Below are 57671 nucleotides of genomic sequence, written 5' to 3'. Positions count from 1 at the left end.
CGAAATGCTCACAATCGAGCCAAAGTTGATCGCCTGCGTCTGAACACCCGTCGTCGTCGTGCCGTGCGGCGCCAAGTAGCTATAGCCCGCAAAGATGTCCCACTTCGAATTTCCGGGATCGTAATCCCCTGACTTCGCCTGCGCGCTCAAACCCACTGGCAAACACGCCAGCAAGCCCAACGTCAACACGCGGCTCACCTGCCTCATTCCTCGAGAGTACATGCGTTTCTCCTCCGCAATCGAACTGAACTGTTAATCAAACAAGTCTAGTCTTGCCCTTGTTGACTGTGTGGTTGCCGCACGATGCGAACAACCAAGCAGGTGGGCGCTGCTAGACGATAACGTACCACAGCATTAAATCGACTAAGGCACTTTTTTTCAATGATTCAGCAACCGTCCCATCCCAGTTAACAAACATGACCTACCCTTCGCAGCCATCGAAACAGCTACCAAAATCAGCCAAACGGGTGAGACACTTACCTAGCTACTCAACAAGCAATGCAAACAGCTCACTGCAGGTTGAGCGTCTTCATCAAACTGCGCGGCTCCCGCTGAATCTTTTCCTGTAGCAGCGTGATGGCGTACATCAACTGCTCAGGACGTGGCGGGCAACCGGGAACATACACATCAACTGGGATTACCTGGTTCACTCCCTGCACCAGCGCGTAGTTGTTAAACACGCCGCCAGAGGTGGCACAGGCTCCCATGGAGATGACCCACTTTGGTTCGGGCATCTGGTCATACAGCCGGCGAATTACGGGCGCCATCTTCTGCGACACGCGGCCGGCAATAACCATCAGGTCCGCCTGACGAGGAGAGGGGCGGAAGACTTCCGCGCCAAAGCGAGCTATGTCAAAACGTGAGGCACCCATCGACATCATTTCGATAGCGCAACAGGCAAGGCCAAACGTCATGGGCCACACTGAACTCTTACGAACCCAGTTCACGGCAAAATCGAGCGTCGTGAGGAACACGCCCTCCGGCTGCTCAAAACCGTAATTCACTTCCCGAAGCTTGGCACGGTTAAACGCGCTGCTCTCGAGACTTCCAAAGACATAGCGATCGCGATCTGCAGGTGCAGTCATATCTTCCAATATACCCTCGTCGCAGACAGAGGACCAAATAAGTTACACGAAACCGAGTGGATACGACTCCACTTCTTACTTTCTTACGATGCGAAGTATGAAAAAGGGGATGCTCGGAAGTGACGCACTTTTAGTGCGAAATTTAGCGTGCACAGGCTGTGGGTGTCGCGGTCCACTGCCCGGCGACATGCCACCCCGCAGGCGGATAGAGCGTAACCGAAAACCTTATCCATGCCAGTGAACCACGCGCCGAACTCGCCCCCTGTGGTACCGATACCACTTCATGTGGTGTTCGGGAGGCCGCAAGAGCCCAGTTCTGGGCATAAGGAGCCGCATCCGCCGTGCCCGGAGCAAGACGTGCATCCAGAATGCGGAACTCACCGTTAGAGGCTGCCCCAATCAGACCGAGCAGCCGCGCCGTGGCCTTGGGGTCTGCAGCGGAACCCGACTGGGAACCGGGTTGCAGCATGCGGTACGCCTGCTGTGCTTGTTGCAGAACCGCCGGGTTCGTCAGGAACCGGAAGCTGCGCGGATTCCAGCCAATCGCATCCTGCGCACGAAGTCCATAGGTAGTGCCAATCTCGCGCTCACTCAGCGAACCATACGGGGGCGTAGCCAGCAAAAGCGCATCCGGGAATCCCACAGGCTGCTCGCGGTCCACAACCAAATCCCAGCCCGAATACTTATCCGTGGGCTGAATGGGAATCACCCGAAAGACCCACCCCTGCCCCATCGGCGCACTCCACACATGCCCCGATGCAACCTCGCCCTCCATCGTCAGCTTCATACAGGAACCGGAAGCCGCGTAAGCCGGACAAGATATCGCAAGCAGACACAGCAAAAAAACGCCCATGCAGAATTTCGCTTCCCTGCAAAACATGTACGCAATTCCTTCTTTCATCTTTATTTCTTGTCCTGCAATCTGGATGTATTGCGAAAAGCTGGTCCGGGCTGTGGGCAAGTCAAATGCCCTAATCATGCGCCTCGTTATGCGTTATGATACGTTGCAAACCTTTCTCAGCTTCTCCATTTTTATCTAACTAGGAAACGGGAACCATGTATCGTTGTCGTCGATTCCTCGCAGTGTTTGCACTCCTGGCAGCCCCGGTACTGGGCCTTGCGCAGGCTGCTCCAGCCGCCGCTCCCAGCACGCAGGCCCAAATCACCGCTCTGCAAACTGCCGTAAGCAACGCGCAGAGCGCCGGCGACAACGCATGGATGCTTGTCTGCGCGGCCCTGGTGCTCATGATGACCGGCCCCGGACTGGCGCTCTTCTATGGTGGCCTGGTTCGCAAGAAGAACATTCTTTCCACCATGATGCAGAGCTTCGCCATGATGGGCCTCGTTACGGTTATCTGGGCCGTCATCGGCTACTCACTGGCCTTCGGACACGGCAACTGGTTCATCGGCGGCTTTGAGCACATCTTTCTGCAGAACGTGCCTCTCACGCCATCGCCCGAAAAGGTCTATCCGCAAACCATTCCCGAGCAGACCTACATGGTCTACCAGTTGATGTTCGCCATCATCACCCCGGCGCTCATCACCGGCGCCTTCGCCGAGCGCATGAAGTTCAGCGGCATGGCCGTCTTCCTTTCGCTCTGGTCCATCATCGTCTACTGCCCCATGGCGCACATGGTCTGGGGCGCAGGCGGCCTGCTCAACGCCAACGGCGGCAAAATCCCTTCGCTCGACTTTGCAGGCGGAACCGTCGTCCACATCACCTCCGGCGTCTCGGCGCTCATTACCGCGCTCTACCTCGGCAAACGCCTCGGCTATCCCAAGACCGCCATGCCGCCGCATTCGCTGGTGCTCAGCTTCATAGGCGCTTGCCTGCTATGGGTAGGCTGGTTCGGCTTCAACGCAGGCTCGGCCCTGAACGCCAGTTCGCTCGCCACCTCCGCCTTCATCAACACTCACTTCGCCGCAGCCACTGCTGCCATCGGCTGGACCATCTTCGAGTGGTTCCACAACGGCAAGCCCACCGCGCTCGGAGCCATCTCCGGAGCAGTCGCGGGACTCGTCGCCATCACGCCAGCTTCGGGCTACGTACAGCCCATGTCGGCGCTCATCCTTGGCCTCATCGCCGGCTTCTTCTGTTCCTTCATGGTGCTCATCGTCAAGGGCAAGCTCGGCTATGACGACTCGCTCGACGCCTTTGGCGTACACGGCATGGGCGGAACACTTGGAGCCATCCTCACCGGCATCTTCGCCGTAGCCATCATCAACCCTGCCTTTGGCACTGACGCCTCCGGCAAGCCCCTGCCCACCGGCGGCCTCGACGGCCATTGGGGACAGCTTGGCAACCAGGCCATCGGCGCGGGAATCGCCTGGCTTCTTGCTCTCATTGGCACTCCGATTCTGCTCTTTCTCGTAGATAAGACTATTGGCCTGCGCGTTACTGCCGAACAGGAAAACGAAGGCCTCGATCTTTCGCAGCACGGCGAAGAAGGCTACGATTTCAACTCGTAAGACGGCAGTCAGAGGTTCATCAAAAGTCAACGTCAGGCTAACCCAAAGGGTTGGTCTGGCCTGATAGGCTTACTACCCTGAGCAGTTTCCGAACAGAGGCACTACAAACATGGTGAAGATTGAAGCAATTCTCCAGCCCTCCAAGCTGGATGCAGTCAAGGATGCCTTGCTTGAGGCAGGTATCGAGGGAATGACGATTCTCGAAGCCCGCGGCCATGGCCGCCAGAAGGGCCACACCGAGTTCTACCGCGGCCGCGAGTACACGGTCGATCTCCTCCCCAAGGTCAAGATCGAGCTGGTCGTCTCTGACGAGCTCAAGGAAAAGGTCATCGCCGCCATCACCGGCGCAGCCCGCACCGGCCGCATCGGCGACGGCAAAATCTTCCTCTCGAAGATCGACGACGCCATCCGCATCCGCAACGACGAGCGCGGCGAAGCGGCGCTGTAGGCTCAGCCACAAACACAGCAACGCATAAAGGGCGCATATATGCGCCCTTTATGCGTTGCTATTCCTTGCTTCCGCTTCCCCATCGTGAGATAGTTCAAGCCCACAGTTTCCAAATTGCTGGTAATCCGCTCGAAGCTACTATCGGAACGGTTAACTGACGGTAAGCCGACTTATGGGGACCGATCAATTATTCTCTAAAGAAAGTCGCATAGCCATCCTGACTAGAATTCCACATGTTGCTGGAAGAACGGCAACACATCAGCAATTACGCGACCCTCCGCTCCCCAGTAGGGATTCGCGTCCCAAAGCCCGTTGTACTCCTCGGCTTCATGCACAATGCCAAACTCATTCAGCTTGTGCGTGAACGCCTGGTTCGAATAGACGTGGTCCCAAATCGCATCGTTGCGCGACCAGTCAAACTTGAAGCCACGCAGCGTTTTCAGATTGTCCGCATACTGCGGGATCATCGACTCCAGAAAGAAGCTATCTCTTAATCGCGCGGTGAGCTTCGCGTCGATCACCAACTTTCCGCCCTCCCGATGCGCAGGCAGATCAACATAGAGCGGTGGCTTCTCCGGGTTCGGCAAGTGGGCCTGAAAGATCGATGTGAAGATCGCAGAAAATCCATCCTTCTTCACCTCATCCAGAGAAGCCGCATGCGCGAGCAAATCCCAATTGGGCCTTGAATCCATAATCTGCACACCTGATCCTGTGCCCACGGGATTCATACCGTAGATCGAACCAAAGACATCCGCATGCTTCATGCCGATGCGGATGGCGCCATAGGCTCCCATATGTTGTCCCACAAGTCCGCGCGCATCCCGCTTCGGTATCGTGCGGAAGCTAGCATCGACATAGGGGACAAGCTCCTGCACCACAAAGTCTTCCCAGTTTCCGGTTACAGGAGAGTTCACAAACCACGAAGCTCCCAGTGGAGTGGTCATATCCACAGAGACAAGGATGAAGCTGCGAATTGTATCTCGCGCGATTGCGCGGTCGAACAGAGCCTGTGCGCCGCTCTTATCGAAAAGCGTCCGATATCCATCGATAGGGCTCGGGAAGAAGTAGAGAACCGGATAGCGCTTCGACGCTCCATCATACCCGGCAGGCAGATACACCGCCAGCTTGCGGTCGGCGCTTACGCCAATCTTGTTCCCCTCAAAATTCTTCGAATGAATCACTCGCTCCACAATCTGGCTCTTGCTCCCATCGCTTTGAGCGACTGCGGAAACCGCACTCAAAAGGAGAACGTAGACCGCCGTTACAAATTGTTTCTTTCGCACCTTCATGCCGCCGCCCTTTCGTTAGAGAGTTGGGATCGTTCTGCATGAGCCACAAGCCACCATGCGGGCAGGGAAAAGAACCAGTTCCGCATATACATGTCGCCCCAAACCAACATCAGCGCAATCATGGCTATTGCCAACGTCACCGCTGTCCTATGGGACAAGCGGTCGCGACGCGCCCCCTGCACGGCACCGACCACAGCTGGTAGCAGAAACAAGAGCACGCACAGACGCGAGAGAGAGGTGTCATGAAACCGAAGTACACAGGAGAGACACGGGATAGCGCACAGAATGCCGCTCACCCATCGCGTCTTCGCAGAGATTGACCCCACCATAAATCCGCTCGTCCACGCCCACAACAGCATCAGCAACGCTTCACAGAGCACGCTGCCATACCCATGCTCGCCGCGCAGAAGATGAGGAGCATGCACCGATAGGCCGCGCGTATGTACCGATAGGCCAAAGGAGACGCTCAGTAAAAGCAGACTCCCCGCAAAGGCGACGCCTCCCGCAACCCACGGCTGCCACGCGCGCCAAAGCTCCATCTGCTGCCGCACCACAAGCCCCAGCACCGAGCGAAGGGAACTCCATTCCCCGGCGCCCGCCTCCGCCAGATCGCCCAGCACCGCATCCTGGTCCTTCGGCGCAAGAAGGACCGCCGCCATCTCCGCGAGTGATGTCATATCGCACGCTCCGGCTTGCCCTTGGCCCACGAAGCGTTACGGCTTACGCGCATCATGGCTTCGTAAAACTCCTTCGCCGCACGCACGCCCTGCGGCGTCACGCGCACCATGCGCTTTGCCCGGCCGCCGCGCTGGGCCGTAGCCTCGCCCATCCACGTCTTGAGCATGCCCTTCTTCTCCAACCGCTCAATCGTTGTGTACAAAGCCCCAATCGAGCAGCTTCGGCCTGCTACCTTCTCAATCTCTTCACGAATGGCCGCACCATAGGCGCTCTCGCCCAGGCCAGCCGCTGCGGTTATTAGAACGTATTCAAATTCACCAAGCATGATATGTACTGCATTGTGTAGATAATTAGGAATGTTTGTCAAGCGCGCGATCTCATCCTGCGGCAACCTTGATTACCTTCTCTTTGCCGGTGGCTAGCTTTGTCCACAAAGCCTTGTCCACAAACTGATATGAACTGTCTGCAAAGTCGTCTTTTCGGCAACTGGGCCAGATGAGTCCTGAGAAATGGGATGAGCAGGTCCTCCGAAGGAGGCGCAGACTGTTCCCATGAAGAAGCGGATGCAACACCTCATCGCGGAAGTACCTCGGAAGCGTGGCCAGGTAGAGCTGACGATTGGCATCGACCTCGGCGACGTTTGGAGCCATTACTGCACTCTCAACCAGCAGGGCGAAGTGATCGATCGAGGCCGCTTTCGGACCACACCGAAGGCCATCGATAAGTGGTTCACCGACGTGCCGCATGCTCGCGTGGCGATGGAGGCCGGCGTGCATTCGATCTGGATCAGCGAACAGCTTGAGCATCTAGGCCACGAGGTCATCGTTGCGAACGTACGTGAGCTGCGGGCGATCTCGCACAGTGATCGCAAGAGCGACGATGTGGATGCGGAGAAGCTGGCCCGTTACGCGCGGCTCGATCCTGAGATCCTCCGGCCGATCTCTCACCGCACGGTCGAGCAGCAGGAAGCTCTCACCCTGATCCGCGCCCGAGAGCTTTTGGTTCGACTGCGAACCGCGGCGGTGAACGCAGTGCGCGGACTGACGAAGGCTTGCGGTCATCGTATGCCGGCTTCCTCCACGAAGTGCTTCGCCCAACGTGGTCAGGCTGCGATGCCGCCAGGACTCAAGCTCGCACTTGGGCCGATCCTTGCCCAGATCGCCGAGATGACGCTCAAGATCAAGCAGTACGACCGGGACATTCAGCGTCTGACTCAGACGGAGTATGCCGAGACACAGCCCATGATGACCATTCATGGAGTCGGCCACATCACCGCTCTTACATTCGTTCTGACGCTCGGGGATAAGTCGCGATTCGGTCGAAGTCGAGATGTGGGCTGCTACCTTGGGCTACGACCAAAACGCAGCCAGTCGGGTGAACGTGACCCACAACTCGGCATCACCAAGGCTGGCAACGCGTATCTTCGAAGCCTGCTGATCGAGTGCGCCAACCACATCCTGCGACCACATGGTCGAGACTCGGCACTGCGACAGTGGGGGCTTCATCTCGCGGCGAGAGGCGGCAAGCAGGCGAAGAACAAGTCTGTCGTAGCTGTGGCCCGCAAGCTAGCTGTGTTGCTCCACCATCTTTGGACCACGCAGGAACCGTACGTTCCGTTCTACCAGCAGGCCGCTTAGAGTTCACCCGCTGCATCGAAACCGCGTTCCGATGACTGCGTCGGCGTTTTGGTCTCCCAAGACCGTCTGAGAAATGGCAGCATCGACTCTCCTCTCGAACCCCAACCGGCACCGAGCCCAAATCATTCCCGGCTCATCAGAGTGCGAATACAAACCCGGTGGAGAGCAACGACAACAGCAAAAGCAACAACCCTTATAAGGAAAAAGAATTGACAGATGGGACCTGCTCATACAAAATGCCCTAGCGTCCAGGAACAAAATTCCATCTGGATTGTCTCCAACTCAGAAACTATGGTTTCAAACTGCCCCACAGCCCTGTTCCCTGCCTTTATCGCGTATCCTGTTAAAACATTCTTTAAGCTATTCCAAGTCCTCGGACATAACTCTTCTCCCCATGGATTCAATCTCCATCGCCGTTGACGATTTAAGAGAGCTATACCTTCGCGAAATGGCGCTCGTCCGCCAGACCTGGGAGCGCACCGGAGACGGCACCGCCGCCATCCGCCGCCGCTCGGCCATCGTGGACCGCATCCTCATTGAAATGTGGCGCCGCGCCTTCGCCACCACGCCTAACCTCAACGTCTCGCTCCTCGCCCTCGGCGGATACGGCCGCAAAGACCTCTTCCCCTTCTCTGACATCGACGTCCTCTTCGCCTATGCCGACGACAAAACCGAAGAGCAGGCCAAGGAACCCGTTCGTGCCATCATTCAGGGCATGTGGGACATCGGCCTTCGCGCCAGCCCCGCCGCCCGCACCGTCAAAGAAGCCTCCCGCTTCGATCCCGACAATCTCGAATTCACCCTCGCCACGCTAGACCGCCGCTTCCTCGCCGGCCAATTCCCTCTCTACCAGCAGCTCCACCAAACCGTGCTGCCCGGCCTCATCCTTAGCGAGTGGAACACCATCGTCCAAAAGATCGGCGAAATCGCCCGCTCCCGCCACGGCAAATTCGGTAATACCATCTTCCATCTCGAGCCCAACGTAAAAGACTGTCCCGGCGGCCTACGCGACTATCACCTGGCCCAGTGGTTCGCCCTGCTCTTCCATCTCAAGGAAACCCGCGAGTGGCCCAAGCAGCGCGGCAGCGTTTTCCAGTCCGCCCGCGGAGACGCCGAAGCCGCCTTCGACTTTCTCGCCGCCGCACGATGTTTCCTCCACTTCCGCCATGGCCGCGATAACAACGTGCTCGACTGGCAATCGCAGGACGAAGCCGCCGCGCAATCCATCGGCCTTGAAACCCGAGGCACCGCCGACCCCGCCTACTGGATGCGCACCTACTATCGCCACGCGCGCGTCGTTTACCGTCGCGCCGTGCTACTGATGGAAAACCTTCCCGCCCCGGTCAGCTTCTACAAGCAATTCCGCCGCCGCCGCTCCACCATCGCCAACACCGAGTTCGTCCTCGACCACGGACGCATCGACATCCAACCCGGCGCGCAATTCAAAGACGCAGCCTCCATCCTCCGCATCTTCGCCCTCATGGCCACGCACGGCTACACGCTCTCGCAGGCCGCCGAAGACAGCATTACCGACTCGCTTCCTGCCCTGGCCATCCACATCCCCGAAGGACCCTATCTCTGGAACGCCCTCCGCGAAGTGCTTTTAGGCCCCCACGCCGCGCACGCGCTCCGCACCATGCACGCCCTCGGTGTTCTCGAAATGCTCATCCCCGAGTTTCACGGCATCGACGCCCTCGTCATCCGCGACAGCTACCACCGCTACACCGTCGATGAGCACACCTTCCTCACCATCGATAACGTCCACGGCCTGCGCCAGCCCGCGCACGACTACGAACAGCGCCTCGCCACCATCCTCCCCGAAATCGACCGCCTCGATCTCTTCCTGCTCTCGCTCCTGCTGCATGACACAGGCAAAGGCCGCCGCACCGGCGAACACACTGTCCAGAGCGTCGAACTGGCCGACAGCTTCCTAGCCCGTCTCGACTTCGACAACGAAGAGCGCGAGACCGTGCTGAAGCTCATCCGACAGCACCTCGTCATGTCCCAGGCCCTGCGCCGCGACATCTTCGATCCCGACAACATCCGCACCTTCGCCGACAAAATCGGCAGCCCCATGCTGCTCAAAATGATGACGCTGCTCACCTACGCGGACATCAAGGCCGTCAACCCGGAAGCCCTCACCCCGTGGAAGGCCGAAAATCTCTGGCAGCTCTACATGGCCACCGCCAACTTTATGGACCGAAGCGTAGACGAAATCCGCTACCACGCCGCCATCGACCCCACGCTGCTCAACCGCCTCCGCTCCATGGTGCCGCCCGCGCAGTACGCCGCCCTCGGCCAATTCCTTGAAGGCCTTCCGCAGCGCTACCTGCAAACCCGCCTCCCCGAGCACATCCGCAACCACTTCCAGCTAGCCCTCAATCTCGACCAGGACCCGGTCCAGCTCGACCTCCGCCCCATCCGTCAACTCTTCGATCTCACCGTCATCTCCCGTGACCGCACGCGCCTCTTCGCGGACGTCGCCGGAGCACTCGCCGCATGGGGAATGAACATCGTCAAAGCCGGAGCCTTCTCCAACGACGCCGGCGTCATCGTCGATAGCTTCCAGTTCTCCGACGTCTTCCGCACGCTTGAACTCAATCCCAGCGAAAAGAGCCGCTTCCTCGCCTACGTTCACGACGTTGTTGCGCAAAAAACGCCCGTCGAGCAACTACTAGGCGCGCGCCGCCACCAAGGCAGCACCAGCAATATCAAGGTAGAAGTCCCCACGCGCATCCAGTTCGACTCCGACGCCTCCACGCAGTCCACTCTTCTGCAAGTCGTCGCGCAGGACGGCCCCGGCCTTCTCCGGCAGGTCGCACTCACGCTCACCGCGCACCAGTGCAACATTGAGGCCGCACTCATCGACACCGAAGGCGAAACTGCAATCGACGTCTTCTACCTGACATGGCGCGACGCCAAGCTCACCGAAGTAAAGCAGCAGGCCCTCGCCACCGACCTCACAAACGCCCTCGAAGCCATACGCATCCCCGCCCACGCCTGAAAAAGCATAGAAAGCCTGCCTAATAAGCCCCGCAACAGGCTCCCCGCTCCAGCCGCAATATAGATCTCATGCGCTCAGGCGCGGGCCCGCCACCGCTATTGGCCTAGCCTCTCTTGCACTCCAATAAATTTTGGCTGCCGCTCAGCAATATTTGTATCTTCCTTACAAAACCACATGTAATATCTAATTATTAACTACGATTAACATGAATTCGCATTCATGTTACAAAGCCATGTTAGAAGGTAATGATAGATGCTCGTAGCACGTCTTTCCCTCATAGCAGCCTGCACCTTTTTACCCGCCATCCTGCTCTCCGGGCAAGAAAACATGCCCCTGCCTTCCGCGCCAGTTCCTCAACCAGCCTCCCAGACTGACACGCCGCAGGTCGCAGCCAGCCATCCCGCAACCTTTCCCAGCCTTTTCAGCGACCAGGAGCAGCAGTCCTCCGGAAATCAGCCCGCACAGGAGCCCGAAAAGACCGACGCACCCACGCTCACCATGTTTCCTCACCCGGACGGCCAGCGTTGGTGGCTCTCCGGCCAGGCCAACATCATCCTGCAGGGACGCCTTCCCTTCCACTCCACCTATGAAGGCGTAAACAGCTTCCGCAACTCCGCCGAGTACAAAACCTCCCTCGTCGGCACCCTCTACGGAGCCGTGCGCCCCACCAGCTCCATCCGGTACAACACCGACCTCATCTTCGACATGGAATCCGCCGGAGGCCGCGGCCTCAGCGAAGCCCTCGGCCTTGCCGGCTTCACCAACCTCGACGTAGTCCGCAACCCCAACCTCGGCAGCAAGCCCTACATCGCCCGCTACGAGATTCACCAGGTCATCGGCCTCACCAACAAGACCACCGCGCAGGAAGCCAACTTCTTCACCCTCGCGCCAGAAGTTCCCGAGCGTCGCATCGAGTTCCGCATCGGTAAAATGACGCTCCCCGATTTCTTCGACATCAACGAAGGCGGCTCCGACAGCCACTTACAATTCATGAACTGGACCATAGACAACAACGGCGCATGGGACTACGCCGCAGATACCCGCGGCTACACCGTCGGCGGCATCGCCGAATATGACGACAAAAGCTGGTCCATCCGCTACGGCCTCTTCACTATGCCCACCGTCGCCAACGGCATCGACATGGACTGGGCCCTCAGCCGTGCCCGCGCCCACAACGGAGAATTCGAGCTGCGCAAATCGCCTATCAAGGGCCGCGAAAACTCGACCAAGTTTCTCTTCTTCGCCAACCGCGCCCACATGGGCACCTATCGTGAAGCCGTCCACGCCTACCTCGCCGGAATCGACAAGATACCCACCATCACCGCCCACGAGCACACCGGCGCGCTCAAATACGGCTTCGGCATCAACACCCTGCAGGAGCTGACGGAAAGCCTCCGCTTCTTTGGCCGCTTCGGCTGGAACGAAGGCCAGCACGAGTCCTACGCCTACACCGAAGTCGATCAGACCATCGAGCTAGGCGCGGACTACTCCGGCAAAAGCTGGCATCGTCCCGCCGACAAGGTGGCCCTGGCCGTAGTCACTAACGCCATCAAGCGCGACCACCAGAACTATCTCCGCCTCGGCGGCTCAGGCTTCATCCTTGGCGACGGCACCCTGAACTATGGCCGCGAAACTATCGAGGAGAGCTACTACACTCTCCACGCCTGGCGCGGCCTCTTCTACTCCGTCGATGTGCAGCACATCAACAACCCCGGCTACAACCGCGACCGCGGCGCAGCCTGGGTAGGCTCTGCCCGAGCGCATGTGGATTTTTAGCTGCAGATTGGCTACTCATAGTTCAACCAACACATCAACAATCTACCGCTCGCCAAAATCAATCCCCAGCGAGCGTCAAGGCTAGAATTGGGCTATGAAATCAGGCGATAGCTTCGGGCGTGCATATTGGACATGCGCAGGATTCACGCTTCTCAGCGCCCTCGTGAGTGCAGACTTTTCGCTGCTATCGCTCCGCAGGCTGACGTGCACGAATACGCACTCTATGCGGCTTCACGCAGTATTGCGCTTCCACTGGGAGTGATCTACGCGATAGCCTCACGCTCACGCGGCGGCATAGCAACGCTGGCGATTGTGATGACGCTGGTGCAGGTATTTGATGGAGTGATTGGGTTCCAGCTCCACGCCCAGGCCGGGCCTATGGCCCTATTGCATTTGCAGCCATCAACCTTGGGTTGTTTTTGTGGGCAAGTCAAACGAAGGCTAATAGCTGAAGTAAAAGCTACTTCGACTCCGCCGGAAGCGTATAGATAACCTCACCCTGCTTGGCATAGTGAAGCTTCTCGCGAGCCTCGTGCTCAATCTCGTCCTGGCTGGACTTGAGCCGGTCCACGCGTACCTTAAGCCGTGAATTCTCCGCCTGCAGGTCGTCGATCTCCTTCTGGAGCTGCTTATCCTGCAATCGCATCTGGTTCCAGGTGGAAAGGCCATGCTTGCCGTTCACCACACCCCAGCCCATTAGCAGCGCCAGGCAAACCGCCAGCCCTGAGCCAACAGGCCGCCACATCCGTACGCCCCAGCTCAACGCGCGCAGCGGCAAAGGTTCCGGCCCCTTCGCCGGAGGCTCCGGCAAAGGGACATACATCTCGGCTTGTTCCGGCAAATGCGGCATATTTCACAAAAAGAACAAGGGTCTTTCTAGTCCCTGTGTCCCTATTCCCCAAATCCCTGTTTGTGCTTTCTTAAGAAAGCACAAACTTCTCGGCAGCGGCCTTCAGACTTTCCATATCGGCCTCGTTGCGTGCTTCTGTATAGGCGCGCACAACAGGTTCCGTTCCAGAAAGCCGATAGCAAACCCACGAGCCGTCGTCGAGAACCAGTTTCAGGCCATCCGTCCGGACAATGCTGGCAACCTTGCGCCCGCTGAGCTCCGTAGGATCACCCTTCAATTTTTCAGTAAACTTGGCCTTCTGCTCTTCGGTCAACCGGAAGTTCTCGCGAACCGGATAGAAGGAACCAACTTTGCTAAATAATTCCTGTAATTGCACACCAAGAGACTTGCCGCGCACCGCAACCATCTCGGCAACCAGCAGGTCGGCTAGCACACCATCCTTCTCCGGAACATGCCCGCGAATCGTCAGTCCAGCCGACTCTTCGCCGCCAATCACAATCTTGTCCTGCAGAATCAGTTCGCCAATGTACTTGAACCCCACCGGAGTCTCATACAACGGAACCTTGTGATACTCCGCCAGTGCATTGATGAGGTTCGTCGTAGCCACGCTCTTCGCCACGCCGTTCTTCCAGCCGCGCGTCTCGACAAGGTAATCAAACAGCAGCGCAATAATGTAGTTCGGCTGGATGAACGTTCCATCCTCATCCACAATGCCAAAGCGGTCCGCATCGCCGTCGGTAGCCACGCCAAGCTGCGCGCCAATCTCTTTCATCTTCGCCTTGCAGTCCGTCAGCAAGTGGTCGTCCGGCTCCGGCGCATGCCCGCCAAACAATACATCGCGATAGTCGTGAACGGTCTCCACCGTCACGCCAGCCTCGCGCAGCAGGTCCGAAGTATACCCACGTCCCGAACCCCAGAACGGGTCGTAAACGACCTTGATGCCCGACTTCGCAATCGCCTTCAGATCCACCAGCTCCTGTAGCCGCTTCACAAACGCCGGTTTCGCATCATAGGTCTCAAATCCACCCGCCGGCGGATCAGCTTTAGGAATCGGCGCGCCAATCGACTCCAGCGACGCAATCGCCGCCTCCATCTGCTTCGTCACCTCCGGCAGTGCCGGAGCACCGTCATGCGTATTGAACTTGATGCCGTTGTACTCCGGTGGATTGTGCGAAGCGGTAAAGTTAATCGCGCCGGAAGTCTTGAGCGTGCGCACCGCATAAGCAATCGCCGGCGTCGGCGCGGCCTCGGGAATCACAATCGGCGTAACGCCAGCGCCGGCCAACACCTTGGCCGTCTCTTCCACAAAGCTCTCGCCCAGAAAGCGAGGATCGCGGCCAACCAGAACACGATGCGGCTGGGGCTGCGTCTTCACATACGAGGCAATCCCCGCAACCGCCAACCGAATATTGGCATAAGTAAAGTCGCCTGCAACAATCGAACGCCAACCCGAAGTACCAAACTTAATCACGCTCATCGTTTCCGCTCCATTTCTGCCCGCAACTTGGCTTGAAAAATTGCCGGGCCGCAACAACATACTGCCTGTCAGGGGCTCCATCAAGCAAGTTAACGTCTCTGAAAGAGAAACCACGTATACTCTGCCGCAGGTAACGAGCCATGCCGAAATCCCCCACTACCGCCCGCATCGTCCTCACCACGACCAGCAGCACTGGCGAAGCCAGCCGCATTGGCCGCACTCTGGTGCAGGAGCGCCTTGCCGCATGCGCCACCATGCTTCCCACCGTCGAATCCATCTACGAGTGGGAAGGCAAAACCGAGCTGGCGACCGAAACGCTTCTACTCCTGAAAACAGACGCCTCCCAGATAGCAGCCCTCGAAACCCGCCTGCTGGCCCTGCACAGCTACGAAACACCGGAATTCCTCGTATTGAACGTGGAAGCCGGAAGCTCCGCTTACCTTGCCTGGATGCAGAATGTGCTCGGCGCCCGCGTGCCGGAATAGCCTCCCCTCCACGGCCCGCAGAGCCCAACCGCGTCTGATATTCTTGGCATCAGCGGCAAGCCGTCAGAACCTCAGCCAGAACGGCTCTGCAAAAGCACCTCCGCACCTGAAAAATCAGTGTGCAAGTGCCTTTGCAGAGGCAAATAATATGCAGGGGGGCAAAGCGGCGTAGAAAGAGTCCGCCTTTTATCCCATGCGTTGGCTCATGATCGCCATGTTTGTTTCGGTGGCACTGCTGGTAGCCGTATCAGCCGGAATGGTGCGGCACGTACTGCGTGCCCATAAACAGGCGGAGCAGCAACAGACTCCGCCACTCGAAGAAGAAGCAGAGACCCCCTCGGAGGAAGGCCAATGAACAAACCGGCTCCCATGCAGCTGGCACTCGGAACACAAAGCACAGCAACAGCCAACACGCTCAGAACCGCTGGAATCGTGCTCGCAGGCACGCTCTTTCTGGCCGTCTGCTCGCACATTTCGCTGCCGCTATACTTTACCCCCGTGCCGCTCACGCTACAGCCCTTCGGCGCTCTCGCCCTTGGCATGCTTCTCGGCCCGCGCACCGCTTTCAGCACCCTCATCGCATTCCTCGCCGAGGGAGCAGCCGGTCTGCCCGTCTTCGCGCCGTCCGCCATTGGAATCTCCGGCCTCGCGCATCTCCTTGGCCCCACCGGCGGCTACCTGATGGCCTACCCCTTCGCCGCCATGCTCATCGCCACTCTCTGGCGTCGCAGCAACCGCAGCTTCGGCATGGGCCTCGCCGCCGCCGCCGCGGGTGACGCGCTCATTCTCACCATGGGAGCCATCTGGCTCGCCATCTGGACGCACAGTTCCCCTGCCTCGGCCTTCACGCAGGCCGTGCTTCCCTTCCTTCCCGGAGAGGCGCTGAAAGTTGCCGCTGCTGCCGGTCTTGGCCTTGGCGCAAATCGTCTGCGCCGCAGCCGCTAGCTCTCGCATCGAACCAAACGGTTCCTGCAAGATTCATTTCCCCCAGTTTCGTTGAAAGGACGTACCGTTCGTGAGTCACTCGCAGTCTGATTCTGTTGTCTCTCCTGAGCTTCATAACATCTCCATCGCGCATAGCCCGGATTCTGACGACGCCTTCATGTTCTATGGCCTCGCCACCAACAAGATTCGCGTCCCCGGCTACCGCTTCTCACACACGCTGACCGATATCGAAACACTCAACCAGCGCGCGCAGAATGAAGCCTTCTACGACATCTCGGCCATCAGCTTCCACGCCTACCCCTACGTGCAGGAGAACTACACGCTCATGGGCTGCGGCGGCAGCGTAGGCGAAGGCTACGGCCCCATGATTGTCTCCGGCCGCAACCTCACCACGGCTGACCTCAAGGACCTCAAGATCGCCGTCCCCGGCACGCTCACCACGGCCTTCCTCGCGCTCAAGGTCTTCAACCCCGAGCTTGAAACCGAAGTCGTTCCCTTCGACCAGATCATTCCGGCCATCAAGGCGGGCAAGTATGACGCGGGCCTCATCATTCATGAAGGCCAGCTCACCTATGCCACTGACGGCCTCTACAAGGTCATCGACCTCGGCATTTGGTGGCGCGAAACCACCGGCCTCGTGCTTCCTCTCGGTGGCAACGCCATCCGCCGTTCGCTCGGCGCGGACGTGCACAAGATCTGCTCGCAGGCTCTCCGCGACAGCATCCAGCACGCGCTCGATCATCGCGAAGCCGCACTCGAATACGCCATGCAATTTGCCCGCGACCTCGACACCACGCTCGCCAGCAAATTCGTCAGCATGTACGTCAACGAGCGCACACTCGACTACGGCGCGGACGGACGCGAAGCCATCCGCAAGCTGCTCGACATGGGCTACGAACGCGGCATCATCACCGTCAAGCCAAACGTTGATTTCGTAGACTAGTCAATCAGGAGAACCACATGGTCTCAATTGACATGAAATACGAGGGGGACCTGCACTGCAACGCGGTGCATGGCCCCTCTGGCACCACGCTCAGCACCGACGCTCCCAAGGACAATCAGGGCCGCGGCGAAAGCTTCTCTCCCACCGATCTGGTAGCCACCGCTCTCGGCACCTGCATTCTGACCACGATGGGCATTCTCGCTCGCACCATCGGCGTGGATATCACTGGAGCCACGGCAACAACCGACAAAGAGATGACCAGCGCGCCTCCGCGCCGCATCCAGCAACTGACCGTAAAGATTCACATCCCCGGCACCATCAGCGAAGAGAACAAGGAAAAGCTGGTACGAGCGGCACACACTTGCCCCGTCCACAAAAGCCTGCACCCCGATGTGCAGATTCCGATCACCTTCACCTGGGACTAATCAAACCTTTCTGCCACCACAATCTCACAAAAGCCATTCATAGAATCCTGGTGACCAATGGATAGCCCATTGGTCACCAGCTTCTGCATATCCAATCCCGCCGCAATTCTCAATAAATTCCAATCCCCGCCGATGCACTCAGAACTGAGGATGTATCGCATGTTCGCTGAACACCAATCTGTTTTTCTGCTCGCTTCCCACGACCCAGACCTGCTCAAGCCCATCGAAGCCGCCCTGCGCGCCAACAACGTGCGCGTAGAAATCGCCAGCAACGCACAGGACGCCCTCGCAAGAATCGCAGCCCCCGCGCCGCTCTCACCTGCGCTCGACCTCATGCTGCTCGACTCCCGCCTCCCCGGCATGCCGCTGGCCCAGCTACTCGCCGCCGCACGCTCGGAAATCTGCGGAGTCCCCTTCCCTATTGTCCTGTTTTCAGACACAGCCTCACCCGAGTGGACCGACCGCCTCGCAGAAGGCGTAGTCGACGACGTAATCCCCTTCAACAGCGGCCCGGACTTTCTCCGCCTGCGCACCAACCGCGCCTCCTACTGGTTCCGCCAAAAACGCGAGTTGGAGCAGCTACGCGAAACCGTAGCACTCTCCGCAGAAATCGACCCGCTCACCGGCGTACACAACCGCGCCGCCCTGCTCGCCGCGCTCTTCCGCGAGACAGACCGCGCACAGCGAATGAACACCCCGCTAAGCATGATTTTGTTCGACGTGGATGATTTCGGCCACTGGAACTCGCGGCTCGGCACCGACACCTGCGACCACCTGCTGGTGGAAGCAACGCAGCGCACGGCCCGCCTGCTGCGCACCTATGACCTCTTTGGCCGCGCAAGCAAAGACGAGTTCCTGGCCGGGCTCCCCGGATGCAGCGCCGTAAACGCCGTGCTGCTCGCGGAGCGCATTCGCGCCGAAGTCTTCTCCGCGCCCTTTCACATCGCAGGCCACGCCATTCGGCTCTCCGCCTGCTTCGGAGTAGCCACCAGCGCAGGCCGCTCCCCCGTCATCGTGCTACGTGAAGCAGAAGAGGCATTACGCCTCGCCAAAGAAGATGGCCCGGAAACCATCCGCAGCGCTGGCGACAACGCAGAGATAGAGCCCCCACCCGTCACCTTCCTCTCGCTCACTTCCGGAGAAGACCTGCTGGCCTGGTAACCCGCCACGCGCCTTAACGCGTAAGCGGCTCTTCTTCCTCTTTGCTCAACTCCGCATCCTGCCCAAGAAACTCCTGAAACACGTCATTGGAGAGCAGTCGCCCCTGTGCCGTAAGGCTAACGCGCTCTCCATCGACGGTAAGCAGACCATCCTGCGCAAGCCGTTGCACCGTCGAGCGCACTCGCGCAACCCGCTCCGCGCCAAACTCCGCTTCCAACGCCCGCATATCCACGCCGGCATTCAAACGCAACCCAAGAAACCAGGCCTCTTCGTAATTCCGCTCCGGAGAAAGCCAGGCAGTCTCCGCGGTTTCCGTGTCGTCAAGAAACGCCTTCAAATCATCCGTAGTCTTCGAGCGCAGCACATAGCTGGACTCACCTTCAATCAGCATCGAAGAAGCATCCAGCCCCAGCCCAAGGTAAGGCCGCCGCTGCCAGTAGCGCAGGTTATGCCGCGAAGCATGCCCCGCCGTGCCAAAGTTCGAAATCTCATACTGCGCAAGCCCCTCAGCATCCAGCCGCTCCACGGCCGTCTCATACATGCGCGCAATCGCATCGTCACTCGGCACAAGCTCCGCATGATACCGAGCCCCGCCCGCCAGCATCTCGCGCCCCAGCCGCGAATCCTCATCCACTTCCAGCATGTAAACGCTGGCGTGCGGCACACCCGCATCCAGCAGCACGGCCAGCGACTCATCCCACGAAGCAAACGTCTGCCCCGCCAACCCCGCAATCAAATCCAAATTCAAATTATGAATACCCGCAGCACGCAGCCGCTGCAAATCCTTCAGCACAGCAGCACGGTCATGCAGCCGCCCACTGCTCTGCGCTTCCTTGTCGATGAACGACTGCACGCCCAGGCTCACGCGATTCACACCAGCCTCGGCAAGCGCGGCAAGCGTAGCATCCGCAATCTGCGCCGGAGCACACTCCACCGTAATCTCCGCATCCGCCGTTAGCTGAAACTCCGAACGCAGCGCGCCAAACAACCGCGCAATCAACTCTGGCTCCAGCAGCGAAGGAGTCCCGCCGCCAAGGTAAACCGTGTCCACCTCGCGCGGAAGCTCCACACCCATCTGCCCAGCCCATGCGCCAGCCCGCCGCATATCTTCGATAAGCCGGTCAACATAGCGGCCATGCTCGCTGGCCGGATAAACCCCGGAAGCAAAATTGCAATAGGTGCACTTCGACCGGCAAAACGGAATCGAGATATAAATGCCGAGCGCGTTGTTCGATAATTGCGCCATACGGTTATTCTTTCATGACGCACGCCGCGGACCCCAGCCAGTCAACGCGGCAACAGACATTTATCATTTCCCTATACCCGTTTCTGCATCATGAAGAGAGGGCTCTTGCCATGTCGCCGGCCCACATAAGGAGGAGATTCATTTGAAGGTCTGGCCGGTTCTGGGCATTGCAATCATTCAAACCATTCTTTGCCTCACGCATTGGCTTCTTTTTGCGACGGCTGTCAGCTTCTGGCCTCTCACAGCAACAACACAGCACGTCCTCGCCATCACCCTTGCCGTGCTCTCCTTCAGCTTTGTCTCTGTCGCGCTGCTTGGCTATCGCTTCTGCAATCCCATCATCGAGTTCGCCTACACCGCCGCATCCATCTGGCTTGGCATCCTGAACTTCCTCACATGGGCCGCATGCCTCTGCTGGCTGCTATCCATCCCCGTACATTTCCTCGCAGGCCCATCCGAGCCACAAGCCCGCATCTGGCTTGCCAGTACGCTGCTGGCCTTGGTCGTTTTCATCAGTGCCTATGGATTCGCCAATGCCGCTCAAATCCGCGAACGTCATCTCACCATCGCGCTCCCCAACCTGCCGCAAGCATGGCGCAACCGCACAGCCCTGCTGCTCAGCGACCTCCATCTCGGACACGTCAACCGCACCGGCTTCTCGCGAAAGATTGCAGCCATCGCCAAGCGCCTCAACCCCGCAGTCATCTTCATTGCCGGAGACCTTTTCGACGGCGCCAAGGTAGACCCTGAGCAGCTAACCGCGCCTCTGCTGGAACTGCAACCGCCATTCGGCATCTACTTCTGCGGCGGCAATCATGAAGAAATCGGCGACGTAGTCGGCTTTGAAGCAGCCCTGAGCAAAGGCGGCGTCCATGTACTCAACAATGAGCTTGCGAATGTAGACGGCCTGCAGGTAGCAGGCGTGCGCTATGTAGACACGACCTTCCCCATGCGCCTGCGCGGCATCTTTGAAAAGATGCGCGTAGACCGCAACCGCGCATCCATCCTGCTCAACCATGTACCCAACCGCCTGCCACTGGTAGAGCAAGCAGGATTCAACCTGCAGCTCTCTGGCCACACGCACGGTGGTCAAATCTTCCCCTTCACATGGTTCGCTCACCGCGCCTTCGGAAAGTACACCCGCGGCCTCAGCAACTTCGGCTCACTGCAGGTGCTCACATCCATGGGCGCAGGAACATGGGGGCCACCCATGCGCGTGGGAACGACCCCCGAAGTCTTCTTGATTACATTTGAATCCGCAGATTAAGCGCGACCGGCAAACTCACCCGTTTCGGTGTTTACCTTAATCGTCTCGCCTTCCTTGATGTGAACCGGAACCTGTATCTCAAGCCCGGTCTCAAGCTTCGCAGGCTTCGTCACCGCGCCGCTCGCCGTATTGCCGCGCACACCCGGCTCGGCATACTCCACCTTCAACTCCACCTGCTGCGGAAGCTGCACGCCAATCGGGTTGCCGTTGAACTTGTCGAGCTGCACCATCGCGCCCTCGACAAGAAAATCAAGAGCGTCGCCCAACCTGTCTTCGGTCAACGTCACGGTTTCAAAAGTTGCCTGGTCCAGAAAGTACGCGCCATCCCCATCGTTGTACAGGTAGGAAGCCTCAACCGACTCAAGATCCGGCTCCTTGAACTTTTCGCCGGCCTTGAAAGTCTTGTCAAAGACAGCCCGCGTAATCAGGTTCCGCATCTTGACCCGCACCAGCGTCTGCCCACCACGAGCTGTCGGCGTTGAAACTTCCCGGTCGAGGCAAAGGTACGGCGCATTTTCAAATTCAAAGTATTTCTTGCGCTTGATGTCCAGCGCGTCCAGCAATCCAGCCATTGGTTTTCTTTTCCCCTAAAAACTTATCTGGCAATGTTGTTTGCGCAGAATTTCTCTCTTTTATCTTAAATGCCGCGCTGCCCTTAAGATTTGTAAACCGACCCCCGGAAACTTGCCCACCCCTCCCGCCACATTGGTACTATTGGAGCGGTTCACCTAAACGTTTTAGCAGTGGAGTACGTATGAAATCGTCTCACCTCACCCCCCTCCTCGCAGCCTTTATCCTCGCGTTGGCCACCGCAGCCTCCCTCCCTCTCACAGCCCAGCGTCCCAAGCCAGCAGAGCCCCCCAAAGGTCCGTGGTTAAACACCAGCCTGTCGCCCGACGAGCGCGCCGACCTTGTGCTCAAGCAAATGACGCTGGATGAAAAAATCGCCCTGCTCCACGGCGTAGGCATGCCCACAGACGACCCCGTCACGCCGGAAAATGCGCCCTCCAACCGCGGCGTAGGCTACGCCGTCGGCGTTCCCCGTCTCGGCATCCCCGGCATCGACATGAGCGACGCAGCCTATGGCGTGCGTTCCAGCGGCGTCAATGGCCGCTACTCCACCGCACTGCCCGCCAACGTGGCAGCCGCCGCAAGCTGGGACCCCGACGCAGCCTACGCATATGGCAAACTTATCGGCCACGAACTTCGCGCACAGGGCTTCAACATGACTCTCGGCGGCGGCGTGGACATCACCCGCGAGCCGCGCAACGGTCGCACCTTTGAATACCTCGGCGAAGACCCCATCCTCGCCGGAGAACTGATTGCACGCCTCATTCAGGGCACGCAATCCGAGCACGTCATCGGCGACATCAAGCACTACGCCTTCAACGACCAGGAGAGCGGCCGCAACTCCGTCAACATCTCCATCGACAAGCGCGCCGCGCATGAAAGCGACCTGCTCGCATTCGAGATTGGCGTCCTCAAAGGCCAGCCCGCGGCGGTCATGTGCAGCTACAACCGCGTCAATGACGACTTCGCCTGCGAAAACAAATGGCTCCTGACCGACGTTCTCAAAAAGGACTGGAACTTCCCCGGCTTTGTGCTCTCCGACTGGGGCGGCACGCACTCCACAGAAAAAGCCTCCGCAGCAGGCCTCGACAACGAACAGCCCGGCAAAATTTTCTACAGCGACAAGTACAAGGCCGCTGTGCAGGCAGGCCGCATCTCACAAGCCGAGCTTGACGACCACGTCCACCGCATTCTCCGCTCCATGTTTGCGGCAGGCGTAATCGACTACCCGCGCCAACGCTCCGTCATCGACCCCTTCGCCGGATTTGAAACCGCCCGCAAGATTGAAGAAAGCGGCATCGTCCTGCTTAAAAACAACAACAGCGTTCTCCCGCTGCAAGCCTCAAGCCTCAAGTCCGTCGTAGTCATCGGCGCGCACTCCGACGTAGGCATGATCTCCGGCGGCGGCTCCGCACAGGTAGACCCCATCGGCGGCAACGCCATCATGCCTCCGGGACAGGGCGCAACCCACTGGCAGGAGCAAATCTGGTTCCCGTCGTCGCCTTTGAAGGCTATCCAGGCGCGCGCACCGCAAGCCAACGTAACCTTCGACCCCGGCACCGACCCAGCATCCGCCGCGGCAGCAGCCAAGAATGCGGACGTCGCCGTAGTCTTCGCATACCAGTGGGAGAGCGAAGGCATGGACCTGCCCTCGCTCTCGCTGCCGAAATACAAAAACGGCAACGTAGAAGTGGACCAGAACGCCATCATCGAAGCCGTCTCCAAGGCCAACCCGCACACCGTTGTTGTGCTTGAAACCGGCAGCCCCGTAACCATGCCATGGGTCGATTCCCCCGCCGCAATTCTGGAAGCGTGGTACAGCGGCAGCGACGGCGCAAACGCCCTCGGCAACATTCTCTTCGGCACCGTCAACCCCAGCGGCAAGCTCCCCAACACCTTCCCGAAGAGCGAAGCCGACCTGCCCCGCACAACCGTGGCGCAGCCGCCGGAGTACAAATTCGATGGCGCCGCCGTCCCGGAAAAATGGGCCCATGGCCTGCCGCCCTTCCCCGTCAACTACGACGAAGGCGTAAAGGTCGGCTACAAGTGGTATGACGCGGAGAACAAGTCCGTGCTCTTCCCCTTCGGCTACGGCCTCTCGTACACCACCTTCGGCTACAACGGGCTCGCCGCCACCGCTGGCGAAAACGTACAAGTCGCATTCAGCATTACCAACACTGGCTCACGTGAAGGCGCGGAAATCGCCGAAGTCTATGCAGCACTCCCCGCCGCCGCGCAGGAGCCCCCCAAGCGTCTCGTCGCCTTCGCCAAGGTCAACCTCAAGCCCGGCGAATCGCGCAACGTCACCGTAGAGGTCCCGCGCAAATACCTCTCCATCTGGGATGAAGCAAAGAACGGTTGGCAACTCGTCCCCGGCGAATATACCTTCCTCGTCGGTGGCTCCAGTGACAAACTGCCGCTCAAAACAACCGTCAGCCTGAAGTAGCCGACAATAGGCCAACAAAATCCCGTACCTGCCGCGCAATGTTAGCAACGCAGGTACGGGATTTTTCTTTTGCCTCACACCCAGCCTCAGCCGCATACAACCTGCGCTAGCCTGAAATGGAATCCCCCGCCGAGGCACTCCCCTTGAACACCCCCGCTCCCCGTCCCCAAAGCATCAGCCTGCCCACCCGTCTGCACGGCCTCGACACCCTGCGCAGCCTCGCTATCCTCGCCGTCCTCATCTTCCACTACCTCGACTTCGGCGGCGAAAACGCCCTCCCCTCGTGGCTCGAACCCATCGCTCAATACGGCTGGATGGGCGTGGACCTCTTCTTCGTCCTCAGCGGCTACCTCATCGGCTCGCAGCTCCTGCGCCCCTATACACGCGGCCAGCGCCCCGGCCTGTGGGAGTTCTACCGCAACCGTATCTACCGCATCCTTCCGGCCTTCCTCGTCGTTCTCGCCGCCTACTACTGGATTCCCCAATGGCCCGAGTTCGCCGGAGTAGCCCCGCCGTGGAAATACCTCACCTTCACTTACAACATCTTCCTGCCCCTCACCACACCCCGCGCCTTCTCGCATGTCTGGAGCCTCTGCGTCGAAGAGCACTTCTATCTCCTGCTCCCCATCATCGTGCTGCTCCTCATGCGCAAACCATCCCTGCGCAAAACCATCGCGGCCATCGCCTGCATCCTGCTCTTCGGCATCGCAATCCGCAGCTACTTCCTCATCTCCGTACTGCAACCAATGGACCGCGCCGGCGAAGCATGGGGCGGCCTCTACATGCAGCGCATCTACTACCCCACCTACAGCCGTCTCGACGGCCTTCTGGCCGGTGTAGCCCTCGCCACCATCCGCCTCTTCCGCCCCACATGGTGGCAGCAAATCACAAAGCGCGGCCACGCACTCACACTCGCAGCCATCGTCCTTGTCCCACTCTCCGCATGGCTAACGCATGACCGCTACGACTCCGTCACCGACATCACCGCAGTCGGAGACGTCCTCGGCTTCCCCATCCTCTCGCTAGGCCTCGCCTGCCTCCTCGCATCATCCATCAGCAACAACGGCCTCCTCAGCCGATGGAAAATCCCCGGCGCGCAACTCATCGCCACGCTGGCCTACACGCTCTATCTCACCAGCAAAGCCCTCATCCACATTGTCGATTTAGTCTTCCCGCATCTCGCCGAAACCAGCATGGCAGGCCGTGGCGCCGTCTATGCCGCGTTCTGCCTCATAACAGCAGGAGCGCTCCACTTATGTGTAGAGCGCCCATTCCTGCTACTACGCGACAGGCTCCACAACTAACGCGGAATCGCCTGCGTCCCCTGGATAGCAAAGCTCTTCGATATCACGCCCGCACCCGCATCTCCATCCGGCAAGCTTCCGCCCATATAGATGCGGTACTCTCCCGGCGACACCGCGCGCACGCCCTTATCATCCACCTGCGAGAGCGTCCGCGCATCAAGCTGAAAACTCACATGCCGCGTCTCGCCGGGATTCAACCGCAGCCGCTCAAACCCCGCCAGCGCCAGCTTCGGCGAAACATCCGTCTTCGGCGGCGCAAGATAAAGCTCCGCCACTTCCTCACCCGCAGCCTTGCCGTCATTCGTAACATCCGCTTCCACCGTCAGCGAATCCCCCGCATGCAACTCGCCCGTCGAAAGCTTCAAACGCGAATAAGCAAACGTCGTATAGCTCAACCCATCGCCAAACGAGTAAAGCGGCTTCCCCTTGAAGTAGCGATACGTACGGTTCGCCATCGAGTAATCATCAAACGGCGGCAACTGGTCCACGCCCGTATAAAACGTAACCGGCAACCGCCCCGCAGGATTATTCTTCCCGCTCAGCGTCTCCGCAACCGCCTGCCCGCCTGCCTGCCCCGGATACCACGCCTCCAGAATCGCCTTCGCATTCTGCTGCGCCCAGTTCACGGCAAGCGCGCTGCCATTCAGCAGCACAACCACCATCGGCTTGCCCGCCTTCGCCACAGCCTCAAGCATCTGCTGCTGCACATCCGGCAAATCAATCTCCGAGCGGTCGCCGCCCGCAAAGCCCTTCGCCTTAAAGTGCAGTTCTTCCCCTTCCAGCCGCGGCGTAAGCCCCACAAAGGCCACCACCATATCCGCCTTCTCTGCCGCCGCAACTGCCTGCTTTTGCAGCAACTCCTGCGACGGCATCCACTCAAAAGCAATCCCGCCATTCTCAATATTCAGCTTCCCACTCTGCGCGTACTCAATGCGTAAAGCATGAGGCGCAGTGTCCGTCAGGGAAACAGAGTAATGCGACTCCCCGCCAAAATTACGCCCACTCGGCGGTAGTTTGCCCATCGCATTCACAGGCGGCCCCGTAGGCTCAAGCTCCTTGCCGTCGAGATAAATCGCATACTTCAGCTTGCCCTCGCAGCTTCCGCAAATCGGCAACCGAAGCTGCAAGTCATAAGAGCCAGCCTCCGGCGCAACAATCGATCCCGTCCACCGAACCGCAAAGCTATTCGCAGCAGTATCCGCGGAAAGGCTCGGCACAGGATTCGCATGCGCCCAGTCAAACTCAATCTGTTTATCGACGCGCGTAACTTCCGGCGCACCATCAAAGCTGGGATGCGCAAAATACTCGCCCGTCAATCCCTCCACACCACCTGCCGTACGCAGCATCGTACGCGGCACAGGCAGATACCCATTCAGGATGTAAGGCGCACCCTGCGAATACACCACATGCTCCGCACCAAACTCCGAAACAATGCCATCAACCGGCAAAACCGGATGCAGCGGAATCGCGTTGTAATTCCCCTCAAGCCCAATCAGCGAAGCTGCCAGCGGCCCCACAACAGCAATCGTGCGATGCGCATCCGGCTTCAGCGGCAAAATATGCGCATCATTCTTCAGCAGCACCATCGACTCCCGCGCCGCACGCAAAGCCAGCGCCTGGTCCTCCGGAGAATTCACCACAGAAAACGGAATCCGCGAAAACGGCACGCGCTCCGGCGGATCAAACATGCCCAACTGCATGCGCGCCGTAAACAACCGCTTCACCGCCACATCCACCTGCGCTTCCGTCAGACGGTTGTGACGCACCGCATCCGGCAGCGCCAGGTATTCATCCCCGCAGCTCGTATCCGTTCCCGCCAAAATTCCGAAAGTCGAACCAGTCTCATGATTCGTCGCAAATTTATGCGCGCCCGGCCTGCTGAAATCATCAATCGCGCCGCAATCCGAAGTCACAAATCCCTTGAAGCCCCAGTCGCCGCGAAGAATATCGCCAAGCAGCAGCTTGCTCGCACAAGCCGGAACCTTATACACATCGTTATAAGCGCACATAATGGAATCAGCCTTGCCTTCCACGATAGTTTCGCGAAACGCCGGCAGATACGTATCCCACAAATCATGCTCGCTGGGGTCAATGTTCGCCGAGTGACGCGTAGACTCTGGCCCGCTATGCACGGCATAGTGCTTCGGCGTAGCAATGGCGCGGAAGTAATGCGCGTCATCCCCTTGAATACCACGCACAAATGCCGTACCAAGACGCCCCGTCAAAAACGGGTCTTCGCCTAATGTCTCTTGCCCACGCCCCCAGCGCGGGTCGCGAAAGATATTGATATTCGGCGACCAGACGGTCAGGCCATAGTAACGCGCATGATTATCATGCCGCAGCGCATCGTTATACTTGGCGCGAGCCTCGGTAGAAACAACCTCGCCAATGCGCTCCACCAGCGGCGCATCCCACGTAGCCGCATTGCCAATCGCCTGCGGAAACATCGTGGCATACCCCGAGCGCGCAATACCATGCAGCCCCTCGTTCCACCAGTTGTAAGCGGGAATATCAAGCCGTGGAATGGCCGCCGCAACATCAATCGCCTGCGAAGCCTTCTCCTCAAGCGTAAGCCGCCCCACAAGGTCATTCACACGCTCCGCAATCGGCAAATCAGGATTGCGAAACGGCATCGCCGCGGCAGCCTTCTTCTGCTCCTCCGTCGGCGCGGATGGCTTTGTACCCGTGGATTGAGCAATCGCAAAGGAAGAAGTAAGACACGCAAGAAGTACGGTAGTAAATCGAAAAAGCATGATGCGGCTCCAGAATGATCTCAGCAAGGCACATCTACTCTAACCCCTGTGAGGCGAAGCCGCAAAGCCGTTACTCCGTATCCGGCGGAACCTGTTCGAGCAGCCGCTTCCACGTCTTCTGGTTTTTGCGGAAAGACTTCTTCAAATCCTCAAGAATGCGCCCGAAATCCGAGTTGGTGCGCAGGTTATTCCACGCCGGATTCTTCTGAAACCACGGATAATTTTCATTACCCAGGTAGATAGCACGCCGCAGCCAGTGCAGCGCTTCGGTAGAGTCGCCTTCCACCGCAAAGTAAGTAGCAAGACGATACGCCATCTCGCTATCTGCCTCCGCCGCAGCCAACGTGTCATCCTTCAGCAGCGCCGCAGCGTGCGACCGCTCACCGGCCATCACATAGCACATCGCCAGCGTCGGCACGGCAATGCGCATAAGGCCGTCATCGCGAATCACGCCCTCAAGAAGCTCAATCGCCGCCCGCACATTCCCAAGACGCATCTGCTGATACGCATCCGAAGTGCGAAGCAGCGGATGCCGCGGCTCCAGCGCAAGCCCTTTCTCCAGCTCATCCCCAGCCAGCTCAAGCTGGTTCTGGTAGTGATACACACGCGCACGATGGTTATAAAGAATCGCCGCATTTGCCGGATTCAACTTCAGCGCACGATTAAACTCCGCAAGCGCCTCGTCATACATGCCATCGCCGCGCAGCGCAAGCCCGGCAACCATGTGCACGTTCCAGTCATTGCGAGCCGTTGCCAGCAGGTTCGCCGTACCATGCCGCGCCGATTCCTTCTCACCACGCGAGAGCAGCATATAAATGCGATATAGATTCGGCTCCGCAGCAGAAGGATCAAGCTTGAGCGCCTCATCGAAAGCACGCCGCGCGTGCATCACATGAATCTGCCCGCCAAAGCCATGACGCACATACTGCAGCTCTGCGATGCCCAACCCACTCCACCCAAGCGCAAACTCCGGATCACGCGAAGTCACACTCGCAAACAGCGCATGCGCGCGATCCAAATCAGCACGCGCACCCGTACGCACCATAAACGAGCTAAGCAGCGCCCGCGCCTGCAAATACTCTTCGCTCACAAGACCGGGTAACGACGCCTCACTCGAGGAAAGCGCCTGCGATGCTTCCACATCCGCCGACCCAAGCCCATGCAGCGAAGCAAAAACCTCGTTCGATATCTCCGTCTGCACGGCAATCAGGTCAAGTGAAGCCACACGGATAGCGCCGCCCGAACGAACACTCTGCGAAGCCACATCCAGCAACTGCCAGTTCAAATCAAAGCCCTGCTCCGAGCGCAGAAAGCTCCCCGCCAGCACGAACGAAACCAGCAACCGCTTCCCCACCTGCAGCGGGTCCATCTGCGCAATCGGCAGCGTCATCAGCGTGCTGGACGGGCGCACAATCAGCGCCGGAATACGAGCAAGCCGTGCAGCAATCGCATCCGCAAGCGCATAGCCATAAAGCGGCGCAACCTCTGTCGCTCCAAGATTCGTAAACGGCAGCACCACAAGCGAGTTCTGCTGCGCCCTGTCGCTCGAAGACTCACGGAACCGCTCTGCCAGCATCGAAAGAAAACCAGTAGCGCGTTTCTCCGCCTCAATGCCCGTAACCGGAAGATTCGCGGCAGCCTCACCCGGAATACTCCCCGTCTGAATCTGCTCCGCCTTCATAATAGTCTTCAGCGCCTCGCGCACTTCCGCCGCAGAGGCATAACGCGCCGCAGGATTCTTCTCCAAACACGCCGCAATCACCGACTTCAACTCCGGCGAAATCCCCGGAACAATCTCGCTCAAATCCGGCGGGTCAGAAAACTGGATCGCGCGAATCGCCTGAAAATCTTCCGCATCCGGACGCGCAAACGGATGCCGCCCTGACGCCAGCTCATACAAAATCACGCCCAGCGCCCACACATCCGATTGCACACTCGACTGCCCCGTAACAAACTGCTCCGGAGCCATGTAGCGAATCGTCCCGCCACGCGCCGTATAGGTCGCCGCAACCGACGCATCCTTAGCCAGCGAAGGCTTAGCCGGATCAAACCCCGCATCCTCCGGCCTCAGCCTGCGCGCAAGACCAAAGTCAAGAATCTTCGCAAGCCCGCCATCCGTCAGCATCACATTCTGCGGCTTCAAGTCGCGATGAAAGATGCCAATCGCATGCGCAGCCTGCAGACCATCCGCCACCTGGATGCCAACCGACAAAATAAGCTGCAGACTCGCAGGCTCCTTGGCAATAATGTGGTCCAGCGACTGCCCCGGCACATACTGCATCACGATGTAAGCTTCCTCGCCGCTCTCGCCAACTTCGTAGATGGCGCAAACATTCGGATGCTCAATCGCCGAAGCCATGCGCGCCTCGCGCAAAACAGTCGAGCGCATCTGCTCCGCGGTCAACAGCCCCGTGCGCAGAATCTTGAGCACTACCGGGCGTTGCAGCAGTGTGTCATTTGCCAAATAAACGACGCCGCTGCCACCAGCGCCAAGCTTGCGAACGATTTCGTACTGTTCTATGGTCCTTTTCTTCATCGTGGCCATACTTAGTGTAAAGGTCGCGCTGTGGAATACTGCGGCTCACGTCCCGAACTCAGAACATGCGATACAAATCTGGTAACCTGCGTACTGAAAATGAACCCGGTTCGGATGCGTCTCCCCTTTCTCTCGCTGATTCCCTTCGCCAGCCTCGCATTGGCTGCTATCCTGCACGCGCAGCAGCAAACACAGGTCCATACCGGCACCTCCACCGGCGTCGAAATCGCGGCACGCTTCCGCACCATGCTCGCCAATCACGAATACTTCCGCATCGCCGACGAGCTCGACCAGCTCCCCCCCGAACAGGCGCAGCTCTATCGCGGCCTTCTCGCCAACCGCAACAACAACACCCAGGCCTCCATCGAGCTACTAGAGCCTCTAATCAACAAGCTCGCAGCCAGCGGCAATATCGACCAGGAAAAGCTAGTCCGCAAAACGCTCGCCGAAGACTATCTCCGCCAAGGCGACCTCGCAAAAGCCTCCAAAGCCTATCAGGAACTAGGCAGCAAGCTGACGCCCGACGAGCGCGATGAAATCGAACTCCCTCTGAAGCTCCTGCCACTCGCCGCCAGCAATCCCGCAATGACCGTCGAACCAAGCGTGCCCTTCACCATGCAGGTAAGCCGCAATCCCCTCGGAGTAACCGACGTCCCCGTCTTCGTAGACGCACACCCGCACCGCTGGATGCTCGACCCCACCGCGCCCTTCAACTTAATCGCTCGCTCGGTAGCGCGCGAGGTCGGCCTGAAAATCTCCGACCAGAGCGCGACCATCCACACCCTCACCGGCAAGCCCATGACGGTGCACGTCACCATCATTCCGCGCATCACAATCGGCGGCCGGCTCGAACTGCACAACATGACCGCCTTCGTCTTCGAGGACAAGGACTACTACTTCCCCGCCAGCAGCTTTCAAGTACAAGGCGTGCTCGGATTCCCCGCTGTCTCCGCACTCGGCAGCCTGACTATCTCCGAAGACGCAACCATCACCGTGCATCCCGGCAAAGACCTCGACGCCGAAGCAAAGAATGCCGGCGGCGCACGCTTCTTCCTCGACGACGACCGCGTAATCGTAGCCCTCGGCCCAACCGGCAACGAGCGCATGTTCGCCGTAGACGCAAGCGGCCAGCAGAGCTACATGACCTCGCGCTACTACAACGAGCACACCAAAAGCTTCACCGGCACCCCAGAGCTCTTCCACGTGCCCGGAAGCGACAGATACCCGCCCCAGCCAGCCTACACAGCAGAAACCGTTCCGCTATCCGTAGCCGGAACCATAGTCCCAGCGCATTTCCTGCAAGTAATCACACAGCCCATCGGCAACGCCGCCATCGACGATGTCTACGGCGTACTAGGCGTAGACGTACTAGACCAGCTACGCAGTTACACCTTCGATTACCGAACCATGCGCTTCCGAGTAAAAGGCAGGGAGTAGTAAGTAGGGAATAGCGAATAGAAAACATGGAAGTATCGCCAGGTTGTTGTTTTTGCTTTCTACTTACTACTCCCTGCCTTTTCCCTTCCCTATCGTCTTCCAATTGCGCTATAGTCGCTGGCCTCTAGGAATCCCCCTCTGGAGGAGACGATGAAAATACAGGACACGATTGCCCAGGTGCTCAAGGGCAAACGAATCAGCAAGGCTCTCTCGGTAGCGCCCGACGACACCGTTTACGACGCTCTCAAGCTTATGGCCGAGCACGACGTAGGCGCTCTGCTGGTGCTTTCCAACAGCGAGCTGGTAGGCATTCTCTCCGAGCGCGACTACGCCCGCCGCGGCATCCTGCAAGGCCACACCTCGCACGAAACGCACGTAAGCCAGATGATGACCAGCCCCGTAATCTCCGTCACGCCCGAGCATACGGTCGATGAGTGCATGTCCATCATGACCCAGCACCGCTTCCGTCACCTGCCTGTCGTAGCCAACGGCGCAGTCGCCGGAGTCGTCTCCATCGGCGACCTCGTAAAGTGGGTCATCACCAAGCAGGACCACACCATCCGTGAGCTGGAAGGCTACGTAACCGGCGGCTATCCCGCTTCCTGAAGCTTGCTTATTTCTTTAACAGGTCAAGCCGCAAAAGGCTCTCCGCCGTAGAAACGACAGCCTCCTCACGCGAACGAGGCTGCCACCCCAGCACGCGCTGCGCCTTCAGGCTCGTCGCGTTTTTACTCTTGCCCAGCTCCGGCAAAATCCCCTTCACCCTGCGATCAGCCAGCGAAGCAAAGCGCAACAACCAGTCAGGCATCTCTCCCGTGGGCACCTTCGCAGCCTTCTCGCCCAGGTTCCGCTTCAGAATCAGCGCAATATCCCGCATCGAAAGAAAATCCCCAGAGACAGCCAGAAAACGTTCCCCGTTCGCATTCGGATGCGTCATCGCACGCAGGTGCATATCCGCCACATCACGCACATCCACAGCTCCAAAAGAGATGCGCGGCAGCCCCGGCAGCGCCCGCTCCATCAGCATCTTCACAATCAAAATCGAAGTAGAAAAATCCGCTCCAAGAGCCGGCCCAAAAACACCCACCGGATTCACAACGGCCAGCTCCAGCCCGCCGCCCTCAGTCTTGAGAAACTCCCACGCAGCGCGCTCCGCCAGTGTCTTTGACTTCGGATAAGGCTGCATATCCGGCCCATCCGGATTGCTCCAATCCTCTTCCGTAAAAACAGCAGTCCGGCTCTTCTCATGCCCGTAGCCAATCGCAGCAAAAGACGAAGTAAGCACCACGCGCCGAACCCCAGCATCGCGGCTGGCCTTAAGCACCCGCAGAGCCCCCTCCCGCGCCGGACGAATCAGCTCATTCTCATCCTCAGGAACATTCGACGGAAAAGGCGAAGCAATATGATGAACAAACTCGCAGCCAGCCACAGCCTCGGCCCACCCGGCATCGCCAAGTAAATCCGCAGCAAAGAAGCTCAGTTCCCCGCCAGGATTAGCCCCCGCCTGCTGCAGCATCGCACGAACATCAGCCTCACGGCTGAGACTCCGAACCGTAGTGCGAACCTCATGCCCGGCAGCCAGAAGCTGAAGGATAGTGTGTGCGCCAATAAAACCAGAACCGCCCGTAACCAGAACCTTGCTCATGCTTCCTTTGTCTCTCCCTCATATGGACGGTTGGATGAGAGCCACGTTTCGGTTGGTGCGAAAAGTTTGCTTTTTGCCCAGTCAAATAGACTGATCCAATTCCCGTCAGATACTCCCTGCCGTTACACCGCCACCACAAAACAAATGGCCCCGAAACCGGGGCCACTGTACACATCACACAAACACCATCCCTCAATGCCCGCGGCGAACCGTCCCTTCCGCAGACGGCGGAGGCGGAGGCAACTTAGCAAGCCGAGCCTGCGTGCGACGTCCCATATGGAACATCACCTGCCCAAAGACCAGCAGCACAAGCCCCCACCACAGGTTTACGTTAATGCCCAGGCTGCGAGCATAAAAAGCAGTGTCAGAGTTGGTGGCAGCTCCAAAAACGGTAAGAATGATGCCAACCAGCGTGAACATGAGTCCCATAGGGATGCGAAGGTCGAGATTCATTAACGTTCTCCTTTCTGGTTAGGCGAAGAAAATGCTGAGGGCCACAAGAATCACAAGGATTCCAACAGCCATGGTTTCGGGCCGCTTCCACAGGGGCAAATGCCCCGTCTCCGGCTTCGGCGTAAGCGAGTGAACCAGCCCCACCAGCTCCACTTCCGGCTTGGCCTTGGTAACCAGGCTCACCAGAACCGTGACGATAAAGTTGGTAGCGAAAGCAAAGATAGCCCCATAGAAGTTCTGCGCCATATCGCTGGGATAGTGATGCACAACATGAATCCAGCCGCCGTGGATGCCGGGATTGGCTTCAATCGGCAGCGTCAAACCGTGGTGCAGCATCGCCGCGCTGGTTCCGGCAATGAGCCCGGCAAAAGCCCCGTGGCCCGTAGCGCGCTTCCAGAACATTCCCAGCAGGAAGGTCGCAAACAGCGGCGCATTCACAAAGCTGAACACAAGCTGCAGCGTGTCCATAATGTTGTTGAAAGCGATAGCCGCATAAGCCGTGCCAATGGAGAACAGGATTCCCCCCACGGTAGCCCATCGTCCAACCATCAGGTAGTGCTTATCCGTCGCGCCTTTGTTGATGTATGACTGGTACAAGTCATACGTAAAGACAGTATTGAAAGCAGTTACGTTCCCCGCCATGCCGCTCATAAAGCTGGCCAGCAAAGCCGTCAGACCAAGCCCCAGCAGCCCCGTCGGAAAGAAGTGCAGCAGCATATTCGGCGTAGCCATGTCGTAATCCAGCAGCGGCTGGCCGCTCGCCGTAAGCATCGGCTTGCCGGTCACAGGATTAACCTTGGCTGGAACAAGCCCCTTGCCCTGCTCAACTTGTTGCGGAACAACCTGGATGTTGTGAACGATAGCGCCATCAGCCGTATGGCTCACCGTTTCCGTCGTATGCGGCGTAGGCAGGCCAATCGCCAGCAGACCTGGCAGAATCACCAGGAACGGAAAGAACATCTTAGGTAGCGCCGCAATCAACGGCACCTTGCGGGCCGAGTCCATGTCTTCCGAAGCCATTGCCGTCTGGATAACAAGGAAGTCCGTGCACCAGTACCCCGAGCCCAGCACAAACCCAAGCCCCATGCCGATGCCGATAATATCCACGCCCATCGGATTGTTGTGCGCATTGGTCAGCCCATGCCACGCGTGCATGTACTCGTAAGGAACGCTGGCGCGAAGCCCCTGCCACCCGCCAATGTTCTTGAGCCCCAGCAGAACCAGCGGCAGAAAGCCCGCAATGATAAGGAAGAACTGCAGAACCTCGTTATAAATGGCCGAGGTGAGCCCGCCAAGGAAGATATAGCAAAGCACAATAATGGCCGAAAGAATAATGGAGAAGGTAAAAATCCCCTCCGTAGGCCACCCAAGCGAAATAAAGAGCTTGTCGAAGACATGCAGTGCCTGGATAAGCCGCGCCATCGCATACATCGAAATGCCTGACGAGAACACAGTCATCACGGCAAACGTACAGGCATTCAGCGCACGAGTCTTTTCATCAAACCGGAGCCGCAAAAACTCCGGCACCGACCGCGCCTTCGAGCCGTAGTAGAACGGCATCATAAAGATGCCCACAAAAATCATCGCCGGAATCGCGCCTAGCCCATAAAAGTGCGCAGTCTCAAGGCCATATTTCGCGCCCGATGCGCCCATGCCGAGAACTTCTTGCGCGCCAAGATTGGCAGAGATAAAAGCGAGGCCGCAGATCCAGGCCGGAAGAGCCCGCCCTGCCTGAAAGAAGTCCTTGCTGGTCTTCATGTATCGCTTAAGGGCAAAGCCAATGCCCAGGACGAAAACGAAGTACAGCAGCATGATGATCCAGTCAACGGATTTGAGTTCCAAGTACGGTGCTCCTTACGGCGGGGACGCGAGTTTGTGGATAGGTTCCGGTCATTACTCTACGGAGTGTGGGGTACGCTAGTCCAGCAAAAAATGAAAACGCTTACACAACTACATGCACAGCCCTAAAAAGCCCCCTCCAAACCTCGCCCGGGGCCAGAACAATTACACTGAGAAAGTTATGATTCCTACCCTTGCATGGACGCCGGAAGGCGTAAATTTCATCGACCAGACAAAGCTTCCCCTGGAAGAAAGTTATGTATTGGCCACCACCTATGAAGATGTGGCCGTAGTGATTGAAACAATGGTAGTGCGCGGAGCCCCGGCAATCGGCGTTTCCGCCGCCTACGGCGTAGCGCTGGGAGCAATCAAGTCCCCCGCCCAGACCGCCGAAGAATTTGCCCCCGAGTTCGAAAAACTCACAGCACGCCTGGCCGGAACACGCCCCACAGCGGTCAACCTCTTCTGGGCAATCGACCGCATGAAGCGCCTCTTCGCCGACCTCCGCGCCAAGGGCGCGTCCATGGACGAAATCCGCGAAAAGTTCCTCGCCGAAGCCCATAAAACCTACGAAGAAGACATCGAATCCTGCAAAACCATGGGCGCTTTCGGCGGCCAGCTTCTTCCCTCCGAAGGCGGCGTCCTGACGCACTGCAACGCCGGCGCACTCGCCACAGCCGGATACGGCACAGCCCTCGGCGTAATCCGCTCCGCAGTTGAATCAGGCAAAAAAATCCACGTCTACGCCGACGAAACGCGCCCCTTCCTGCAAGGCGCCCGCCTAACGGCTTGGGAACTGATGGAAGACGGCATCGACACCACCGTCATCTGCGACAACATGGCCGCCAGCCTCATGCGCGCCGGAAAAATCCAGGCCGTAGTAGTAGGCGCGGACCGCATCGCCGCCAACGGCGACTTCGCCAACAAAATCGGCACCTACAACGTAGCCATCCTCGCAAAAGAGCACGGAATCCCCTTCTACTGCGCCGCTCCGTGGTCCACCATCGACATGGAAACGCCCACCGGCGACGCAATCCCCATCGAAGAGCGCTCTGCCATTGAAGTAACCCACCACGGCGGCAAGCAGCTCACGCCGCACGGCGTAGGAATCCGCAACCCCGCCTTCGACGTAACTCCAGCCAAGTACGTAACAGCAATCATCACGGAAAAAGGCGTACTCCGCGCACCCTACGAGGAATCGCTAAAAGAGATGGAGCTGGCCGCAAAGTAGCCTGCAAAAAGGACAAGGCGAATTTTCAGCCTTGTCCTCTAATAACCGCCTCACCAAGCTACAGTGGTAGGAGTGTTCGCACTTCCCCTAATCTTCCGTCTCCGGAAGCGCTCCCTCGTGCGCGGCATTGGCTTGGCCATGGTCGCCTTCGTAGCAAGCCTTCTGCTCGCGGGCTTTCCAGATATCAACCGCCTGCACGGCTCGCCATGGCAATGGCTGGTTTTAGCCATCGGTCTCTGGGGATTAGCAGAAACCGCGCGCTGCCTACGCAAGCGTTGGAACCTCTATCACGCCGGTGTATTGATCCTTCTTTATACGGACCTGATGATTCTCGCCATGATTTTATTTTTAGCCGTTTATCCATAGGCTCGCGAACCACCCCAAAGCAACTTTTTGCATCTTAGGTGAGTAATGGCCAACTCCACAGAGAACAGAACCTGCACGCTCTCGGAACCGGTCATCTCGCGTTGACAAATTTCAACTTCCCCAGATCTGTAGTTGGTCAATGCGGCCTTACACAAAACTGGCTTTAACTGTTCGGAGGAACGATGCTCAAGGGTTTCCGGGATTTTATTCTTCGCGGCAACGTTGTGGACCTGGCCGTAGCCGTCATCATCGGCGCGGCTTTCAACGCTATCGTTACGTCGCTGGTGGGCGATGTGCTGAACCCGCTGATTGCGGCAGTAATTGGTAAGCCCGATTTCAGCGGCGTAGTCCTTCACATTGGCTCAGGCGCCATCAAGGTTGGCAACTTCTTCAATGCCATCATCTCGTTCCTCATCGTTGCCGGAGTGGTCTACTTCTGCATCGTGCTGCCGCTGAACACGCTGCTGGCCAGGCTCAAGAAGCCCGAAGACGCGGCCGCTCTCACGACCAAGCCCTGCCCCGAATGCCTCAGCGACATTCCTCTGGCCGCAAAACGCTGCGCGCACTGCGCCCAGCTGGTGGCATAAAAATTCCTTTCCCCAGATCAAAGGCCGCTGGAATCATCCAGCGGCCTTTTCGTTTTTACGCCCTGAGGTCTGCTTTTGTAATTGCAATTTCTGACCGAAAAACCATCCGCGCAAGGTTAGACTGTTTCTCAAGCATTTGCTTCCCTCCATCTCAAAACAAAGGGTCGATCTCACGATGACGCGTAGACCGCTCGCAGTCCTTCTCTCATGCTCGCTTTTTGCAGGCGTTGCACCGGCTCAATCTCCATCGCAGGCCACGCCGTTCGGCTACAAGGATTTCGCAAAGGAATCCAAAATCGAGTCCAGCTTTCTCACCGTGCCAGACGCCAAACTCGCCGGAGAAGAGCTGAAGACCCTCACCGCCAAGCCTCACCTCGCTGCTACGCCAGAAGATCATGAGACAGCGGAATATGTGGCGTCGAAGTTTCGCGCCGCCGGACTCGAAACCGAAATTGTCCCCTACCGCGTCCGCCTCAACCAGCCGAAAGAAGTAAAAATCGAAGCCTATGGCCCCGACGGCAAGCTGCTGGTCACAGGCCCCCAGCGCGAGCACACCGGCAGCGACCCCTTCGAGGACAACCCACGCGTCGTAATGCCCTTCAACGGCTCATCAGGGCAAGGCGACGTAACCGGCGAAGTAGTCTACGCAAACTATGGCCGCCTCGAAGACTACGACAAGCTGGCCGCCGACCACGTAGACCTGCACGGAAAGATCGTGATCTGCCGCTATGGCGGAAACTTCCGCGGCATCAAGGTCATGATCGCGCAGCGCCGCGGCGCGGCTGGCGTGCTCATCTACAGCGACCCCTGGGATGACGGCTACTATCGTGGCGACGCTTACCCCAACGGCCCCTGGCGTCCGGAAAGCGCCGTGCAGCGCGGCTCCGTGCAGTTCCTCTCCATGTATCCCGGCGACGCGGAAACTCCCGGCGTAGCCTCCACGCTCGACCTCCCGGACTCCGCGCGCAAATCGCCGGAAGGCAACGAGCCAAAGATTCCCTCCATTCCCATCAGTTACCACGATGCAGCCCCAATTCTGGCCGCGTTGAGAGGGCCAAGCGTCCCGCAAAACTGGCAGGGCGCACTTCCCTTCCGCTACCACGTCGGCCCCAGCGGGGTGAAGGTCCACATGGTCAGCGTGCAGGACTATCAGCGCCGCATCATCTGGGACGTAATCGGCAAAGTAAAAGGCTCCGAGCTGCCCGATGACCTCGTAGTCGCAGGCAATCACCGCGACGCCTGGGTATACGGCGCAGTAGACCCCAACAGCGGCACCGCCGCCATGCTCGAAGCCGTGCACGGCGTAGGCACCCTACTCAAGCAGGGTTGGAAGCCCAAGCGCACACTAATCTTCGCAAGCTGGGACGCCGAAGAAGAAGGCCTCGTCGGCTCAACCGAGTGGGTCGAGCAGCATGAAAAGATGCTAGCCAACGCCGTTGCCTACTTCAATATGGACGTAGCCGTCTCAGGACCAAACTTTGAAGCGTCAGCGGTGCCATCACTCAAGCAGTTCGTGCGCGAAGTAACGCATGAAGTGCCTTCCCCCGCTGGCGGAACCGTCTACGAAGTCTGGCGGCGTGCACGCCCGGAAGAGAACGAGCATCGCGCCTCCAACGCCTCCGCAGAGGGAGAAGTCCGCGTAGGCGACCTCGGCTCCGGCTCAGACTTCACACCGTTCCTGCAACACGTGGGCGTGCCTTCCACAGACGTAGGCTCAGGCGGCGCATACGGCGTCTATCATTCGGTCTTCGATAACTACGCATGGTTCACCATGAACGCCGACCCGCACTTCGTCTACCTGCAGGAGATGGCGCGCGTCTTTGGCCTCGAAGCCATTCGCATGGCAGACACTGACGTGCTGCCCTACGACTATCCTGCCTATGCACGCGAGATTGCCGCCTATGTGGAGACCGCAAAGCGCAAAGCCTCAGACGCAAAGCTAAGCGGCATAGAGTTCGGCCCCGCCCTGGCCGCTGCTGAGCGCTTCAAGCAGGCAGCCGCAAAAGCCAAGAGCCTGCAATCCGCCCCTCCCGCAGACCCCGGCAAGCTGAACCACGCCCTGCGCTCGGCAGAAGTCGCCTTCATCTCCCCGGCAGGCCTGCCCAACCGCCCCTGGTACAAGCACACCATCTACGCCCCCGGCGAATTCACCGGCTACGCAGCCGTAGTAATCCCCGGCGTAAATGAAGCAATCGAAGCCAAGGACGCCCCGCGCACAGAGGAGCAGCTAAAGGTCCTGACCGAAGCCCTGGACAAGGCCGCAACCGCCCTCAACGGCGCAGAATAACAAACAGGGCCCGGCCTGACCTCAACTGGGCCCTGTGGAAAATCCTTGTCAAGCCCCAAGGCAGGAAATATTTTCTAACTCCTTGATTCCATTGCGCAAAATTCTTCTCTGAATTTGCGCTCAATTAAGCCAAACCTGCCACAATAGAATCAGCAGCAGAAAACGGCCCGATTCCAACCGGAATCGGGCCGTTCTGTTTTCCCGCTAACCTGCTAACTCGCTAACTCAAAAGAAAGGAGAACCCGATGCCGTCGATGACAGGCCCAATCCTCTGTAACCTGCCCTCCGCACAGTTCCACAGTTCCGGCATAAAGAAACTGCACAGCCGCTGTGCAGCCGCCCACAACCATCACAAAACAAACAGCCTGGAAAACCACCCCACTGTGCGCATCACACACGGCGTCTTTTCTTCCCTTACACGAGCCCCGAAAAACAAGCGTGATTCCCATCACCCCAGAATGGTTGACCCTGGCGGGTACGGCTCGTATCTTTATACACAGAAGACTTCTATGAAACTCTCATCGAGCAGCGTGCGAATCGGCCTGGCAGTGGCCGTAATTGTAGGTACGATTGGGTGGCTGGCCTGGTCCGGCTATGGAGCCAGCAAAAGCTACTACGTGACGATTGCAGAACTGCGCGGAATGGGCAACAAAGCCTTCTCCAGCAACCTGCGCGTAGAGGGCTTCGTGCAGCCCGGCACCATTGAGCAGAACGGCACCCACGTGACGTTCGTGCTGAATGAGTTTGAGAGCCACACCGAGAAGGCTGCAAACGGTCGTCTTCTCAAGGTGGAGTACAAAGGCTCGGAGCCGCCCCCCGATACCTTCAAAGATAACTCTCAGGCCCTTGCAATGGGCACCTTTGGCCACGACGGCGTCTTCCATGCGAACACGCTGCAAGCCAAGTGCGCCAGCAAGTACGCGCCAACGCAGCCCGGAGCAGCACCCGCCACAGCCGCCCCGCGCGCAGCAGTTTCCGCTCCCGCCATGCCCACATCCGGAGCCGCGAACTAACAGCATGGAGAGCGCGGCAAGTTCAACGGGCTGCGCACGGCTCGACAATGTCTCCAAGCTATTCGGTTCCTTCGCAGCCCTGCGCCAGGTAAGCGCAGAACTGCAAGCGGGCAAGTGCTACGTGCTCGTCGGAGAAAACGGCGCAGGCAAATCCACCCTGCTCAGAATTCTCGCCGGCCTCCTGCGCCCCACCCACGGAACCATACAGGTATTCGGCGAAAACGAACCGCACGCCGTACGCGAACGCATCGGCTACATGAGCCACGCGCCCATGCTCTACGACGAACTCACAGGCGAGGAGAACCTGCAGTATTTCGCCCAGCTCTACACAGGCCGCCAGTGCTTATCCCCCGCGGACGCACTGCGGCAAGTAGGCCTCGACCCGCAATTGAAGCGTACCCTCGGGCAATACTCGCAGGGAATGCGCCAGCGAGCCTCGCTCGCTCGCGTCCTGCTGGCGCAACCAGAATTGCTCCTTCTCGACGAACCCTTTTCCAATATGGACGTGGAGTCCGTAGCGCAAATGGTGGAGTTACTCGCAGGTTTTCGGCAAACAAACCGCACAATTGTGCTGACCACGCACCAGCGCGAGCACGCCGCCCCAATCGCGGATTTTGTACTGACACTGAAAGCAGGCCGCGTAGACAGCTTTGGCCCCGGAGCACCGACACTATGAAGACCAACGGTGCGCGATTTCTCGAAACACTAGGCATCCCCTTCGAGCTAAGCGAGTACGAAGTAGACCCGGAAGACCTCTCCGCCACGACAGTAGCAAAGAAGATAGGCATGCCCCCGGAGCAGGTTTTCAAAACCCTGCTGACCACAGGCGGCCCGGGCGTATTTGTCTTCGCAGTAATTCCCGGCGACGCCGAGCTGGACTTCAAAAAGCTGGCGCGTGCAGCAGGCCTGCGCAAAGCCGAAATGGTATCGCTCAAAGAAGTACAGCCACTGACCGGATACATCCGCGGCGGTGTAACAATCTTCGGAGCAAAGAAGAACTTCCCCGTTTTCGTAGACGAAACTGTAATTCTGTTCGACAAAATCAGCGTCTCAGCCGGAGCGCGCGGCACGCAAATTCTGATAGCGCCAGACGATTACCTGAAAGCCGCTGCCGCTCTCGATGTACCTGTAGAAACCGCCGATTTAACCAAGTCCACAGCAGGCGGTGCAGCATAATGAACGCAGTCTGGACACACCTCGTAAAAGACCTGCGCATCGAATGGCGCTCCAAAGAAGCCATCAACTCGATGCTCTTCTTCGCGCTGCTCGTTGTAGTGGTCTTTTCGCTCGCCTTTGACCCGCGTGGCTCGTTCGCACGAGAGATTGCCGGCGGCGTGCTATGCGTAGCCACGCTGTTCGCCTCGTCCAGTTCGCTCAATCAGGCATGGGCACGGGAGATTCGCCATCAAGTGCTCGACGCGCAGCGCATGGCTCCCTCATCGGGCGCAGCACTATTCCTTGCAAAAGCACTGGCAAATTTTCTGTTCGTAGAGATTGTCCAGCTACTACTAGCGCCAGTCTTTCTGGTCTTCTACAACCTGCGCGTGGAAGGCAATGCGTGGCTGCTGGCGCTGGTGCTCCCGTTAGGCACATGGGCTTTAGTGGCAAACGGCACGTTCTTCGCGGCGCTCTCCATTCGCAGCCGAAACCGCGAACTTCTATTGCCGTTAATCCTCTTCCCCATCTTTATTCCGGCACTGTTAGCAATGGTGCTTTCGGTCACCGCAATTCTTACAGGCGAGAGCGACCCTACACTGTGGATCAAGCTTCTCGTTGGTTACGACATCATTTTTACAACAGTATGCCTGCTGCTGTTTGATGTAGTGCTGCATGCGGAGTAATATCTGCAACTTGAGATGGAGACCCGGAACATAGCAGGGACGTAAACTGGTACTTCCGGCAGCAAAAGAAAGCTCACCCGGCACGCAAACCGGAGCGGATGGAACAAATGAAAAAGATTGCGATTGGCACATACGTTGTTGCAGTGATTGCGCTGATGATCTGGGGCTTTTATCAGGCCATCTACGTTGCGCCGGACGAACAGACGATGCACGAGGTGCAGCGCATCTTCTACTACCACGTGCCTTCGGCAATGCTGGCGTTCTTGTTTTTCGCCATCAGCCTACTGGGCTCGGTTGGCTTTCTCACATGGCGTCGCACTAGGCCGGAGTGGGCACAGGCAGCGGATGCGTGGGCACTCGCCGGAGCGGAAGTCGGCGTAGTTTTCTGCACAGTTGTGCTGATTACCGGCCCGCTGTGGGGACGCCGTGCATGGGGCATCTGGTGGACGTGGGATGCACGGCTGACGACAACAACCGTGCTGTGGTTGATTTACGTAAGCTACCTGCTGCTGCGGCGTTTTGCCTCAGGGCCGCAGGTGCAAACACTGGCCGCGGTGCTGGGTATCTTTGGCGCGCTCGATGTACCGATTGTTTACATGTCGAACCGTTGGTGGAGAACGCAACATCCCGCTCCGGTCTTCGGCGGCGATTCCGATTCCGGCATCAAGGACCCCAAGATGCTGGCAGCCTTTGGATGGAATGTGCTCGCGTGGCTGGCATGGGGCCTGCTGATTCTTGGCCTGCGCTACGTAGTGGAGCGGCGGCAGCAGAAGATTGCGGAAGCAGAAGCGCTGGATGCGCTTGAGAGCCACGTATAACAGATAGGAATAGGAACATGGACCAGACAGCGATTCTCAATCACGAGTTTACGGTTGCGGCTTACGCGGTTACCTGGATTATTCAACTGGGTTACGTGGTGTGGCTGACGGTAAAGTGGCGCGCAACCAAGAAAGCAAAATCGACAGCGGCGGGAGCGAATGGCCGTTAAGAAACTCTTCCCCTGTTTTGCTTTTGGATTGGCCGCGCTCGGGCTGGCGGGATGCCGGCCGCATGACTTTCCGCAATATCCTGCAAACTATCGCGAATACGCCTACGTAACCAATAGCGTGAGCGGCACAGTCTCCGTGCTGGACGTAGTGAACATGCGCCTGGACCGCGAGATTGCCGTGGGACAAAATCCCGTTGCAGTAATGGCAAGCCCTAAGCGCAATGAAGTATATGTCGTGAACTCAGGCTCCAGCTCTGTCTCCGTAATCGACGCGGAAAAGAATGCAGTCGCAGCAACGATTCCCGTGCATAAGCAGCCGGTTTCCATTCATCTGGATGAGGACGGAAAGCTAGCCTATGTCGCAAATGCGGGATCGAACACCGTCTCCGTTGTTGACTTGGCTGCGCGGCGTGAAGTTGCCACCATTGGCGTAGGAGAAGAGCCCCGCGTAGCCAAAGTTTCTCCCGATGACAAAACTCTCATCGTCGCCAACCACAGCGGCAACTCCGTCAGCGTAATCGATGCGAAGTCCCGTCGCGTACGGGCGATTTTTGAAGGCTGCCCCGGCGCAAGCGACATAGTAATTCTGCCCGACTCTTCCAAAGCCTTTGCAGCATGCGGCGGCGGCCATCAGGTAATGGCAATCACGCTGGCTGCGGAAGCAAAAGCCGACAAGCCTGCGCGTACAGACAAGATGGAAGCGCTGCTCGATGTTGGGCGCGAGCCAGAGCATCTGACTCTAAAGCCGGATGGCGGCGAAATCTTCGTGCTGAACTCGCTCTCCAACTCCGTCTCCGAGATTTACAACACCACGGATGAGGTCGGCTCCACCTATCTGATTGGCGCTGCCCCCAAGGATGGAATTGTTACGCGGGACAACTCCCTGCTCTACGTGGCCAATGCGAATTCGCAGTTCGTCACAATCTATTCGATTGACGACGGCAAGCGCATCGACAAGGTACATGTGGGCGACGGGCCTTCTGCAATGGCATTTTCCGAGACAGGGCATCTGCTGTTCGTGGTTGATGCAGGCTCAGGAGACGTGGCGGCAATTCGCACGGCGTCGCGGTCGCTGTTCACCGTGCTCCCGGCAGGGCGCGGCCCAAATGCAATTGCGGTAAAGTCGTTCCGGATACAGTAGCCGTTACTCCTGATTGCCGTTGCCAATACGCGAAACGCTGAACTGCGCTCCCGCGAACAGAATCAGCCCGGAGATGTAAGCCCAGAAGAGCAGCCCTACCGAAACAAAGAACGGCCCATAGACGTGCGGCAGGTCCAGGTGCGGCAGTACGGCAGCAAAGATGTACTTAGCTCCCAGCCAGATGATGCCCGTAACGATAGCCGTACGCAACACAGGACGCCACGGCACTTTGCGATTCGGCAGCAGCCAGTAAATCGAGAAGAAGAAAAGAATGCAGGCTGCCCCGCTGCAGACGCCAAGCCACGCATAACTGACTGCGTTATAAAACCAGTTGTCTACCTTGTGGAACATAAGGAAGGCAAGCACAGCTCGCTGTGCGGTTCCAAGCGCAATGCTGGCCATACCCAGGATGACCATCCAGATGGCGAGCCCAAAGGCGACTACCTGGTTCATGAGGTAGTTGCGGCTTTTAGCCACGCCCCACGCCTGGTTGAGCGCAACTTCCAGCGGAAGAAAGATGCCCGTGCAGGAGATGAGAATGAACAGCAGAGAGACAAGCTGCACATGGCGCGGAACAAATAAACGCAAGTCCCCCTTGAAATGAGCCGAAGCCAGCGTGGGGAAATAGTTGTCCACTAGATCAGCGACAACACCAGCCATGGCCTGCGAGTGAAAGACCGAAAGCGAAAGTGTGTAAAGCAGGATAACGAATGGCACGAAGGATAGGATGGCATTCGCCGCAACGGAGAACGCGAAAGTATGCACTTCACTATCGAGCAGATAGTTGATAAGCGCGGCTCCGCTATGACGCAGGCGATACCACTTGGAAAGCTGCGGTGCAACGTCCGGAGGAGCAGGCGGACTGTCTATGGCGTCAACCACGCCTGCAGTGCTGACTTCCGGCTCCACTTCCGCCTGGGGCGATATACCGGAATTTGAGACATCTGCCATTCAATCATCCTTCTTCTTAGTGAAATCCCTCGCCGCTGGTCAGCACGAGAATCCTCGCAAAAAATACGTAATTCAAATGCAGGGGCTACTTTCAGAATACTGCGCGGAGTGGCCGTTTATAGCGCCTATAAGCGTTTGGACGTTGCCTCGATGAATTTTCCGCTTGCATCTATTTCAAAATGCTGCCATAAATGGAGCACACGCGCCAATCAGCACCCCATTACAAGCAAAAAATTGCGGAAGGTTGGCGTGTATCTCCCCTACGCAGTGCCTTTTCTCTCCGGGGCCACCCGGTGGGACGAGCAATAAAGATGTGCAGAGCTGTATCAGTTTACGAGGAGAAGCAGGATGAAGGAACAGGGTATTGTGAAGTGGTTTAACGGCGCAAAAGGTTATGGCTTTATTCAACGCTCCACCGGCGAAGACGTGTTTGTGCATTTTTCCGCTATCCAGGAAAAAGGCTACAAGACACTGAATGAGGGGGAACCCGTCGAATTTGAGTGCCAGCAAGGCCCCAAGGGGCTGAGCGCCGCAAACGTCCTGCGAGCTTCGTAAAAGCAAAGCGGCCTTCCCATGCAGGAGGCCGCAGGGCTCTCAGCGGTTTTCCGCAAGGTTTTTTTTCCCAGGTTGACACTCCGAATGATTGTTGAGTTTTGCCAACGCCCATTCCGCGGCGCTACGGACTCCTGCGTCTGTTTCCTGCGCCCAAAAGCGGAGCTGCTCAATGAAACGGGGCTGGTTGCTATTCCCCATTGCCACGGCAATGTTGCGGCGCAGCCCAGGAAAACCCGTGCGGCGAACCGGAGACCCATTGAAAGTTCGCTCGAAAGCCGCTTCATCCAGGGATGCCAACCAGTCAAGCGTGGGATTCACAAGCTCAGGTCGCGGGGCAAGGCTAGGATCGGCTTCAATGGGGCCTTTGCGCAATTGCTTAGCATTCCATGGACACACATCCTGGCAGATATCGCAGCCAAAAACCTGCCGCCCTGTCTGCTCCATGAGTGCAGGGGCAATGGGCCCCTTGTGCTCAATCGTCAGGTAAGCGATGCAACGCGTAGCGTCCATTGTGTATGGCGCAATGAGAGCATTGGTCGGACAGGCTTCAATGCAACGGCGGCATGTACCGCATCGGTCCGGGGCCGGGAGCTGCGCAGCCGGCATACTCTCCTCAGCCACATCCAGCGAAGTCAGAAGCACAGCCAAAAATGTATAGGAGCCATGGTCGGGATGAATAAGGCAGGTATTTTTAGCCTGCCACCCCAGACCCGCTGCAACCGCCAGCGAGCGTTCGACAACCGGCCCCGTATCAACGTAAGCACGGGATTCAAATTCGCCATACTTTTCGTGCAGCCGCGCTTCAATAGCCCGCAGCCGCTTCAACAAAACTTTGTGGTAATCGCTGGGCCGTCTCTGTCCGCGAAGCTGCCCTTCCGTATCTGTCTGGCTGGTGCAGGCATAGCGGGCAATCCATGCCGCATCTTCCGGCACGGGATCTATGGAACGGGGCTCTGCGCTGTTATAGCTGGCAGAACAAAGAATCGCCGAACGCACCCATGGAAAAGGAATGGTCACACGGGAACGGACAGGCTCACCAGCCTCATTCTGCCGGGCAAGATAGTGCATACTCCCGGCGCGCCCCTCGGAAAGCCACTTTGCAAAGCGATCCGCGTCGCGCTCTTCGTGCATGTGGGGCAAAGCCACAAGCCCCGCTTCCGTAAACCCTGCCTCAAGCGCAAGTGCGCGCGCAGCGCTGTGGCTCAGGAGCTTTGGGCTTGCAGACGGATTGGTGAAGCTTTGCAAAATGGAACCAATTCCCTTCTCGTTGCGTAATGATTTCCAGATGTCCGATAGCGGACAGTCCGCACAACAGCGTACAGCCAAAAGCAAGCTCCGGAAATACCGGAATGCGCGTATTCCCTTTAATTTGAGCATATTTGCCATGGGATACGTTTGGCATCCGGCGTGCACAACATAAGACGTGCATATTTGCCGGATAGGCAATTGGCATAGCTGGAAAGGAGATTTTGAAAATGTATATCGTCAGAAATGGAGATGGAAGCGTGCAGGTGAAGGCACCAGAACAGATTACCGAACTGGTTCGCGGCAGTGATCTCGCACTCGTAGCCTGCATAGAGCCGCTGGTGCGTTCGGGCCACGTCACTCTGGACTGCAGAACAATTGAACGCATGGACGCCGCCGGCATTGCAGCGCTGATTACGCTCTACGGAGTTGCGCAAGAAAACGGCAATGCATTTCGCGTGTGCAATCTGAGGACGCATGTAGCGGAAATTCTGGCTCTTGTAGGCCTTGACCGCATTCTGGTTGCGCAGGGGGACTGCTATGATTCGCACCCCTGCGGTGCCTTTGCGCAGACCGCCGCGTAAGGCTGTGCAAGGCCTTGCGCGCGGCCTTCTTCTACCCGCATACGGGCTTTTTCATACCTCTTTTTACCGGCTTCAAAACAAACCCCACGCTGTGACCCGCAACACAGCCAACCGCATTCACACAGGCCTATCACGTAACCATCGCGTGGCGCGGCCTGCTTTGCAGGATGATTCGCACACGCCCAGCCTCGAATGGTCCACCCGTGCTGGAGGCTGAGCTACCAAGCCCCTCACTCTTCATGCGACTGGCTCCGCGCGAAATTCGCACGGAGGCATCCTTCCATGGCATACGGCGTTCTGGAACATCCGCCTGTCAGCGAGACAGGCGCACCCACATCCACATCTGGGACAACCACCCGATATGTCTACTTCTTCGGCAACGGCTCTGCCGACGGCAATGGGCGCATGAAAGACGCGCTCGGGGGTAAAGGCTCCGGGCTTGCGGAGATGACCAACGCAGGCCTGCCCGTTCCGCCGGGATTCACAATTCAGACAGAGGCATGCCGCGAGTTCATGCAGGGCATAATCTCTCCCCACATGGAGTCGGAGACAATCACCGCATTAGCAAAGCTCGAAAAGCTACAGGGGCAAAAGCTGGGCGCGGGAGAAAACCCACTGCTGGTCTCCGTGCGCTCCGGGGCAAAGTTCTCCATGCCCGGCATGATGGACACGATTCTGAACCTTGGACTCAATGACAAGTCTGTAGAAGCGCTGGCACGGCACATGAGCGATGCGCGCTTTGCATACGATTCATACCGGCGGCTAATCCAGATGTTCTGCGATGTAGTGCTGGAAATCCCCAAGAAGAAGTTTGAAGCAATCTTCGATGCAGTCAAGAAGCGCGAAGGCGTGAAGTTCGATTACGAACTACAGACGCCAGCGTTGAAAGAGATTGTTGCCGAATACAAGAAGTTAGTAAAGCACGAGACCGGCAAGGAGTTTCCGCAAAATCCGCTGGAGCAGTTGACGCAAGCTCGCGACGCGGTTTTTCGTAGTTGGAACAACGACCGCGCAAAGATTTACCGCCGCATTCATCATATTGACGAGCGACTGGGAACAGCCGTAAACGTGCAGGCAATGGTCTTCGGCAACATGGGCGAAAGCTCAGGAACCGGCGTAGGATTCACGCGCAACCCCGCAACGGGCGAACACACCTTCTTCGGCGAATACCTGACAAATGCACAAGGCGAAGACGTAGTCAGCGGAGTAAGAACACCGCAACCGATTCGCACGCTGCAAAAAGCAATGCCGCACGTCTACGACGAGCTATGCGCAATTACCCGCAAGATGGAAAAGCATTATCGCGACATGCAGGACTTTGAGTTCACCATCCAGGATGGCAAACTCTACATGCTGCAAACGCGCAACGGCAAGCGTACTGGACCCGCAGCAGTGCGCATCGCAATTGACATGGTGCGCGAAGGATTGATTACAGAAGAGGAAGCAATCCTGCGCGTCGAACCGAACCAGCTGTATGACTTCCTTGTACCTCGTCTGGAAGAAAAAGGCGTTGAGGTAGACGTAATTGCAACCGGCTTACCCGCCTCCCCTGGCGCGGCTGTCGGGCAGATTGTGTTCACCGCAGAAGATGCCGTGAAACACGCGAAGAAAGGCGATTACAAATCCATCATTCTTGTCCGCGATGAGACCACTCCGGAAGATATCGGCGGCATGGAAGTAGCTGCTGCAATTCTCACTTCGCGTGGCGGCATGACGAGCCATGCGGCAGTTGTCACACGCGGCATGGGCAAGTGCTGCGTAGCCGGCGCAGGCGGCATTCAAGTCGATGAGAAAAAGAAAGAGCTTCACGCAAAAGGCAAAATCTTCAAGCAGGGTGATTGGATCTCACTCGATGGCACAACAGGGCGCGTAATTGCCGGACAACTCCAGACAATCCCCGCCAAGCCGGACGATGCAGACCTCGTTCGCTTCATGCGCTGGGCAGACTGCAACCGCAAGCTCAAGGTGATGGCCAATGCGGATATTCCGCGCGATGCGGAACAGGCGCGGCTATTCGGCGCAGAAGGCATTGGACTCTGCCGCACGGAACACATGTTCTTTGCACCGGACCGCATTGAACACATGCGGGCAATGATCCTTGCGAGCGACGAGAAGCAGCGTCGCGAGGCCCTTGCAAGGCTGCTGCCAATGCAGCGCTCGGATTTCATCGGCCTCTTCAAAAGCATGGGCCCGCTGCCGGTTGTAATTCGTCTGCTGGACCCGCCGCTGCATGAGTTCCTGCCACAGCGCGAAGACCTGAAGCTTGAGATTGCGCACCTGATGGACACCAAGTCGCACTCTCCGAAATTGAAGGAGCTTCATGCCCTTCTGGAGCGCGTAGAAGAACTGCATGAGATGAACCCCATGCTCGGTCTGCGCGGCTGCAGACTTGGCATTGTCTATCCCGAAATCACGGAGATGCAGGCGCGAGCCATCTTTCAGGCTGCCGTGAATGTAAAGCAACACGGCGGAGATCCGCATCTCGAAATCATGGTCCCGCTGATTGCCACTGTGGAGGAGATGCGCAATCAGGCGTCCATAATCAAGCGCGTAGCTCGCGAGGTCTTCAAAGCAGAAGGCATCCGGCTCGACTACAAAGTAGGCACGATGATTGAGCTGCCGCGTGCGGTAATCATCGCCGACCAGATTGCAGAAGAGGCGGAGTTCTTCAGCTTTGGCACCAACGACCTGACGCAAACCACCTATGGCATCTCGCGCGATGACATCAACCAGTTCCTGCCTGCCTATGTCGAGCACGGCATCTTCAAGCAGGACCCGTTCGCCACGCTCGATCAGGCCGGAGTAGGCGCACTGGTAAAAACGGCCATCGCAAAAGGACGCACCACGCGGCCTCATCTTGAAGTGGGCATCTGCGGCGAACATGGCGGCGACCCTGAAACCGTGAAATTCTGCCACAGAATCGGGCTCAACTATGTATCGTGTTCACCCTTCCGGTTGTTGACGGCAAGGCTGGCTGCAGCACAGGCGGCACTCCAGGAAAAACTTGTGGGGCTAGACCTGTATAACGGCTCTCGCTAATCAGCAATCGGCGAAGCGGCAGGGGCAATCGGGCTATGCCCCTGCCGCTCTTTTACTTCCCTTCCGGGGCGTAGTAGCCTTCGCGCGTGGCCACGGTAAGGTCGTCCTTATTGGCCTTGAGCGCAATCTTGTGGAAGCCGCCCTCATTGTCCAGCTTGTCGGGCGTATAGGTAAGCAGATACTGGTTGCGCAGCTCGGCCTCAATCAGCTTGTAGATAGCGTCCAAGTCTTCTTTCTTCTTCGCTTCAAAAGCGTGGCCACCAGTGCGGTCGGCAATCTCCTGCATAATCTTCTTACCATCGATGCCGTTAGCACCCTGCGGCTGCCCGCCACGGTGACCGCCACCACCGGGCCATCCACCGCCGCCTCCGGGATACCCTCCCCCGCGATGACCTCCGCCGGGGAAGCCGCCGCCATTACCAAATCCGTGCTCCTGCTCGCCCTTGAAGTAGATGGTGTAAATAACCACATTGGCGCGGTCAGCCGCATCAATCGCTTCATTCAGCGTCTCTTTGCTGCCGCGGTCCGCGCCGTCAGAAAAGATAACAAGCGCCTTGCGGCCATCTTTCGCCTTCATCAACTCATCCGACGAGAGATAAATCGCGTCATAAAGTTGCGTGCCTCCACGGCTGCGGCGTGGACGGTCTTCACCGTTGCCATTGTTGCCTCCACTGCTAGAGTCCGCGCCTTCATACTGCTCCTGGCGCGAAGCGCTCATATCGTCCAGTTCGTGGTGCAGCTTGTCGCGAGAGTTCGTGAAGTCCTGCAAAAGCTCCACCTCACGGTCAAAGTGCAGCAGAAATGCCTGGTCCTTACTGGTTGCCGGCGGAGCAGGCAGCATAAGATCGATAAAATTGCCCGTCGAGGTGCGAACCGACTGCATCACGTTGCTCATGCTGCGGCTTGTATCCACCAGCAGGCCAATGCGGAAAGGCAGGTTGGTTTCATGAGCAAAGCTCTTGATGACCTGGGGACGACCATCCTCCGTCAGCGTGAAGTCCGACTTTTGCAACGTGCTAATAAGCGCGCCATGCTTGTCGCGGACAGTAACGGGTAAAACCACTTCGCGGGCATTGATGTGCAGCGTAGCTTCCGGCGCGGATTTCTGGGCCTGACTAACGACAGCAAATGCCGCGAGAACCAAGGAGGGGAACAAGGATGCGATAGGGGCGCGCATAGACAATACAAGTCGCATGGTTTCGTCTAGTTAGACGCTGCAGGACCGCCTGAGTTGCGAAAACTTGGTGCTCCAGCACCTGGCCGCACCTCGAACATGACCAAAGGCGGTTCTACCTCTACGACGAAAGTAACTGTTACCGTGCCGGTTCAAGGTACTAAGGCCATCAATTCTTCTATCTGTCGCAAATCATTGACCATTTTTTCATGAGCACCCCTTGAGAATTGCCAAGCGCCCCAGAGGCGATTCTTTGGAGGTTACATTGAAAAAGCTTATAGCCGCGTCACTATCTACCTTGCTCACAACGGCTACCTTGCCGATGCCGGCTTTTGCAAACGGCGGCGGGGAACCCACAGCTACCCCCATCAAGCATCTGGTTGTTATCTTTCAGGAAAACGTCTCGTTCGACCACTATTTCGCCACCTATCCTTATGCGTTGAACCCCAAGGGCGAGCCCCGCTTTGTAGCCAAACCGGGTACGCCTTCCGTCAACGGGCTGTCTGGCGGCTTGCTGACCAACAATCCGAACTCCCTCAACGCCGCCAATGGCAGCGGCAAGACGAACCCCTTCCGCCTGGACCGCTCACAGGCCTTTACCGCCGATCAGGATCACGACTACACGCCTGAGCAGGCCGCCTTTGATTTCGGCCTGATGGATGCCTTCCCGCTTTCGGTCGGCACCGCCGGCCCGCCGCCAACTTCCGGCCCCAACTCGAACATCACCTCCACACAAGGCCTGACAATGGGCTACTACGACGGCAACACCGTCACGGCCTATTGGAACTACGCGCAGCGCTACGCCATCAGCGACAACTCCTATGACACGAACTTTGGCCCCTCCACCGACGGTGCCATCAACCTCATCTCCGGCCAGCTCAACGGCGTAACCGAGGATAACAACCCCGGCGGCGCAACAATTGACGACGGCAGCGGTGGACACACGCTCATCAGCGACGCGGACCCAGTCGGCGATGTCTGCTCTACAACGTCTGGCGAAACAGTGCGCTTTGGCGGCAGAAACATTGGCGATCTGCTGAATGCCCGCGGCATCAGCTGGGGCTTCTTCTCGGGCGGCTTTAACCTGAGCACGGTCAACTCGAACAAGAGCACGGGCTGCAAACGCAACAGCACGTCGCCGGTTTCGGGTGCAAACAAGGCGGATTACATTCCTCACCACCAGCCGTTCCAGTACTACACCTCGACGGCCAACCTGACCCACGCGCGCCCCTCGTCCGTTCACACCATCGGCGAGCAGGGAGACCGTGGCAACCACCAGTACGACCTGCAGGACTTCTTTGACGCGGTCAGCGCCGGAAACTTCCCTGCTGTCTCTTACCTCAAGGCTGTTGGCTACCAGGACGGTCACGCCGGCTACTCGACCCCGCTGGACGAGCAGACCTTCGTGGTAAACACCATCAACTTCCTGCAGAAGTCGCCGGAGTGGAACTCGACCGCCGTAATCATTGCTTATGATGACTCCGACGGTTGGTACGATCACCAGCTTGGCCAGATTGTGAACCAATCGGCCACGGCTGCGGATATCGTCAACGGCAAGCCCTCCTGCGGTACGGGAGAAGCTGCTCTGGCCGGTCCGTACACGCAGCATGCACAGGGCCGCTGCGGTTATGGTCCTCGCCTGCCACTGATCGTCATTTCGCCCTGGGCGAAGGGCAACTTTGTTGACCACACGATGACCGACCAGACCTCCGTTCTCCGATTTGTGGAAGACAACTGGCTCAACGGTGAGCGCATTGGACAGGGCTCTTTCGACGCACTGGCCAACTCGCTCAACAACCTGTTCGACTTCACGCATGAGTCGAATGCTGGGCCGTACATCCTCGATCCGAACACCGGACTCGTTCTTGCCAATGGCCAGGGTGGCTTTGGCGGCGGCTATGGTGGTGGATTTGGCGGTGGTTTCGGCGGCGGCTTCGGCTGGTAAGCTGGCTGCGTACGCAAGTGCGCAAGCAAACGAGAGCGGGGGCGCAATGCCCCCGCTCTTGTCATGTAAGCGTAACAAAGCGCTGATAGCTTGTTAAATCAATGATTACACGCCGCAGTTTTCTGAATAGGTCTGCATTGGCTGCCACGGGGCTCGCTGCCTCGCCATCCCTCTTCGCGCATCATGGAATGCACCAGGCATCGAATGTGCCGAACCTTGATGCGAGTAAATTGGCACGGTTTGTTGACCCGCTGCCAATGCTCGTGGTTGCCAAGCCTCAGGAACATCGCACAGCGCCCGGAGGCGCGCGAGTTCCCTACTATCGCGTGTCAATGCGGGAAATTGCGGCAAAGCTGCACCGCGACCTGCCCCCAACGCGCATGTGGTCGTATGGCGGCGCAGTACCAGGAGTTCTCTTTGATACGCGCAGCGGCGAAGGCCAACTGATCGAGTGGGCCAATGAACTTCCTCAGAAACATTTCATGCCCATCGACCACACCCTGCATGGCGCAGAGAAAGAGCTGCCGGAGGTGCGCGGCGTAGTCCATCTGCATGGCGGCAAAACTCCCGCCGAGAGCGATGGCTACCCCGAAGACTGGTATGTCCCCGGCAAGTCACGCACGTACTTTTATCCGAATGAACAAGACGCGGCGACGCTGTGGTATCACGACCACGCAATGGGAATTAACCGGCTGAATATCTATGCCGGAATGTTTGGGCTTTACCTCGTGCGCGATGCGGTTGAGGATGCGCTGAATCTGCCGAAGGGGCCATACGAAATTCCGCTGGTCCTCGCAGACCGCGACATGAAACCGGACGGCCAGCTAAGCTACCCGGTTTCTCCAGACGCCGAGCGGCCATGGGTGCCCGAAGCCTTCGGCGAGCTGCACATGGTCAATGGAAAGCTCTTCCCCTATCTCGACGTAGAGCCGCGAAAGTATCGATTCCGCGTCCTGAATGCAGCCAATGGGCGCTTCTACCGCCTCACTCTTTCAGGCGGCGGAACAATGCAGCAGATTGGCAGCGACCAGGGCCTGCTCGCTGCGCCAGTAACAGTAAAGTTTGTGCAGATGGCCCCGGGCGAGCGCGCAGATCTTGTAATTGATTTCTCCCATAGCCGTGGCGCAAAGATTCAGTTACAGAGCGAACCCTTCGGTCTTCTGGAATTTCGCGTTGGCACCACAGCCGTAACGGATACGAGCACGGTTCCTGCAACACTGCGCCCCATACAGCGCATCGCGGAATCAACAGCAGTGCGCACGCGGCGGCTGACGCTGGATGAAAACCTGAACCTGATTGCCGAGTCCATGGGCATGCTACTCAATAAGACGCCATGGCACGCGCCAATTACAGAAAAGCCAGTCCTGAACACAACCGAAATCTGGGAACTGGCAAATCTGACCGATGACACGCACCCGATTCACCTGCATCTTGTCCGCTTCCAGATTCTCGATCGCCGGCGCTTCGATGCCTTCGACTACACCTACAACAACAAGCTGCGCTACACCAGCGCGATTATGCCGCCAGATGCAAATGAGCTTGGCTGGAAGGACACGGTGCGCGTGAACTCACACACCGTCACACGCATCATTGTCCCCTTCACCGGCTACGCAGGCCGCTATGTGTGGCACTGCCATTTGCTGGAACATGAGGACAACGAGATGATGCGGCCTTACGAGGTTCTACCTGCGGGTTCGCAAGGCTCATAAAAGAGCTGGCTGGCTTTCCTACCAAACCAGCCCACTCTTCATCGACATTGGAATAGCCGACAGCTTACTTAACCGCCGTCGGATACCACTTCTCAAGGTCATCGTGCATCTGCTTGAGCGCTTCCACATTCAGATAGACCATGTGTCCCGCCGGGTAATAGCCAAACTTGACGTTCCCGGCAATTGAAGCCGGAAGCATCATCTGCGCAATATCGTGCTCAGTCCCGAAAAACGGCGTAGCAAGATCAAACCATCCATTCGCAGAGAAGACCTTCAGGTTAGGATTCTTTCTCATGCAATCGGCCAGGTCGAGCACAGTATCCGGCTGCGGCATCGGACGGCCTGCCATTCCCCCGCCACCACCTCCTCCTCCAGAGGGACGATGCTCCCAGTTCCAGCCTTGAGAGCCCTGCGCATGCAGGTTGTACGGCTCAGAAGTCACATACTTGAGTTCGCTCTGCAGATACTCGTGGAAGTTGCCAACAAATGCGCCGCCAATCCCCGTATCTGAGGGATCATAGCCCGGATTCTCTCCAGCCGAGTCCGGGTCAAAGCCATCAAAGCGCGCATCATAACGACCGAGTATCTGCTCCTGGTCGCGCAGCAGCTCCTTGCGAAAGCGACTGGGAGAGATGCGCAGCTTGGCCTCCTTCACAAACTGCTCGCTGAGCCCTGTGAACCCCGCCACCTGTTTCGCAATCGCATCAAACTGCGCAGGCGGAAGCTGATCGCCTTGGTCGAGCGCAGTTGCATAAGTGCTGCGAGAAAACTCGCGAGCCTTCTGAACAAACTCTTCCATGGAACCGTTGTGAGGAACCTTGTTGTAGTACCAGGCAATCGCGGCGTA

Annotated in this window: 50 protein-coding genes and 2 pseudogenes (2 of these 52 cut by a window edge); 32 read left to right on the top strand and 20 right to left on the bottom strand. The window is 58.1% G+C overall.

What is annotated here, in order from left to right; all coding sequences use genetic code 11:
- The 3 genes and pseudogenes from AC5S3R_RS14925 to AC5S3R_RS14915 all read right to left on the bottom strand — a co-directional run.
- Positions 1 to 222 (bottom strand): annotated as a pseudogene (locus tag AC5S3R_RS14925) (hypothetical protein); its annotated part reaches 96 nt to the left of the window's first position; the annotation flags it as partial.
- A gap of 287 nt (positions 223 to 509) precedes the next feature.
- Entirely contained in the window at positions 510 to 1085 is a 576-nt protein-coding gene (locus AC5S3R_RS14920; protein ID WP_494267894.1) for an NADH-quinone oxidoreductase subunit B, read from the bottom strand.
- A gap of 142 nt (positions 1086 to 1227) precedes the next feature.
- Positions 1228 to 1872: a hypothetical protein gene (locus AC5S3R_RS14915; protein WP_494267893.1), complete on the bottom strand. Its 645-nt coding sequence runs from the start codon at positions 1870 to 1872 to the stop codon at positions 1228 to 1230.
- Positions 1873 to 2141: 269 nt separating this feature from the next.
- On the opposite strand from AC5S3R_RS14915, the gene AC5S3R_RS14910 reads away from it, so the two are divergent.
- Positions 2142 to 3554 carry an ammonium transporter gene (locus AC5S3R_RS14910; RefSeq protein WP_494267891.1) on the top strand — a complete coding sequence of 471 codons (1413 nt, stop codon included), beginning with the start codon at positions 2142 to 2144 and terminating at the stop codon, positions 3552 to 3554.
- Positions 3555 to 3663: 109 nt separating this feature from the next.
- Positions 3664 to 4002, top strand: coding sequence for a P-II family nitrogen regulator (locus AC5S3R_RS14905; protein ID WP_494267889.1), 339 nt, complete (start codon positions 3664 to 3666; stop codon positions 4000 to 4002).
- Positions 4003 to 4223: 221 nt separating this feature from the next.
- Here the strand turns inward: AC5S3R_RS14905 and AC5S3R_RS14900 are convergent, their stop codons facing one another.
- The 3 genes from AC5S3R_RS14900 to AC5S3R_RS14890 are packed head-to-tail and all read right to left on the bottom strand — an operon-like array spanning position 4224 to position 6294.
- A complete protein-coding gene (locus AC5S3R_RS14900) occupies positions 4224 to 5291 on the bottom strand; it encodes an alpha/beta hydrolase (RefSeq protein WP_494267887.1) in 1068 nt (355 codons plus the stop codon).
- Positions 5288 to 5968: a hypothetical protein gene (locus tag AC5S3R_RS14895; protein ID WP_494267886.1), complete on the bottom strand. Its 681-nt coding sequence runs from the start codon at positions 5966 to 5968 to the stop codon at positions 5288 to 5290. Before AC5S3R_RS14895 ends, AC5S3R_RS14900 begins: the two co-directional genes overlap by 4 nt.
- Complete coding sequence (locus AC5S3R_RS14890; RefSeq protein ID WP_494267885.1) at positions 5965 to 6294, bottom strand: PadR family transcriptional regulator; 330 nt, start codon at positions 6292 to 6294, stop codon at positions 5965 to 5967. The genes AC5S3R_RS14895 and AC5S3R_RS14890 overlap by 4 nt, the downstream gene beginning before the upstream one ends.
- Positions 6295 to 6520: 226 nt before the next feature.
- Between AC5S3R_RS14890 and AC5S3R_RS14885 the strand changes: the two genes are divergently transcribed.
- The 3 genes from AC5S3R_RS14885 to AC5S3R_RS14875 all read left to right on the top strand — a co-directional run bounded on the left by AC5S3R_RS14885 (position 6521) and on the right by AC5S3R_RS14875 (position 12386).
- The gene (locus AC5S3R_RS14885) at positions 6521 to 7606 is read left to right on the top strand and encodes an IS110 family RNA-guided transposase (protein WP_494267883.1); all 1086 of its coding nucleotides are present in this window, start codon (positions 6521 to 6523) and stop codon (positions 7604 to 7606) included.
- A gap of 394 nt (positions 7607 to 8000) precedes the next feature.
- Positions 8001 to 10610: a [protein-PII] uridylyltransferase gene (gene glnD, locus AC5S3R_RS14880; RefSeq protein WP_494267882.1), complete on the top strand. Its 2610-nt coding sequence runs from the start codon at positions 8001 to 8003 to the stop codon at positions 10608 to 10610.
- 252 nt (positions 10611 to 10862) lie between these two features.
- Positions 10863 to 12386: a carbohydrate porin gene (locus AC5S3R_RS14875; protein ID WP_494267881.1), complete on the top strand. Its 1524-nt coding sequence runs from the start codon at positions 10863 to 10865 to the stop codon at positions 12384 to 12386.
- A 460-nt stretch (positions 12387 to 12846) separates the two neighbouring features.
- Here the strand turns inward: AC5S3R_RS14875 and AC5S3R_RS14870 are convergent, their stop codons facing one another.
- Both AC5S3R_RS14870 and AC5S3R_RS14865 read right to left on the bottom strand, forming a co-directional pair.
- Positions 12847 to 13209, bottom strand: a complete 363-nt coding sequence (locus tag AC5S3R_RS14870; protein ID WP_494267880.1) for an FtsB family cell division protein — start codon at positions 13207 to 13209, stop codon at positions 12847 to 12849.
- Between the two features lie 97 nt (positions 13210 to 13306).
- A complete protein-coding gene (locus AC5S3R_RS14865) occupies positions 13307 to 14713 on the bottom strand; it encodes a phosphoglucomutase/phosphomannomutase family protein (protein WP_494267879.1) in 1407 nt (468 codons plus the stop codon).
- A gap of 140 nt (positions 14714 to 14853) precedes the next feature.
- On the opposite strand from AC5S3R_RS14865, the gene cutA reads away from it, so the two are divergent.
- The 6 genes from cutA to AC5S3R_RS14835 all read left to right on the top strand — a co-directional run bounded on the left by cutA (position 14854) and on the right by AC5S3R_RS14835 (position 18672).
- Positions 14854 to 15198: a divalent-cation tolerance protein CutA gene (cutA, locus tag AC5S3R_RS14860; RefSeq protein WP_494267878.1), complete on the top strand. Its 345-nt coding sequence runs from the start codon at positions 14854 to 14856 to the stop codon at positions 15196 to 15198.
- 193 nt (positions 15199 to 15391) lie between these two features.
- Positions 15392 to 15553, top strand: a complete 162-nt coding sequence (locus tag AC5S3R_RS14855; RefSeq protein WP_494267877.1) for a hypothetical protein — start codon at positions 15392 to 15394, stop codon at positions 15551 to 15553.
- Positions 15550 to 16143: a biotin transporter BioY gene (locus tag AC5S3R_RS14850; RefSeq protein WP_494267876.1), complete on the top strand. Its 594-nt coding sequence runs from the start codon at positions 15550 to 15552 to the stop codon at positions 16141 to 16143. The genes AC5S3R_RS14855 and AC5S3R_RS14850 overlap by 4 nt, the downstream gene beginning before the upstream one ends.
- A 70-nt stretch (positions 16144 to 16213) precedes the next feature.
- Entirely contained in the window at positions 16214 to 17086 is an 873-nt protein-coding gene (locus AC5S3R_RS14845; RefSeq protein ID WP_494267875.1) for a menaquinone biosynthesis family protein, read from the top strand.
- A gap of 17 nt (positions 17087 to 17103) precedes the next feature.
- Positions 17104 to 17511: an OsmC family protein gene (locus tag AC5S3R_RS14840; RefSeq protein WP_494267874.1), complete on the top strand. Its 408-nt coding sequence runs from the start codon at positions 17104 to 17106 to the stop codon at positions 17509 to 17511.
- 159 nt (positions 17512 to 17670) lie between these two features.
- Positions 17671 to 18672: a GGDEF domain-containing response regulator gene (locus AC5S3R_RS14835; RefSeq protein WP_494267873.1), complete on the top strand. Its 1002-nt coding sequence runs from the start codon at positions 17671 to 17673 to the stop codon at positions 18670 to 18672.
- Positions 18673 to 18685: 13 nt separating this feature from the next.
- Here the strand turns inward: AC5S3R_RS14835 and hemW are convergent, their stop codons facing one another.
- Entirely contained in the window at positions 18686 to 19918 is a 1233-nt protein-coding gene (gene hemW, locus AC5S3R_RS14830) for a radical SAM family heme chaperone HemW (protein ID WP_494267872.1), read from the bottom strand.
- A gap of 142 nt (positions 19919 to 20060) precedes the next feature.
- Here hemW and AC5S3R_RS14825 point away from each other — a divergent pair, with 142 nt between their 5' ends.
- Positions 20061 to 21185: a metallophosphoesterase gene (locus AC5S3R_RS14825; protein ID WP_494267870.1), complete on the top strand. Its 1125-nt coding sequence runs from the start codon at positions 20061 to 20063 to the stop codon at positions 21183 to 21185.
- On the opposite strand, the gene efp is transcribed toward AC5S3R_RS14825, so the two are convergent.
- Entirely contained in the window at positions 21182 to 21757 is a 576-nt protein-coding gene (gene efp, locus AC5S3R_RS14820; RefSeq protein WP_494267869.1) for an elongation factor P, read from the bottom strand. The genes AC5S3R_RS14825 and efp overlap by 4 nt on opposite strands.
- Before the next feature lie 182 nt (positions 21758 to 21939).
- Between efp and AC5S3R_RS14815 the strand changes: the two genes are divergently transcribed.
- Both AC5S3R_RS14815 and AC5S3R_RS14810 read left to right on the top strand, forming a co-directional pair.
- Positions 21940 to 24201: a beta-glucosidase gene (locus AC5S3R_RS14815; protein ID WP_494267868.1), complete on the top strand. Its 2262-nt coding sequence runs from the start codon at positions 21940 to 21942 to the stop codon at positions 24199 to 24201.
- Positions 24202 to 24344: 143 nt separating this feature from the next.
- The gene (locus tag AC5S3R_RS14810) at positions 24345 to 25505 is read left to right on the top strand and encodes an acyltransferase family protein (protein WP_494267867.1); all 1161 of its coding nucleotides are present in this window, start codon (positions 24345 to 24347) and stop codon (positions 25503 to 25505) included.
- On the opposite strand, the gene AC5S3R_RS14805 is transcribed toward AC5S3R_RS14810, so the two are convergent.
- Positions 25502 to 28258 carry a glycoside hydrolase family 3 C-terminal domain-containing protein gene (locus AC5S3R_RS14805; RefSeq protein ID WP_494267866.1) on the bottom strand — a complete coding sequence of 919 codons (2757 nt, stop codon included), beginning with the start codon at positions 28256 to 28258 and terminating at the stop codon, positions 25502 to 25504. The genes AC5S3R_RS14810 and AC5S3R_RS14805 overlap by 4 nt on opposite strands.
- 70 nt (positions 28259 to 28328) lie before the next feature.
- Positions 28329 to 30794: a protein kinase domain-containing protein gene (locus tag AC5S3R_RS14800; protein WP_494267865.1), complete on the bottom strand. Its 2466-nt coding sequence runs from the start codon at positions 30792 to 30794 to the stop codon at positions 28329 to 28331.
- A 114-nt stretch (positions 30795 to 30908) separates the two neighbouring features.
- Here AC5S3R_RS14800 and AC5S3R_RS14795 point away from each other — a divergent pair, with 114 nt between their 5' ends.
- A complete protein-coding gene (locus AC5S3R_RS14795) occupies positions 30909 to 32231 on the top strand; it encodes an aspartyl protease family protein (RefSeq protein WP_494267864.1) in 1323 nt (440 codons plus the stop codon).
- Positions 32232 to 32381: 150 nt separating this feature from the next.
- Entirely contained in the window at positions 32382 to 32837 is a 456-nt protein-coding gene (locus tag AC5S3R_RS14790; protein WP_494267863.1) for a CBS domain-containing protein, read from the top strand.
- Positions 32838 to 32844: 7 nt separating this feature from the next.
- Here AC5S3R_RS14790 and AC5S3R_RS14785 read toward each other — a convergent pair whose 3' ends face one another.
- The 3 genes from AC5S3R_RS14785 to AC5S3R_RS14775 all read right to left on the bottom strand — a co-directional run bounded on the left by AC5S3R_RS14785 (position 32845) and on the right by AC5S3R_RS14775 (position 36171).
- Positions 32845 to 33876, bottom strand: coding sequence for an SDR family oxidoreductase (locus AC5S3R_RS14785; RefSeq protein ID WP_494267862.1), 1032 nt, complete (start codon positions 33874 to 33876; stop codon positions 32845 to 32847).
- Between the two features lie 192 nt (positions 33877 to 34068).
- Complete coding sequence (locus AC5S3R_RS14780) at positions 34069 to 34329, bottom strand: hypothetical protein (RefSeq protein ID WP_494267861.1); 261 nt, start codon at positions 34327 to 34329, stop codon at positions 34069 to 34071.
- Positions 34330 to 34347: 18 nt separating this feature from the next.
- Positions 34348 to 36171 carry a sodium:solute symporter family protein gene (locus AC5S3R_RS14775; protein ID WP_494267859.1) on the bottom strand — a complete coding sequence of 608 codons (1824 nt, stop codon included), beginning with the start codon at positions 36169 to 36171 and terminating at the stop codon, positions 34348 to 34350.
- A gap of 178 nt (positions 36172 to 36349) precedes the next feature.
- On the opposite strand from AC5S3R_RS14775, the gene mtnA reads away from it, so the two are divergent.
- The 11 genes and pseudogenes from mtnA (at position 36350) to AC5S3R_RS14720 (ending at position 45622) form a co-directional block, all read left to right on the top strand.
- Positions 36350 to 37399: an S-methyl-5-thioribose-1-phosphate isomerase gene (mtnA, locus tag AC5S3R_RS14770; RefSeq protein WP_494267858.1), complete on the top strand. Its 1050-nt coding sequence runs from the start codon at positions 36350 to 36352 to the stop codon at positions 37397 to 37399.
- Between the two features lie 117 nt (positions 37400 to 37516).
- Positions 37517 to 37765 (top strand): permease, encoded by a 249-nt coding sequence (locus AC5S3R_RS14765; protein ID WP_494267857.1) that lies wholly within the window; start codon positions 37517 to 37519, stop codon positions 37763 to 37765.
- A gap of 182 nt (positions 37766 to 37947) precedes the next feature.
- Positions 37948 to 38352, top strand: a complete 405-nt coding sequence (gene mscL, locus AC5S3R_RS14760; protein ID WP_494267856.1) for a large conductance mechanosensitive channel protein MscL — start codon at positions 37948 to 37950, stop codon at positions 38350 to 38352.
- Between the two features lie 175 nt (positions 38353 to 38527).
- The gene (locus AC5S3R_RS14755; RefSeq protein WP_494267855.1) at positions 38528 to 40639 is read left to right on the top strand and encodes a M28 family metallopeptidase; all 2112 of its coding nucleotides are present in this window, start codon (positions 38528 to 38530) and stop codon (positions 40637 to 40639) included.
- 509 nt (positions 40640 to 41148) lie between these two features.
- A complete protein-coding gene (locus AC5S3R_RS14750) occupies positions 41149 to 41652 on the top strand; it encodes a cytochrome c maturation protein CcmE (protein ID WP_494267854.1) in 504 nt (167 codons plus the stop codon).
- Between the two features lie 4 nt (positions 41653 to 41656).
- Positions 41657 to 42328: a heme ABC exporter ATP-binding protein CcmA gene (ccmA, locus tag AC5S3R_RS14745; RefSeq protein ID WP_494267853.1), complete on the top strand. Its 672-nt coding sequence runs from the start codon at positions 41657 to 41659 to the stop codon at positions 42326 to 42328.
- A complete protein-coding gene (gene ybaK / locus AC5S3R_RS14740) occupies positions 42325 to 42828 on the top strand; it encodes a Cys-tRNA(Pro) deacylase (RefSeq protein WP_494267852.1) in 504 nt (167 codons plus the stop codon). The genes ccmA and ybaK overlap by 4 nt, the downstream gene beginning before the upstream one ends.
- Positions 42828 to 43493: a heme exporter protein CcmB gene (locus tag AC5S3R_RS14735; protein WP_494267851.1), complete on the top strand. Its 666-nt coding sequence runs from the start codon at positions 42828 to 42830 to the stop codon at positions 43491 to 43493. Before ybaK ends, AC5S3R_RS14735 begins: the two co-directional genes overlap by 1 nt.
- 95 nt (positions 43494 to 43588) lie before the next feature.
- Positions 43589 to 44311: pseudogene (locus AC5S3R_RS14730) on the top strand (cytochrome c biogenesis protein); the annotation flags it as partial.
- Positions 44312 to 44328: 17 nt separating this feature from the next.
- Complete coding sequence (locus AC5S3R_RS14725) at positions 44329 to 44481, top strand: hypothetical protein (RefSeq protein ID WP_494267849.1); 153 nt, start codon at positions 44329 to 44331, stop codon at positions 44479 to 44481.
- Positions 44471 to 45622: a YVTN family beta-propeller repeat protein gene (locus AC5S3R_RS14720; RefSeq protein ID WP_494267848.1), complete on the top strand. Its 1152-nt coding sequence runs from the start codon at positions 44471 to 44473 to the stop codon at positions 45620 to 45622. Before AC5S3R_RS14725 ends, AC5S3R_RS14720 begins: the two co-directional genes overlap by 11 nt.
- 3 nt (positions 45623 to 45625) lie before the next feature.
- Here AC5S3R_RS14720 and AC5S3R_RS14715 read toward each other — a convergent pair whose 3' ends face one another.
- Positions 45626 to 46573, bottom strand: a complete 948-nt coding sequence (locus tag AC5S3R_RS14715; RefSeq protein WP_494267846.1) for a YihY/virulence factor BrkB family protein — start codon at positions 46571 to 46573, stop codon at positions 45626 to 45628.
- A gap of 348 nt (positions 46574 to 46921) precedes the next feature.
- Between AC5S3R_RS14715 and AC5S3R_RS14710 the strand changes: the two genes are divergently transcribed.
- Complete coding sequence (locus tag AC5S3R_RS14710) at positions 46922 to 47128, top strand: cold-shock protein (protein WP_494267845.1); 207 nt, start codon at positions 46922 to 46924, stop codon at positions 47126 to 47128.
- 39 nt (positions 47129 to 47167) lie between these two features.
- Here AC5S3R_RS14710 and queG read toward each other — a convergent pair whose 3' ends face one another.
- Entirely contained in the window at positions 47168 to 48373 is a 1206-nt protein-coding gene (gene queG, locus AC5S3R_RS14705; RefSeq protein WP_494267844.1) for a tRNA epoxyqueuosine(34) reductase QueG, read from the bottom strand.
- A 230-nt stretch (positions 48374 to 48603) separates the two neighbouring features.
- Here queG and AC5S3R_RS14700 point away from each other — a divergent pair, with 230 nt between their 5' ends.
- Complete coding sequence (locus AC5S3R_RS14700) at positions 48604 to 48957, top strand: STAS domain-containing protein (RefSeq protein WP_494267843.1); 354 nt, start codon at positions 48604 to 48606, stop codon at positions 48955 to 48957.
- 130 nt (positions 48958 to 49087) lie between these two features.
- On the opposite strand, the gene AC5S3R_RS14695 is transcribed toward AC5S3R_RS14700, so the two are convergent.
- A complete protein-coding gene (locus AC5S3R_RS14695; RefSeq protein WP_494267842.1) occupies positions 49088 to 49225 on the bottom strand; it encodes a hypothetical protein in 138 nt (45 codons plus the stop codon).
- A 14-nt stretch (positions 49226 to 49239) separates the two neighbouring features.
- On the opposite strand from AC5S3R_RS14695, the gene ppdK reads away from it, so the two are divergent.
- Positions 49240 to 51996, top strand: coding sequence for a pyruvate, phosphate dikinase (gene ppdK / locus AC5S3R_RS14690; protein WP_494267841.1), 2757 nt, complete (start codon positions 49240 to 49242; stop codon positions 51994 to 51996).
- Between the two features lie 52 nt (positions 51997 to 52048).
- Here ppdK and AC5S3R_RS14685 read toward each other — a convergent pair whose 3' ends face one another.
- Positions 52049 to 53191, bottom strand: coding sequence for a VWA domain-containing protein (locus AC5S3R_RS14685; protein WP_494267840.1), 1143 nt, complete (start codon positions 53189 to 53191; stop codon positions 52049 to 52051).
- 244 nt (positions 53192 to 53435) lie between these two features.
- Between AC5S3R_RS14685 and AC5S3R_RS14680 the strand changes: the two genes are divergently transcribed.
- Entirely contained in the window at positions 53436 to 55115 is a 1680-nt protein-coding gene (locus AC5S3R_RS14680) for a phospholipase C (protein ID WP_494267839.1), read from the top strand.
- Positions 55116 to 55216: 101 nt separating this feature from the next.
- Positions 55217 to 56824, top strand: coding sequence for a multicopper oxidase family protein (locus AC5S3R_RS14675; RefSeq protein ID WP_494267838.1), 1608 nt, complete (start codon positions 55217 to 55219; stop codon positions 56822 to 56824).
- Positions 56825 to 56888: 64 nt separating this feature from the next.
- On the opposite strand, the gene AC5S3R_RS14670 is transcribed toward AC5S3R_RS14675, so the two are convergent.
- Positions 56889 to 57671 carry the 3' portion of a S10 family peptidase gene (locus tag AC5S3R_RS14670; RefSeq protein WP_494267837.1) on the bottom strand. It continues 741 nt past the right edge of the window, so 783 of the gene's 1524 nt are visible here — the last part of the coding sequence; its start codon lies off the right edge, out of view; its stop codon occupies positions 56889 to 56891.

This window comes from Occallatibacter sp. FHG110214_02, assembly GCF_059115385.1.
This window is presented reverse-complemented; position numbering and strand designations above follow the sequence as displayed.

Coding starts and splice junctions, on each gene's coding strand:
- AC5S3R_RS14795 (WP_494267864.1), top strand. CDS start 30,909: ATGCGTCTCCCCTTTCTCTCGCTGATTCCCTTCGCCAGCCTCGCATTG.
- AC5S3R_RS14855 (WP_494267877.1), top strand. CDS start 15,392: ATGCGTTGGCTCATGATCGCCATGTTTGTTTCGGTGGCACTGCTGGTA.
- AC5S3R_RS14850 (WP_494267876.1), top strand. CDS start 15,550: ATGAACAAACCGGCTCCCATGCAGCTGGCACTCGGAACACAAAGCACA.
- AC5S3R_RS14720 (WP_494267848.1), top strand. CDS start 44,471: ATGGCCGTTAAGAAACTCTTCCCCTGTTTTGCTTTTGGATTGGCCGCG.
- hemW (WP_494267872.1), bottom strand. CDS start 19,918: ATGGCGCAATTATCGAACAACGCGCTCGGCATTTATATCTCGATTCCG.
- AC5S3R_RS14815 (WP_494267868.1), top strand. CDS start 21,940: ATGAAATCGTCTCACCTCACCCCCCTCCTCGCAGCCTTTATCCTCGCG.
- AC5S3R_RS14915 (WP_494267893.1), bottom strand. CDS start 1,872: ATGAAGCTGACGATGGAGGGCGAGGTTGCATCGGGGCATGTGTGGAGT.
- AC5S3R_RS14685 (WP_494267840.1), bottom strand. CDS start 53,191: ATGCGACTTGTATTGTCTATGCGCGCCCCTATCGCATCCTTGTTCCCC.
- ybaK (WP_494267852.1), top strand. CDS start 42,325: ATGAAGACCAACGGTGCGCGATTTCTCGAAACACTAGGCATCCCCTTC.
- mscL (WP_494267856.1), top strand. CDS start 37,948: ATGCTCAAGGGTTTCCGGGATTTTATTCTTCGCGGCAACGTTGTGGAC.
- AC5S3R_RS14785 (WP_494267862.1), bottom strand. CDS start 33,876: ATGAGCAAGGTTCTGGTTACGGGCGGTTCTGGTTTTATTGGCGCACAC.
- AC5S3R_RS14875 (WP_494267881.1), top strand. CDS start 10,863: ATGCTCGTAGCACGTCTTTCCCTCATAGCAGCCTGCACCTTTTTACCC.
- AC5S3R_RS14735 (WP_494267851.1), top strand. CDS start 42,828: ATGAACGCAGTCTGGACACACCTCGTAAAAGACCTGCGCATCGAATGG.
- mtnA (WP_494267858.1), top strand. CDS start 36,350: ATGATTCCTACCCTTGCATGGACGCCGGAAGGCGTAAATTTCATCGAC.
- AC5S3R_RS14715 (WP_494267846.1), bottom strand. CDS start 46,573: ATGGCAGATGTCTCAAATTCCGGTATATCGCCCCAGGCGGAAGTGGAG.
- AC5S3R_RS14840 (WP_494267874.1), top strand. CDS start 17,104: ATGGTCTCAATTGACATGAAATACGAGGGGGACCTGCACTGCAACGCG.
- AC5S3R_RS14700 (WP_494267843.1), top strand. CDS start 48,604: ATGTATATCGTCAGAAATGGAGATGGAAGCGTGCAGGTGAAGGCACCA.
- AC5S3R_RS14780 (WP_494267861.1), bottom strand. CDS start 34,329: ATGAATCTCGACCTTCGCATCCCTATGGGACTCATGTTCACGCTGGTT.
- AC5S3R_RS14725 (WP_494267849.1), top strand. CDS start 44,329: ATGGACCAGACAGCGATTCTCAATCACGAGTTTACGGTTGCGGCTTAC.
- ccmA (WP_494267853.1), top strand. CDS start 41,657: ATGGAGAGCGCGGCAAGTTCAACGGGCTGCGCACGGCTCGACAATGTC.
- AC5S3R_RS14710 (WP_494267845.1), top strand. CDS start 46,922: ATGAAGGAACAGGGTATTGTGAAGTGGTTTAACGGCGCAAAAGGTTAT.
- AC5S3R_RS14790 (WP_494267863.1), top strand. CDS start 32,382: ATGAAAATACAGGACACGATTGCCCAGGTGCTCAAGGGCAAACGAATC.
- AC5S3R_RS14895 (WP_494267886.1), bottom strand. CDS start 5,968: ATGACATCACTCGCGGAGATGGCGGCGGTCCTTCTTGCGCCGAAGGAC.
- AC5S3R_RS14800 (WP_494267865.1), bottom strand. CDS start 30,794: ATGAAGAAAAGGACCATAGAACAGTACGAAATCGTTCGCAAGCTTGGC.
- AC5S3R_RS14675 (WP_494267838.1), top strand. CDS start 55,217: ATGATTACACGCCGCAGTTTTCTGAATAGGTCTGCATTGGCTGCCACG.
- glnD (WP_494267882.1), top strand. CDS start 8,001: ATGGATTCAATCTCCATCGCCGTTGACGATTTAAGAGAGCTATACCTT.
- cutA (WP_494267878.1), top strand. CDS start 14,854: ATGCCGAAATCCCCCACTACCGCCCGCATCGTCCTCACCACGACCAGC.
- AC5S3R_RS14910 (WP_494267891.1), top strand. CDS start 2,142: ATGTATCGTTGTCGTCGATTCCTCGCAGTGTTTGCACTCCTGGCAGCC.
- AC5S3R_RS14870 (WP_494267880.1), bottom strand. CDS start 13,209: ATGTATGTCCCTTTGCCGGAGCCTCCGGCGAAGGGGCCGGAACCTTTG.
- AC5S3R_RS14755 (WP_494267855.1), top strand. CDS start 38,528: ATGACGCGTAGACCGCTCGCAGTCCTTCTCTCATGCTCGCTTTTTGCA.
- AC5S3R_RS14920 (WP_494267894.1), bottom strand. CDS start 1,085: ATGACTGCACCTGCAGATCGCGATCGCTATGTCTTTGGAAGTCTCGAG.
- ppdK (WP_494267841.1), top strand. CDS start 49,240: ATGGCATACGGCGTTCTGGAACATCCGCCTGTCAGCGAGACAGGCGCA.
- AC5S3R_RS14885 (WP_494267883.1), top strand. CDS start 6,521: ATGAAGAAGCGGATGCAACACCTCATCGCGGAAGTACCTCGGAAGCGT.
- efp (WP_494267869.1), bottom strand. CDS start 21,757: ATGGCTGGATTGCTGGACGCGCTGGACATCAAGCGCAAGAAATACTTT.
- AC5S3R_RS14900 (WP_494267887.1), bottom strand. CDS start 5,291: ATGAAGGTGCGAAAGAAACAATTTGTAACGGCGGTCTACGTTCTCCTT.
- AC5S3R_RS14865 (WP_494267879.1), bottom strand. CDS start 14,713: ATGAGCGTGATTAAGTTTGGTACTTCGGGTTGGCGTTCGATTGTTGCA.
- AC5S3R_RS14890 (WP_494267885.1), bottom strand. CDS start 6,294: ATGCTTGGTGAATTTGAATACGTTCTAATAACCGCAGCGGCTGGCCTG.
- AC5S3R_RS14750 (WP_494267854.1), top strand. CDS start 41,149: ATGAAACTCTCATCGAGCAGCGTGCGAATCGGCCTGGCAGTGGCCGTA.
- AC5S3R_RS14905 (WP_494267889.1), top strand. CDS start 3,664: ATGGTGAAGATTGAAGCAATTCTCCAGCCCTCCAAGCTGGATGCAGTC.
- AC5S3R_RS14805 (WP_494267866.1), bottom strand. CDS start 28,258: ATGCTTTTTCGATTTACTACCGTACTTCTTGCGTGTCTTACTTCTTCC.
- AC5S3R_RS14835 (WP_494267873.1), top strand. CDS start 17,671: ATGTTCGCTGAACACCAATCTGTTTTTCTGCTCGCTTCCCACGACCCA.